Origin of the sequence: Magnetococcus sp. PR-3 (assembly GCF_036689865.1) — a bacterium.
Taxonomy (GTDB): domain Bacteria; phylum Pseudomonadota; class Magnetococcia; order Magnetococcales; family Magnetococcaceae; genus Magnetococcus.
The window spans coordinates 1-57671 of record NZ_JBAHUQ010000028.1 but is presented as its reverse complement, the minus strand read 5'-3'; the positions used below and the strand labels follow the sequence as shown (position 1 = coordinate 57671).

The 57671-nt window shown below is 50.8% G+C and carries 43 protein-coding genes (1 of these 43 running past the window's edge); 31 read left to right on the top strand and 12 right to left on the bottom strand.

Translation table 11 applies throughout. From position 1 onward, the window contains the following. The 5 genes from V5T57_RS14915 to V5T57_RS14895 form a co-directional block, all read left to right on the top strand. Positions 1–3298, top strand: partial view of a response regulator gene (locus V5T57_RS14915; protein ID WP_332892038.1) — the 3' portion only. It extends 1757 nt beyond the left edge of the window; the window shows 3298 of its 5055 coding nt (coding positions 1758–5055); its start codon lies beyond the left edge, outside the window; its stop codon occupies positions 3296–3298. Between the two features lie 225 nt (positions 3299–3523). Then, positions 3524–4672, top strand: a complete 1149-nt coding sequence (locus V5T57_RS14910; RefSeq protein ID WP_332892037.1) for an NAD(P)/FAD-dependent oxidoreductase — start codon at positions 3524–3526, stop codon at positions 4670–4672. Between the two features lie 170 nt (positions 4673–4842). Further along, complete coding sequence (locus V5T57_RS14905; RefSeq protein ID WP_332892036.1) at positions 4843–6906, top strand: tetratricopeptide repeat protein; 2064 nt, start codon at positions 4843–4845, stop codon at positions 6904–6906. 136 nt (positions 6907–7042) lie between these two features. Beyond that, positions 7043–7948, top strand: a complete 906-nt coding sequence (locus tag V5T57_RS14900) for a glycosyltransferase family 2 protein (RefSeq protein WP_332892035.1) — start codon at positions 7043–7045, stop codon at positions 7946–7948. A 64-nt stretch (positions 7949–8012) separates the two neighbouring features. Next, positions 8013–9086 carry a glycosyltransferase family 2 protein gene (locus V5T57_RS14895; RefSeq protein ID WP_332892034.1) on the top strand — a complete coding sequence of 358 codons (1074 nt, stop codon included), beginning with the start codon at positions 8013–8015 and terminating at the stop codon, positions 9084–9086. A gap of 289 nt (positions 9087–9375) precedes the next feature. Here the strand turns inward: V5T57_RS14895 and asnB are convergent, their stop codons facing one another. The 5 genes from asnB to V5T57_RS14870 all read right to left on the bottom strand — a co-directional run bounded on the left by asnB (position 9376) and on the right by V5T57_RS14870 (position 15474). Further along, positions 9376–11202: an asparagine synthase (glutamine-hydrolyzing) gene (asnB, locus tag V5T57_RS14890; RefSeq protein WP_332892033.1), complete on the bottom strand. Its 1827-nt coding sequence runs from the start codon at positions 11200–11202 to the stop codon at positions 9376–9378. Then, positions 11202–12221 carry a hypothetical protein gene (locus V5T57_RS14885; protein WP_332892032.1) on the bottom strand — a complete coding sequence of 340 codons (1020 nt, stop codon included), beginning with the start codon at positions 12219–12221 and terminating at the stop codon, positions 11202–11204. The genes asnB and V5T57_RS14885 overlap by 1 nt, the downstream gene beginning before the upstream one ends. Positions 12222–12314: 93 nt before the next feature. Beyond that, entirely contained in the window at positions 12315–13226 is a 912-nt protein-coding gene (locus V5T57_RS14880) for an AEC family transporter (RefSeq protein ID WP_332892031.1), read from the bottom strand. A gap of 15 nt (positions 13227–13241) precedes the next feature. Then, positions 13242–14462: a prenyltransferase/squalene oxidase repeat-containing protein gene (locus V5T57_RS14875; RefSeq protein WP_332892030.1), complete on the bottom strand. Its 1221-nt coding sequence runs from the start codon at positions 14460–14462 to the stop codon at positions 13242–13244. Further along, a complete protein-coding gene (locus V5T57_RS14870; RefSeq protein WP_332892029.1) occupies positions 14455–15474 on the bottom strand; it encodes a methyltransferase domain-containing protein in 1020 nt (339 codons plus the stop codon). Before V5T57_RS14870 ends, V5T57_RS14875 begins: the two co-directional genes overlap by 8 nt. 263 nt (positions 15475–15737) lie before the next feature. Between V5T57_RS14870 and V5T57_RS14865 the strand changes: the two genes are divergently transcribed. From V5T57_RS14865 to V5T57_RS14790, 16 genes are all read left to right on the top strand, one after another. Continuing rightward, positions 15738–16925, top strand: coding sequence for a glycosyltransferase family 4 protein (locus V5T57_RS14865; protein WP_332892028.1), 1188 nt, complete (start codon positions 15738–15740; stop codon positions 16923–16925). Positions 16926–16927: 2 nt separating this feature from the next. Beyond that, positions 16928–18139: a TIGR04063 family PEP-CTERM/XrtA system glycosyltransferase gene (locus V5T57_RS14860; RefSeq protein ID WP_332892027.1), complete on the top strand. Its 1212-nt coding sequence runs from the start codon at positions 16928–16930 to the stop codon at positions 18137–18139. Between the two features lie 147 nt (positions 18140–18286). Further along, entirely contained in the window at positions 18287–19642 is a 1356-nt protein-coding gene (locus V5T57_RS14855) for a putative O-glycosylation ligase, exosortase A system-associated (RefSeq protein WP_332892026.1), read from the top strand. A gap of 260 nt (positions 19643–19902) precedes the next feature. Beyond that, on the top strand, positions 19903–21321 hold the full coding sequence (locus tag V5T57_RS14850; protein WP_332892025.1) for a TIGR03013 family XrtA/PEP-CTERM system glycosyltransferase: 1419 nt from the start codon (positions 19903–19905) through the stop codon (positions 21319–21321). A 348-nt stretch (positions 21322–21669) separates the two neighbouring features. Next, a complete protein-coding gene (locus V5T57_RS14845; protein WP_332892024.1) occupies positions 21670–23280 on the top strand; it encodes a hypothetical protein in 1611 nt (536 codons plus the stop codon). Positions 23281–23302: 22 nt separating this feature from the next. Beyond that, complete coding sequence (locus V5T57_RS14840) at positions 23303–24160, top strand: XrtA-associated tyrosine autokinase (protein ID WP_332892023.1); 858 nt, start codon at positions 23303–23305, stop codon at positions 24158–24160. A gap of 62 nt (positions 24161–24222) precedes the next feature. Next, positions 24223–25362, top strand: a complete 1140-nt coding sequence (gene wecB / locus V5T57_RS14835) for a non-hydrolyzing UDP-N-acetylglucosamine 2-epimerase (protein ID WP_332892022.1) — start codon at positions 24223–24225, stop codon at positions 25360–25362. A gap of 6 nt (positions 25363–25368) precedes the next feature. Then, positions 25369–26220 carry an XrtA system polysaccharide deacetylase gene (locus V5T57_RS14830; protein ID WP_442918222.1) on the top strand — a complete coding sequence of 284 codons (852 nt, stop codon included), beginning with the start codon at positions 25369–25371 and terminating at the stop codon, positions 26218–26220. After that, a complete protein-coding gene (locus tag V5T57_RS14825) occupies positions 26213–27256 on the top strand; it encodes a FemAB family XrtA/PEP-CTERM system-associated protein (protein WP_332892020.1) in 1044 nt (347 codons plus the stop codon). Before V5T57_RS14830 ends, V5T57_RS14825 begins: the two co-directional genes overlap by 8 nt. A 6-nt stretch (positions 27257–27262) precedes the next feature. Further along, positions 27263–28465 carry a TIGR03087 family PEP-CTERM/XrtA system glycosyltransferase gene (locus tag V5T57_RS14820; RefSeq protein WP_332892019.1) on the top strand — a complete coding sequence of 401 codons (1203 nt, stop codon included), beginning with the start codon at positions 27263–27265 and terminating at the stop codon, positions 28463–28465. Next, positions 28462–29583, top strand: a complete 1122-nt coding sequence (locus V5T57_RS14815; RefSeq protein WP_332892018.1) for a TIGR03088 family PEP-CTERM/XrtA system glycosyltransferase — start codon at positions 28462–28464, stop codon at positions 29581–29583. The genes V5T57_RS14820 and V5T57_RS14815 overlap by 4 nt, the downstream gene beginning before the upstream one ends. A 141-nt stretch (positions 29584–29724) precedes the next feature. Further along, entirely contained in the window at positions 29725–30264 is a 540-nt protein-coding gene (locus V5T57_RS14810; RefSeq protein ID WP_332892017.1) for a hypothetical protein, read from the top strand. Between the two features lie 5 nt (positions 30265–30269). Beyond that, complete coding sequence (locus tag V5T57_RS14805; RefSeq protein ID WP_332892016.1) at positions 30270–30605, top strand: HPr-rel-A system PqqD family peptide chaperone; 336 nt, start codon at positions 30270–30272, stop codon at positions 30603–30605. Between the two features lie 11 nt (positions 30606–30616). Beyond that, on the top strand, positions 30617–31522 hold the full coding sequence (locus tag V5T57_RS14800) for an HprK-related kinase A (RefSeq protein WP_332892015.1): 906 nt from the start codon (positions 30617–30619) through the stop codon (positions 31520–31522). Next, positions 31519–32637, top strand: a complete 1119-nt coding sequence (locus V5T57_RS14795) for a nucleotidyltransferase domain-containing protein (RefSeq protein ID WP_332892014.1) — start codon at positions 31519–31521, stop codon at positions 32635–32637. Before V5T57_RS14800 ends, V5T57_RS14795 begins: the two co-directional genes overlap by 4 nt. After that, positions 32612–34495 (top strand): XrtA/PEP-CTERM system amidotransferase, encoded by a 1884-nt coding sequence (locus V5T57_RS14790; RefSeq protein WP_332892013.1) that lies wholly within the window; start codon positions 32612–32614, stop codon positions 34493–34495. Before V5T57_RS14795 ends, V5T57_RS14790 begins: the two co-directional genes overlap by 26 nt. Before the next feature lie 141 nt (positions 34496–34636). Here V5T57_RS14790 and V5T57_RS14785 read toward each other — a convergent pair whose 3' ends face one another. From V5T57_RS14785 to V5T57_RS14775, 3 genes are all read right to left on the bottom strand, one after another. Next, the gene (locus V5T57_RS14785) at positions 34637–34936 is read right to left on the bottom strand and encodes an alanine-zipper protein (protein WP_332892012.1); all 300 of its coding nucleotides are present in this window, start codon (positions 34934–34936) and stop codon (positions 34637–34639) included. Between the two features lie 644 nt (positions 34937–35580). Then, positions 35581–37515 carry an acetate--CoA ligase gene (gene acs / locus V5T57_RS14780; RefSeq protein ID WP_332892011.1) on the bottom strand — a complete coding sequence of 645 codons (1935 nt, stop codon included), beginning with the start codon at positions 37513–37515 and terminating at the stop codon, positions 35581–35583. 420 nt (positions 37516–37935) lie between these two features. Next, positions 37936–38211 carry a hypothetical protein gene (locus V5T57_RS14775; protein ID WP_332892010.1) on the bottom strand — a complete coding sequence of 92 codons (276 nt, stop codon included), beginning with the start codon at positions 38209–38211 and terminating at the stop codon, positions 37936–37938. A 93-nt stretch (positions 38212–38304) separates the two neighbouring features. Here V5T57_RS14775 and V5T57_RS14770 point away from each other — a divergent pair, with 93 nt between their 5' ends. Together V5T57_RS14770 and queA are read left to right on the top strand one after the other, a co-directional pair. Then, positions 38305–40758: a DNA internalization-related competence protein ComEC/Rec2 gene (locus V5T57_RS14770; RefSeq protein WP_332892009.1), complete on the top strand. Its 2454-nt coding sequence runs from the start codon at positions 38305–38307 to the stop codon at positions 40756–40758. Positions 40759–40914: 156 nt separating this feature from the next. Further along, positions 40915–41985 carry a tRNA preQ1(34) S-adenosylmethionine ribosyltransferase-isomerase QueA gene (gene queA / locus V5T57_RS14765; protein WP_332892008.1) on the top strand — a complete coding sequence of 357 codons (1071 nt, stop codon included), beginning with the start codon at positions 40915–40917 and terminating at the stop codon, positions 41983–41985. Between the two features lie 36 nt (positions 41986–42021). Here the strand turns inward: queA and V5T57_RS14760 are convergent, their stop codons facing one another. Together V5T57_RS14760 and V5T57_RS14755 are read right to left on the bottom strand one after the other, a co-directional pair. Further along, on the bottom strand, positions 42022–42543 hold the full coding sequence (locus tag V5T57_RS14760) for a carboxymuconolactone decarboxylase family protein (RefSeq protein ID WP_332892007.1): 522 nt from the start codon (positions 42541–42543) through the stop codon (positions 42022–42024). 112 nt (positions 42544–42655) lie between these two features. Next, on the bottom strand, positions 42656–43231 hold the full coding sequence (locus V5T57_RS14755) for a TetR/AcrR family transcriptional regulator (protein ID WP_332892006.1): 576 nt from the start codon (positions 43229–43231) through the stop codon (positions 42656–42658). A 176-nt stretch (positions 43232–43407) separates the two neighbouring features. Between V5T57_RS14755 and tgt the strand changes: the two genes are divergently transcribed. Beyond that, the gene (gene tgt / locus V5T57_RS14750) at positions 43408–44559 is read left to right on the top strand and encodes a tRNA guanosine(34) transglycosylase Tgt (protein ID WP_332892005.1); all 1152 of its coding nucleotides are present in this window, start codon (positions 43408–43410) and stop codon (positions 44557–44559) included. A 301-nt stretch (positions 44560–44860) separates the two neighbouring features. Next, positions 44861–47209: a bacteriohemerythrin gene (locus V5T57_RS14745; protein WP_332892004.1), complete on the top strand. Its 2349-nt coding sequence runs from the start codon at positions 44861–44863 to the stop codon at positions 47207–47209. A gap of 11 nt (positions 47210–47220) precedes the next feature. Here V5T57_RS14745 and V5T57_RS14740 read toward each other — a convergent pair whose 3' ends face one another. Both V5T57_RS14740 and V5T57_RS14735 read right to left on the bottom strand, forming a co-directional pair. Then, on the bottom strand, positions 47221–48108 hold the full coding sequence (locus tag V5T57_RS14740) for an MBL fold metallo-hydrolase (RefSeq protein WP_332892003.1): 888 nt from the start codon (positions 48106–48108) through the stop codon (positions 47221–47223). Between the two features lie 41 nt (positions 48109–48149). Further along, positions 48150–49019: an HDOD domain-containing protein gene (locus V5T57_RS14735; RefSeq protein ID WP_332892002.1), complete on the bottom strand. Its 870-nt coding sequence runs from the start codon at positions 49017–49019 to the stop codon at positions 48150–48152. Between the two features lie 562 nt (positions 49020–49581). Here V5T57_RS14735 and V5T57_RS14730 point away from each other — a divergent pair. The 6 genes from V5T57_RS14730 to V5T57_RS14705 all read left to right on the top strand — a co-directional run bounded on the left by V5T57_RS14730 (position 49582) and on the right by V5T57_RS14705 (position 57081). Beyond that, on the top strand, positions 49582–52251 hold the full coding sequence (locus V5T57_RS14730) for a c-type heme family protein (RefSeq protein ID WP_332892001.1): 2670 nt from the start codon (positions 49582–49584) through the stop codon (positions 52249–52251). A 224-nt stretch (positions 52252–52475) separates the two neighbouring features. After that, entirely contained in the window at positions 52476–52877 is a 402-nt protein-coding gene (yajC, locus tag V5T57_RS14725) for a preprotein translocase subunit YajC (RefSeq protein WP_332892000.1), read from the top strand. 97 nt (positions 52878–52974) lie between these two features. Next, entirely contained in the window at positions 52975–54555 is a 1581-nt protein-coding gene (gene secD / locus V5T57_RS14720; protein WP_332891999.1) for a protein translocase subunit SecD, read from the top strand. Between the two features lie 11 nt (positions 54556–54566). Beyond that, positions 54567–55508, top strand: a complete 942-nt coding sequence (gene secF / locus V5T57_RS14715; protein ID WP_332891998.1) for a protein translocase subunit SecF — start codon at positions 54567–54569, stop codon at positions 55506–55508. 91 nt (positions 55509–55599) lie between these two features. Beyond that, entirely contained in the window at positions 55600–55974 is a 375-nt protein-coding gene (locus tag V5T57_RS14710; protein WP_332891997.1) for a response regulator, read from the top strand. 684 nt (positions 55975–56658) lie between these two features. Continuing rightward, complete coding sequence (locus V5T57_RS14705) at positions 56659–57081, top strand: rhodanese-like domain-containing protein (RefSeq protein WP_332891996.1); 423 nt, start codon at positions 56659–56661, stop codon at positions 57079–57081. Positions 57082–57671 lie beyond the last annotated feature (590 nt).

Genomic DNA, 57671 nt, shown 5'->3' with positions numbered 1-57671 from the left:
TAAATTTGGTGGTACAGGGTTGGGGCTCTCTATCGTTAAGCGTTTGGTCACGCTTATGGATGGTGCGGTCTGGGCGGAGAGTTTCCCTGGGGAAGGTAGTCTGTTCAGTTTTGATGTGATGGTGGACCATCACTCCGAGGATCGTCGTAACCGACCCATGTTACCGGAGACCCTTTGGGGCCGGCGGGTTTTGGTGGTGGATGATAATCCAGCCTCTCGGGATCATCTGGAAGCGCTACTCACATCGCTCTCTTTGGCGCCGACACTCTGCGAAACCCCAGATGAAGCCTTGCAGGTACTTTTAACTGAAAATGGAGGAGAAAAACCCTTCCACTATCTGTTGTTGGATTGGGGCTTGCCCGGTAAAGATGGGGTTGTTTCTGCCATTGAAATACGTGCTGCGCTGGATGCCGCCCTGCCAGGATTATCCTATCCACACATTGTGCTGCTTAGTGCGTTTGGTATGGAGGAGATCAAAACCCAGGCGGAACGGGCAGGGGTGGATGTCTGTGTGGATAAGCCGGTTGCACGCGAGCGTTTAATCTCTGCGCTGTGTGGGGATTGGCAAGAGCAGGATCAGCATCGGGATCGGCGCCAAGTACAGCAGCTGGCTGCTGAGTCTGAGGTTGGGCGCCATGTTGGTAGTGCCCATGTCTTGTTGGTGGAAGATAACCCCATCAATCAACAGGTCGCCTTGGAGCTGCTGGAGCGGGTCGGGTTGGTGGTGGATCTGGCTGAAAATGGGCAAAAAGCCCTGGACCGTATGGCGCGCTTTGACTATGACCTGGTGCTTATGGATCTGCATATGCCGGTCATGGATGGTATGCAGGCGATTAAAAGTATAAGAGATAAAGAAAAAGGTAAGCCATTACCCGTGGTGGCGCTGTCTACCGGAACCACCGATGAAGATTTGGTGGATCTGGAGAGTATGGGTTTTCAAGAGAGCTTGGATAAGCCGATCCGCCCGGAGCGGCTCTATGGCGTTTTAAAACGCTGGATCACACTACCTAGCATGGCACAGCAGTATGAGGTGATCTCTCGAGGGGATGAAGTCCCCATGATGCGTGGTGTGGATCCTGAAGTGGGTCTTAACCGTTTGGCGGGCAACCATGATCTGTTTGTGGTGCTGCTCGGGCGCTTTTATCAACGCTATTGGGAGAGCCTACCCCTCTTCACAGATCTCTGTAGCAAGGGTGAATGGAACCCGTTAAGTCGTGAGATCCATGCGCTGCGGGGGCGTGCTGCAGCTTTGGGTGCGCAGGAACTGGCCAAGGAAGCGGTCGCTTTGGAACTGGCTGCTGCGGATGGCCACGAAGCGGTCATGGAGGCTGCCTTCCACAGTTTTAGTAAACGGTTGGAACAGTTGCTTGAGGGGATCCGTGGACATCAAACCGGGGAGAGCCCGGCGGTTGTGCAGAGCATGGTCAGTGGTGAACTCCCCATATTGGAAACGGATTTAACGGTTGCTGGACCGCTGTTGGATAAACTGGCAGGGCGTTTGAAGTTCCACAGTATAGAAGTTGACGCGCTATTGGATGCTTTTGGGGAGATCCTTAAGGATACCCCGGCAGCCACAGCCTATTGGACCGTACGTAAGCATGTGGAGCGTTATAATTTTCAGGAGGCCTTCCAGGGTGTGCTGCAAATTTCCAAGGCGTTGCAGTATGAGATTGCAGAAGAACATCTTACCTGCGCCCACAGTGTTAAAGAGCGGCTACTGATTGTTGATGATCAGCCGGATAATGTGGATGTGCTTAAGGAAATTTTGACTGACTATGAACGTTTGGTTGCGTTGAGTGGCCCAGAAGCGCTGATGTTGGCCCAGTGCCAGCATCAACCAGATATGATCCTGTTGGATATTATGATGCCGGAGATGAACGGCTATGAGGTCTGCCGTCGTCTTAAAGCAACAGAAGCCACGCAAGAAATTCCCGTTATCTTTGTCAGTGCCAAAAAAGAGGTGGTGGATGAAGCGGAAGGGTTCCAACTGGGGGCTGTTGACTACATAACCAAGCCCTATCACAGTGAAGTGGTGCGTCGGCGTGTTCATAGTCAACTTGAGTTGAAGCGGCATCGGGATCGGTTGGAAAAACAGGTGCGTATGCGCACCTCGGAACTGGAACTGGCCACCCGTGAAGCCGAACTGCGTAAGGATGAGGCGGAAGCGGGTAACCGCGCCAAGAGTGAATTTTTGGCCATTATGAGCCATGAAATCCGGACCCCTTTGAACGCCATTTTGGGTACCCATGAGTTGTTGGATGAAACCTCTTTGTCAGAGGAACAACTGGGGTTGATGGAGATCTCCCGCAATGCTGGTGAACTGCTGCTTAATCTGGTGAATGAGACGTTGGATCTCTCAAAAATTGAAGCCGGTAAGCTGGATTTGGAGTATGCCACGTTTGATCTGCCCAAACTGGTTCGTGAGATCTGTGAGATCAAACGGGTTGCAGCCAATCAAAAAGGTATTGAGCTGGTCGAAGAGATCGAGTTAGCGGTTCCCCGCTTTGTGATGGGTGATCCTGACCGTCTTCGTCAAATTTTGGTTAACCTGCTTTCCAACGCCATTAAATTTACCAGTGCGGGGCGTGTCACACTGCACATTACCCGTGGTGCTGCGGACCGTACTTTCTTTAAGGTCAGCGATACAGGGGTTGGCATTTCGAGCGAAAAGATGGAGAAAATTTTCCATCCATTTACTCAGGCGGATACCACAACCACACGAAAATTTGGTGGGACTGGCTTGGGCCTAACCATCTGCAAGCATCTCTCTGAAGCTATGGGGGGAGATATTGGGGTAGAGAGCCAAGAGGGTGTTGGTGCCGTCTTTACCGTCAATTTGCCCTTCCCAAGAGCCGAAAGCTCGCTGGATATTTTAAATGAAGAGTCCGGTTTTGTCCCCCCTCCCCAGCAGAGGCCGCTCTCCATTTTGGTGGCAGATGACGCCGAGGATAACCGTAAGCTGGTGAGCGCGTTCCTGGCAAAAAGTGATCACCGCTTGGAGCTGTGTCATGATGGCGCTCAGGCTGTGGATAAATTTAAAACCGGCCATTATGATATGGTGCTTATGGATCTTCTGATGCCGGTGCTGGACGGTTATGGTGCCATGCGTAAGATCCGCGAGTGGGAGAAACAGAACAACCGTCTTCGTACACCCATTATCGCCTTAACCGCACTCTCTGTACGCCGGGACCTGGATAAGGCCATGGAGTGTGGAAGTGATTTTTATCTGACCAAACCCTTCCGTAAACAGCAGTTGTTGGATGCAATTACCAGCGTACACACCATGTTGGATGGATAACCTCCCCACCTCTCAACAATACCGCGCCCCTTTTTAATACCATCTGTCCGTTCGCTTTTTCTGTACGGTTCCTAACAGCTGAATGAGTGAATGTGTGGTAGCAAAGCTTTCTTCTCTGTTTTTCAGGGAACCAAATCTCAGCTGTTTCGCTCCCAATATATAGTACCGAAAAGGTACCAATAAAGAAATTCAATCCGCTTTGTGCGGTGATACGGAGATATTGCCATGAATCCATTGGTGATTATTGGAACTGGCTTAGCTGGCTACGGGCTAGCCAAGGAGTTGAGAAAGCTCAAAGATTCCCGCCCCATTACTTTGATCACAGGGGATGATGGATCTTTTTACTCCAAACCCATGTTGTCCAGCGCTTTGGCACAGAACAAAGATGCACAAGGTCTGGTTATGGCCAGTGCTGAACAGATGTCTGAACAGTTGGATGCTCAGGTTTTAACCCATACCTTTGTGGATCATATTGAACCGGCCAAACGGCAAGTGGTTCTGACGGATGGTCAAGTGGTTTCTTATGCACAGTTGGTGCTCGCTGTGGGCGCGAACCCGATTCAGCTTCCATTTCGGGGGACAGGGGCATCCGATGTTATGCAGGTTAACTCTTTAGCAGATTATGCGCAGTGGCGTGACCGTTTAAAGGATGTCGAAAAGGTTATTCTTATCGGTCCTGGATTAATTGGCTGTGAGTTTGCCAACGATCTACTAAAGGTGGGTAAGAAGGTGGCTTTGGTTGGCCCCGACCCTTGGCCCATCAGCACCCTCATTCCAGAAAAGGCTGGGCGAGCTTTACAACAGGTTTTGAAAAAAGTGGGGGCGCAGTGGCACCTTGAAACCTTTAATGGAGCCATTGAAAAAGAGGGTCGCCACTATCAGACCACATTAAAGAACGGCACTGTGGTTGATGGGGATCTGGTGCTCTCTGCGGTGGGGCTAAAACCTAATGTCGATATGGCCAAAGCTGCCGGATTGGCTGTTAATCGGGGGATTGTGACCAACGAATATCTACAAACCTCAGACCCCCATATTTATGCACTGGGGGACTGTGCAGAGGTTAATGGTGCCAATTTACCTTACGTGCAGCCTCTAATGGTTGGGGGGCGTGCATTGGCCGCCACGCTGGCCCATAAACCAACACCTGTTATCTACCCGATTATGCCGGTGGTTATTAAAACAACCCTTCACCCCATTGTGACCATGCCCCCTGGAGACCGGGCTGGCTCTTGGTTTATGAGCCACACACCTAAAGGTGTGATGGGGCGCTACATGGGAGAAGGCGGTGTGCTTGAAGGCTTTGTTCTTACAGGAGAACATACCAAGCTTAAAAGCACTTTGGTTAAAGAGATGCAAACAGCTATTGCAGCTTAAACCGCTCATGAATGGTATTGGGGCTGGTCTTCGAGGGGGGAGGCCAGGGAGGGAAGGGACGACAGGTTAGCGCCTGTCGTCCCTTTATTATTGGGTGATCCTTAAGGGTGGGAGTGGCACGTTTTACGCATGATTCGTCTCCTTCACTCCTTATTCTATTGAGGGTCGATATGACACTGGAAGAGGCCTTTAAACAGGCGGCACAATGGCATAAACAGGGTTTGTTAGATCAAGCGGAATCGCTCTATCTACAGATCTTGAATGCAGCCCCTGAGCATCCGGTTGTGCTTTACCATTTGGCGCTTATTAGCCAAATGCGTGAGGACAAGGTGCAGTTTGAAGCCCGCTTACTGGCGGTGTTGGCGGTTGATCCACAACATCAAGATGGACACCGGCAACTGGGTACACTCTATACCGGCTTGCAACAGTTGGAAAAAGGGGCTGAACATTTTCAACAGGCTATGTCTGCGGGGGATGAAAGTGTCACGTTATTAGTGAATTACGGCTATAACCAACTGCGTCAAGAGCAGTTGGAAAAAGCCCAGGCTCTCTTTGAACAGGCTTTGCAGCAACAGCCACTGGATGCCGCATGGGATGGTTTGGCCAAGGTGTGTCGTGCCCGTGGGGATCTATCCGGGGCTGATGCGGCTTATGCTCAGGCACTGATGCTTAATCCCGATTCTGTGGCACATTTATGTAACCGGGCGCTGCTGCTCAACCAAATGGAACGTCATCGTGAAGCAGAAGATCTGTTCCGAGAGGTACTCAAACGTGACCCCAATTTGGCAGAGGCCCATAATGGTTTAGGTGTGTTGCTGCGTAAAACCCGCCGTCACTTAGAAGCAAGGCAGCATTTTGAACAAGCTTTGGCGCTGGAGGAAAACTTTATTGCAGCCCACAATAATCTCGCCAATACGTTGGTGGATGTTGGGTTGGCGGATGAAGCGATTGTGCATTTTGAGCAAGCGTTAGCGCTTGAAGAGAACCGTGATATCCGCAGTAATATGTTGATGTGCCTGAACTATACGACCCACTATACAGGGCCTGACCTGTCTAAGGCATTAAGGGTTTGGCAGCAGCACCATGGCCGTGGTTTTGCGGAACCTCATTTTCTCAATAACCCAGATCCCCACCGTCGATTAAAAGTGGGGTATATCAGTGCGGATCTTTGCCAGCATCCATTGGGTTTTTTCCATCTGCCCCTCTTTGAAAATCATGATCCTCAGGCGGTTGAGAGTTATGTCTATTCAAGCACCGTCAAGCATGACTGGCTGACGGCATTGTGTCAAAAACATGTGGATCATTGGTATGATCTCGCTGGGCAGCCAGATGAGGTGGTGGCCCAGCAAATTGCTGAAGATGGGATTGATCTGTTAATGGATCTTTCCGGTCATACCCGTGGTAATCGGATGATGTTATTGGTTAAAGGTAGCGCACCGGTACAAATTTTGGCTGGTGGTTGCTACAGCTCCAACGGAATTGACCGTATGGATGCTGTTTTGGCCGACCCCTACCAAATACCAGAAGTATTGACCTCTTGTTTTTCTGAGCCTTTACAGTATCTCCCTGGGTATTTAAATACAGTCTATGCACCCCCCCCCTATATGCCAGAAGTCAAACCGTTACCGGCCCTCAACAACGGTCACATCACCTTTGGGTGCTGTAACAACATGGCCAAAATCAATCCAGAAGTAATTGCCCTGTGGAGTAAACTGCTCAAAAGGTTGCCTACTTCAAGGTTGATCTTGCGGACCCATGGGTTAAATGGTGTGCAGACTCAGCAAAGGGTTATGGATACGTTTGCCATGCATGGGGTGCCAGCCCATCAGCTTCAGTTGGATGGTGGTGTGGCGCATGCCCAACTCTTAGCGGGTTATGGGGATATGGATATTGCGTTGGATCCTTTTCCCTATTCCGGTGGGTTGACCACGATAGAAGCCTTATGGATGGGGGTTCCTGTGGTGGCACTGCATGGTGACCGTTTGGCGGGGCGGCATAGTGTGGGCCATTTAAGCATTGCAGGGCTGGAGCATTGGGCGGTGACCAGTCACCAAGCGTATGTGGATCATGCGGTGGCCATGGCCAGTGATCTTCCCGCCTTGGCGCAACTCCGACAAGGGATGCGGGCACGTATGGAAGCTTCCCCTCTAGCAGATGGTGCGGGATATGCAAAGGCTGTTGAGGGGGTCTATCGGGACTTATGGCAACAGTGGTGTCATCGGTCAAAAAAATAGATCATGATCCTTGAGTATCCATGCCATGCGATGACCTGGGCTCAAACATCATGTAGTTTGTTTTTATCGGGGCCATGTTTTTATTAGGCCGCTCAGTTTCCATGTTTATCTATGCCAACTGCAGACAGGTTTTGCCATGAAAGTGATCGTCATTGTTCCTGCTTATAATGAAGAGGAGATGATTGCGCGTACCGTGACGGCGCTCAAAGCTCAGGTGCCGGTGTACGAAGCTGCCGACATGACCTTGCAAATCTATGTGGTGGATGATGGCTCAACCGATAAGACCCGACAGGAAGCTGAACAGGCTGGTGCTGATCGGGTGGTTCGTCATCGGGTTAACCAAGGTTTGGGTGCTGCCGTACGAAGTGGCATAACCGCTGCTCATGGTGATAAAGCCGATATCACGGTTAAGTTTGATGCAGATTTACAGCATGATCCTGCCGATATTATGACCTTGATTCAGCCAATTATTGAGGATACATCCGATGTGGTTTATGGCAACCGCTTTGAGCGAATTAGCTATAAAATGCCGTTTGTGCGTCGGATTGGAAATAAGGTATTTACCGGTTTAATGCGTTGGTTGACCAAATGGCCCTTAAAAGATAGCCAGCCGGGTATTTTTGCCGTAAGCCGTGTGTATACCCGTCAGTTTTATCTACCGGGGGATTATAACTATACCCAGCAGATTCTTGTGGATGCCTACCGTAAAGGTATGCGGTTTGAGCATGTCTCTGTCGCGTTTCGCAAGCGGGTGACGGGAAAATCGTTTATCTCTCTACGCTACCCCTTCAAGGTGTTGCCACAGATTTTTTTGGTGTTGGTCTCCGTACGTCCACTTAAGATCTTTGCCCCCATCGGGCTGGGTTGTTTTGCACTGGGTACCCTGATCGCATGTTTTGAAATGGGTCAGTGGTTGTTTGGCCTGTACCCTAAGCCTGTTCAGCATGTCAATTTGGTGCTGGCTTTAAGTATGTTTGGGTTGCAGACGCTGTTTTTTGGCATATTGGCGCATCTCATTGTGGATTTTAAAGGGCGTAATTAATCGAGCTGTACGGAGCACATGTCGTTGAGAGGGCGATCTGTGTGAACAGATAGGGGGTTAGATCATGCAAAAGACGAAGAAGGGGTCTAGGGACCCGACGGTACCCACCGTCTCTTTTGTGATGTCTGTGCGTGATGGCGAGCTGTTTTTAAGAGAAGCGGTTGAGAGTATTCTGACCCAAAGTTTTGGGGATTTTGAGTGCATTATTGTGGACAGTGCCTCGACAGATAGTACCCCGCATATTCTTAAAGAGCTGGCCGGTCAGGATGCACGGATTGTTTTACAGCATCTCTCAGATCCATCCACAACCCAGGCCCAGGCCTTAAACCATGGCTTACAACAAGCCCGTGGTCACTGGATTGCCCGTATGGATGCGGATGATTGTTGTCATCCTCAGCGTTTGGCCAAACAGCTGGCTTATCTCAGTGAGCACCCCAAGGTTGGCCTGCTTGGGTGTGGTAGCCGTGTGGTGGATCGTAGTGGTGTCTTGCAACAGGAGTTGATCCCCCCTGTGCAGGATTTAGCCATTCGTTGGGTTTGGCTCTGCCATAACCCGTTTTACCACGCCTCTGTGATTTTTCGTCGTCTTCTTCCCAATGGTAAACCGGTTCGCTATAACCCCACCTATCGTTTTCACAGCGATTATCAGTTGTGGGGCGAGATGATGCAGGTGATGGAAGTAGCCAACTTGGATGCACTGTTGATGGATCAGCGTGATCATAGTGATAATAGTAGCTTGCGACAGCATGGTGAAAGTAGGGATGCCGCACGACAGCAGGTGAAGGCCAATTTGGAAGCCCTGATGCCTGATCAGCTGTGGAGTGAGATCAGCGTAAAAAAGCTACGGAATATGGTGCGGTACCCCCCTTATTTAAAGGATTATCGTACCATGCGAGAAGCCATGGAGGTTTTACATGTGTGGCATCGCTTTGCCAAACGGCATAAAAAACATCCCAAACGGCAGCATAAGATCGTCGTAAAAGAGCTTATTATACTGTTCATGTCAGCCATACCTATGGCGCATATGTTTCAAGCGTGGCGTAGTGGCTTGCTTAAAGAGCTCTGGCGTATGGACCGGGGGGTGGTTGTCTCTCATCTTAAATCCCGGTTTTTAGCCATCAGTAGTAGTGCTGGCTAAAAAGAAAGGGGGGTTTAAGCCTGTCGGTCTGATCAGGATCATTTAGACCGTTGGCGTAAGGCCTCTTTATATCCACAGCATATACCATGCTGTTGTTCTCAGGGCTTATCCCCAGCCTGACAGGGCTGTATGAGGCTCTGGGTGAATACAGAAATCCCGCTCTCCCTCTTGGCCTGATCTCTCATTTTTCTTAAGGGTAAACATTGGATAGCTGTCTAACAGGGGGATGGTGTGATCCATACCATCGGTTGGATGGCGGATGTTACAAGAGGGTTGGATGAGTGATCGGCTAGGCGTGATGGTGCATCCAGCGTCCCAGTAGAGCCAGAAGCCACAGTTTTTGTTCACGAAGGGTGTCATCAGGTGGCAGAAAACGCCGCCAATCTGCCCGTAGGATGGAGGATTGGATGAGGGGGCTCTCATCCACCCAACCCATCAAAATTCCTTCCATCCCAGGTGGCCAGCCCGTGCGTAGACTAAACCCCTGTTTTCTCTGGTGGAGGACTTGGGCAGGTACATGGGGCGCAACATAGTCACGGATCAGAGGTTTATTGCCGTGTGCTTCCCTGGCATCTTCAGGCCGGCTCAACGCCCACTCAACCAAACGACGGTCCAGATAAGGGACCCGCACCTCTAATGCATGGGCCATGCTGGCTCGATCCACCTTGGCACAAATATGGTTGCTGCAGAAGGTCATAAGATCTACCCGTTGTAACGCTCGAACCAGAGGTAATCCTGGTGTAAACCAGCGTTCAAGGGGGGCTAAAAAGGCATCTTCACTGTAGGGTATGTCCGCGGGCTTTAGCAGGGCCTCAATCTCTTCTGGTAAAAACCGGTGGCTGGTTCGCCATGCATGACGATGCAGGGGGGATCGACAGGCAAAGGCCATACGTGCCCGTGCGCGCAGTGCTTCCGGCATCGGGGCGTGGCGTAAAAGGGGGCGGGCCAGCTTATGTTTTAAGGTGGCCAGACGGGGAAGCTCCGTAGGGATATCCCGGTACCAGTTGTATCCCGCAAAAAGCTCATCCCCCCCATCTCCTGAGAGAACCACTTTGTAATCTTTGGCCACCGCCCCGCAGATATTCAGCATGGTGAGATAGGAGCCAAACAGGTGCGGTTCATCCTGGGTTGGCAAGGCTGCATCAATCTGGTCAGCAAGTCCCTGGGCCTGCATGACAACCCTTTGGAAGGGGTGGTTCAACTGTTCAGCGGTTGCCTGGGCAACCAGGGATTCATCCCGTGGGTGGTTGGGAAAGCCCAAGGAGAACGCTTTGAGCTGATGCCCCAGTTTTTTAACCCCTACAGCAACCGAAGTAGAGTCTAATCCACCACTTAAAAACAGACTTAAGGGTACATCACTAAGCAGATGTTCGTGTAAAATGGCTTCATACCGCTCAGGCCACTGGCGGTCATCACATTCAGGGTTGCTCTGCGTGGGGGGGGTCCAGTAGGGGTGTACCTGTACCTCTTGCCCAGCCTGCCAGGTTAAAGCGTGACCGGGGGAGAGCTTGTGTACCCCTTTCCAGATGGCATAGGGGTCAGGGATATATCCATAAGCCAGCACGTGAGCCAGGGCATCTCGATCATAGCCCTGTTTGGCCACACCGTTGAGCCCCACCATGGCGGAGGCTTCAGATGCCAAAACCACCCCCCCTGTTGATGTTTGGGTGTAGAACAGAGGCTTAATGCCGAGACGGTCACGGGCGGCAATTAAGCGCTGTTTATGGGCGTCCCAAAGCATAAAGGCAAACATGCCTTCAAGATGGTCTAGAAAGGCCATGCCCCACTGTTGGTAGGCATGCAAAATGGCTTCGTTGTCGCTGTGTGAGTGAAACTTATGCCCCAGATCTTCCAACTGCTTTTGTAGTGCAGGCGCGTTGTATATCTCACCATTACCAACCAGGTGCAGTGCCCCTTGCTGGTGGTGGAGTGGCTGGTTACCCGCCGCGCTGGTATCCACAATGGCCAAACGTCGATGCCCCAGCCAGACCGGGGTAGGGTGCTGTTGTTGCCAGGTGCCACCATGGTCAGGGCCGCGGTGGGTTAATCTGTTCAACGCCGCTTCCCGTGCACCTTGAGGGCTTCTTTGACCAAACTCCGCGACAATACCACACATCAGTTTAGCTCAGGGGAAGGGGCCATGGCATGAATGGCACTACCCACAACTTCTGGATGAAACCCACTGAGTTCCATATGTGTTATGGGTTGCCAGTTTTGATCAAAAGCGATCAGTAGTGCGGGGTCTTGCGTATGTCGTAAGCGGGTGAAGCCGGTTAGAAAATGCTCACCTGTCCAGTGTAGAGCCCGGACAAAATAGGGGCTGGGCTCGACCTTTTGACGGTGGATCTCGCCATCCGCTTCTATCCATGCAATGCCATTGCGTCGAGATTCTGTCACGTAGAGACGGTCATCCACAAACAGTGTGTCATGGGTGCCGTCAAAGCTACCAGGTTGGGCCATAAAGCGTGTCTGGGATGTGGTCGGATCTACTTCAATGACTGCACCAGGGTTGTTGGTGTTATACCAATTACTGGTGGTCACGTAGAGTTTACCCTGATGGTAGGTCACATCATTGAGGTGGTGATGGTAGCTGGCGCTACGGCTTTTATGCTGGTGCCGATGTTCGCCGGGCAGTAACGCTTGGGGTGTTTTATTGTTTAAATGATAGAGAAAACGTGCTTTCCAGCCTTGGTTCCAAGCTGGTGGAATACGTAAATGGGGGTGGCTCCCCAAAATGGCAGCATCCGGGCCCCATTGCCAGACTGGTTTTAAGCTCTTTAGATCAAACCCTAAGACCATTTCTGTGGCAGCAGCAGCCACCCACAGTGTTTGGCCATCGGTGGTTATGCCGTGTAGGTCGGCCATTTGGGGCGTGGAGAAGCTGTTGACGATCTGAAAGGTGTGATAATCCACCTCAACAATATAGTTCCACATGGCTATAAAAAGCCGGTTACCCCAGTGGCAGACACCACCGATTAAGGGGGCCATGAACGCTTCATCACAACGGTAGCTGGCTGCGGGTAGGCGCAGTTGCCGCAACACACGCTGTTGTGCCCAGTCTACCTCGGCCAAGACCGCGTAGGAGGCGGTGGATTGGTGGTACATAACCGGTTTAATGGTAAGAAGCAGTTTCATGCATATCCGCTTATTCAGGGGCGTTAATTAGAGGGCTATTGTCCTGGGTCCAATCCAAAAAGTCCATAGGTGCTCTCTGTGTTTGCCTTGGGCTTAACCCAGCAGAAAAAGAAGCTGTTTTATCATCAACAGTGTGCCAAAAGCCAGTACGATACCCCATCCCACCATGGCTGCCATAACTTGGGGGGCAAATCCAGCTGCCATGGCCAAGGCACCCGCTGTAATCATGGAGGGCATGCCTGCTTCCAGTACCGTCACTTCAGCCGCAACCCCTTGCCACCCCATGACTAGACAGATGGCCAAGGCAACCAGGGGGGTGACCACAAGTTTTAGCAGTAAGCCGATTCCCAGCTCTAAGCTCTCTCCAGGTGGTGGTCGGAGCTTGAAAGAGAGCCCCACGGCAACCATCACAACAGGTACCAGGGTCTCAGCCAACTTTTGAAGATAGAACTCCAAAAAGGGTGGGTTATAGGTAAACCGCAGAATAAGGGCACCGATCAGGGACAAAAAGGGCGGAAAAGTCAGTATTTTACGGACAGTGGGCTTAAAGCCGGGCATGCCATCGCCGTGGTAGGCGGCTAGGATGACGGCCCCGTAAGTTGCCAAAGCCAAAAACGTCCCGGTTTGATCATAGAGGATGGCGTAGGGTACACCATGACCACCATAGAGCGCCTCAATCAGAGGCACCCCGACAAAGGAGGTGTTCCCTAGGGGAACAACCATGAGCATGCCCCCGGTCAGAGGACGGCTCCAATGTAAAAGTTTGGCAACCATCAAAACCAGCCCAGCTGTGATGATCAACAGCAGCCATGGCATGAGGAGAGGGGCCAGTAGTTCAGTGGAAAAAGGCAGTTTGGGAACCTGCCAGAGCACCAGAGCTGGTAGGGAGATATGGATCACATACTGATTAAGTATGGCCGCAGCCTGGGGGGCGGGAAAAGCCTGTAGCCGCTGAAAGCTATAACCCGCCATGACCAGCAGAAAAACAAGGATCAAATTTTCCATGGCAGATCAATAAACCTAGCGATTTTGCCATTGCTGTTGTAGCAGCAGGGCGTCGATGTAAAACTTGGCTGCCCAATTGAGAAGCTCATAGCGGCCATAGCCACCATCAAAGGGGTAAGAGCCTTTGATCCCACCCAAAATACCAGGGTTGTTGCTGTGCAAGTTTTGGGTGCGTTTGACAAAAGTAATCAGCCGTGCAGCGGCGTCGGCATAATCAGCACGGTCAAGTTTACTGGCCAGGAGCAGCAGCTGTGCTGCCAGTTGTGATGAACCGGTCAAACAGGCCCAGTCCACCGTGCCTTGCCAGTTGCCATCAATACGTCCCGGGATAAAGCCTTGATCATCTATGGTTGTCAGCAGAGCATCCGCAGCGAGCTGTGCCCGTTTTAGATAGGGGGTGTGATCCAGGGCCAGTGCTGCGCCTAAGATACCCTCAATGGCGTAGCTAATGGTATGCAGTAAAGGTGCGCCGGGGTCAGAGAGGCAGTTGCTGCGGAACCAGCCATTTTCATTTTGCTGGGCAATGGCCGAGTCGACGTTGCGTTTGCCCGCTTCAATATACGCGGCGTTGTTGGCTGTCTGTCCCAGTAAGATCAAAGACCAACCAACACGGACGTTATAGGTGGTGGTTTTTGCATCGGCAAATTGAGAGTTGCCTGTGCGCCAATGCCCTTCGGTCTCTTGGACGGAGATCAGGTAATCCGCTGCACGACATGCGGCATCGAGATAACGCTTTTCACCACTCTCCCGGTAGGCACGTTCCCAACCCAAAATGACCTGCCCTGTATTAAACACCGCGGGTGAAGGGGGGCGGTCTACTGTTCCACCCATGACGGCACCATTGGGCATCTGGACGGCAATCTCCCAATCGGCCATTTCCAGTGCACGATGCGTGAACTCAGGGTTATCCAACCGCTGAGCGGCATCCATCAATGTCGGGATGATGTAGCCTGTTGTCTCGGGGTAGGCCGGTTGCCAGCCTTTGGCATCAAAATGAAAATTCCAAGCGGCTGCATAGCCCCTAGCAACCCCTTGGCGCCCTGTGGTGTCATGGGCACGACAAATCCAATCGATGGCGGCTTTAAGGTGAACAGCGTCAGTCATCACTTGACGTTGGCTTAAATCGCCATCGTTTTTAATCTCTTGCCGGGCTTCCCCATCAAAGAGAGGGCTGGTTCGGTAGTGGTGGTAAAGGGTTTTTTTAACTTTACCCAACAGTGACACAGACTCAGCCATGGCGGGTGCCTCTCAGCACAAATTTTTCCCAGCTCCAGCGGAAGAAAGGTAGGTGGCCTAATAGACGTTCCAGGAGAAAACAGAAACGGTAGAACCCTTTTAAAAAGCCCGGAGCATGGTTGCGTAACACAGCATCCACAAAAAAAGGCTGCATAAAATATTTCTGAAAACCAAAGCCAACGCCACGGCCTTCAAAGGCGTTCATGTCTGCTTGCTGCATCCATTCCTTTACTTGGAACCAGTTGTTATACCGATCATAATTAATGCCCCAGTCTTGGAAGGGGGACATGGAGCGGAATATGGCCCGGAACGGTGCATTTAAAATAGGTCCCCAGCGTTTGGACATGCGGATATTTTTATAGAGGGTCTTGGGGTTCCAGCTGTTATAGAGCTCCAAAACCAGATCGCCACCGGGCTTGGTGACCCGGCTCATTTCATGAACCGCACTCTGCTGTTCCACAAGATGCTGCAGGACACGGCAGCTAAAGACACTGTCAAACAGGCCATCTTTAAAAGGAATGTGCTCTAACTCACAGCAGACATGGAAGTTACCCCGTCCTGCTTTTTTGACGATGCGTAAAAGGTTTAACGAAGCATCAATACCCACCGCATCGGTTTCTTCAGAAAAGCGGGCCAGCATGCGACCATTTCCACAGCCTGCATCGAGAATACGCCCTTGTTTCTCTGGACGTAAAAGCTGCTCCATGCCGTAAATCTCTGACTCATGGTTGTAAATGCCAAAGAGATCGCCATCGCCCTCGACTTTACGGTTGTAGAGGTCTGATTTTTCTTCGCTGTCCCAATAGCGCTGAAACCGCGCCTCAAAAGTGGCTTCAACATCCCCAGGAAGTAGCACGGGAATGCCATCCACTATGGGATAACGATGGTTGCAGGAGGGGCAGAAAAGTCGTGGGACCTCGGGCTGATAGCTGAGTTCGCCTCGGCAATCTGGACAGCAGAGCATGGCCAGCCGTTCAGGTGACAGGGGTGCGGAATCTGCGGTCGAGGTCATACGGTGCTCCGGGTCATCATGTTTTAGTTTGGAAGCGGTCGGTTCCAACGCTTCTATCTAATATCATAGCTGGAAGAGTCTGTCAGGGCATGGGGTATGAAAATAGCCTTTGCCTGAGTCTAAGGCCTTAATGCGTAAAACGTGCCACAGAAGTCGTGGTCTTCACGTGGGGGATCAGGCACAATAGGTGTTTTTGTATGGAATGTTTGGTAACCCTTTGCTGAAACATCTGTTTAACGTCGCTGGAGACGGTATTTAAGTTGATGCGCATTCTAACCTTCAGCACACTGTTTCCCAACCCTGAGATGCCCCATCACGGTATCTTTGTCGGGCGGCGCTTGGCACAGTTGCACAACCATGCTGGGTCCAAGTTGCACAGTCGTGTTGTCGCACCTGTCCCCTGGTTTCCTTCGACCCACCCCCGTTTTGGTCACTATGCACGTTGGGCTTCTGTGGTTGCACAGAGCCAGTGGCATGGTATTGATGTCACCCACCCCCGTTATCCTTTAATCCCCAAAGTAGGGATGAGCATAACCCCCTGGCTGATGGCCAAAGCCTTGTATGGGCAAATAGCCCGACTGCATCAACAGTGGCCATTTCAGTTGATTGATGCCCACTATATGTACCCGGATGGTGTGGCCGCAGCCTTGCTTGGACAGTGGCTAAATATACCGGTTGTCATTACCAGCCGTGGTACCGACCTAAATTTAATTCCCCGTTATACGGTACCCCGTCGTTGGATCCAGTGGGCGGCAGATCAGGCTGCTGGGTTAATTACGGTCTGTGATGCGCTGAAAACCCCTTTGCTTGAGCTGGGTGTGGCCCCTGAACGGGTAACGGTTCTGCGTAATGGTGTGGACCTGGATTTTTTTAAGCCCCCTCAAGCCCGACAAGAACTTCGTCAAAAACTAGACATGCAGCAGCCTACTGTGCTCTCTGTTGGGCACCTTATTGCCCGTAAGGGTCATGAGCTTGCCATTGAAGCGTTGGTTGACCTGCCTGAATTGCAGTTGATCATCTGTGGTGAAGGGCCTATGGAGGGGGTGTTGCGCACGACTGCGCAAACATTGGGCGTTGCCCAGCGGGTGCGGTTTGTGGGGGCTTTGGATCAAACCCAGTTGCGGGCCTATTATGGGGCGGCAGATGCCTTGATTCTTGCCTCCAGCAGGGAAGGGTGGGCCAATGTTCTTTTAGAGGCTATGGCGTGTGGTACACCCGTCGTTGCCAGTGCCGTCTGGGGGACGCCAGAGGTGGTATCGTGTCCTGCCGCTGGCCAGCTGTTCTCGCCGCGCACGGCCCAAGCGTTGGTCACATCACTCCAGGCGCTTTTGCACCAGCTCCCTCGCCGAGAAGAGACCCGAAGCTATGCCGAGGGCTTTAGCTGGCAAACCACCAGTACTGGTCAGTTAAATCTGTTTGAAGCCATTCTCGCATCCAAGCACAGAGGGTAGCCATGCGTGTTTTACACATTTTGGACCATGGTCTTCCTTTGCATAGTGGCTACACTTTTCGTACCCGTGCGCTGATCCGTGCTCAAAAAGAGATGGGTTGGCAACCCTGGTTGCTGACCGGGCCCAAGCAAGGGCCTGTTTCGGCGCTGGAAGAGTCCTTTGAAGATCTTCATTTTTTTCGGACACCCCCCTCTCAAGGGTGGTGGCAATCGATTGGCCCCCTACATCAGCTTGCTGTTATCCAAGATCTGAAACAGCGTTTACGTCTTCTTATTCCCCAACTAAAACCACAGTTGTTACATGCCCATAGTCCGGCACTCAATGGCATGGCTGCTGTGTGGGCATCTCGATATTTTAAGATCCCTTTGGTCTATGAAGTCAGAGCCTTTTGGGAAGATGCCGCTGTAAGCCATGGCCAGACCCATGCAGGATCGGTGCGCTATCGGTTAAGTCGTCTGCTGGAGAGCCACGTCCTTAAACAGGCCCATGCGGTGACCACCATTTGTGATGGGTTAAAAACCGATATGGTGGCACGAGGGATTGTTGAGGATAAAATAACCTTAATTCCCAATGCCGTGGATATCGAACGGTTTGCCCCACTACCGGATCAGGGCGATGTAGCTTTACGTGAAAAGCTTGGGTTTAAGGCTGGGCCCATACTGGGTTTTATCGGCTCGTTTTATGCGTACGAGGGGCTCTCATTACTGGTTGAAGCGGTCGCTCAACTGCGGGAACAAGAGGTTGCATGTAACCTGCTGCTGGTGGGGGGCGGGCCTGAAGCCTCTGCGCTAAAAGCATTGATCACCCAACTGGGATGTGGGGATAGGGTGCGAATGACCGGGCGGGTGGACCAAACAGAGGTTGCAGACTACTACGCACTGTGTGATTGGATGGTGTACCCTAGGCTTTCCCAGCGTATTACAGAAACTGTTACACCTCTAAAACCGTTAGAATCCATGGCGCTGGGGCGTCCGGTATTGGTTTCTGATGTGGGCGGGCATCGAGAACTGGTTAAAGAGGGGGTTACGGGCTTAATGTTCTGTGCTGGGCATAAGCAAGCGTTGGTTGAGTGTTTACGCACCTTGCCCCCCCATGAGACCCGACAGGCGATAATCCAAGCTGGGCGTCGCTTTGTGACCGAGCAGCGGACCTGGCAACAGAGTGCCCAGCAGTATGAAATACCCTACCGTAAGCTTGTTCCACCGGTTGGATAACACCCTTTTTACCTGTTGTTCCCCGAGAAAAAAAGCGAGAATACGCCTACCATCTGCCAGGGGGTACGTGTGAGGTTGTGGCGTCTTCTCATGGTTTTTTACGCTCAATTCTGAACCTGTTTGTGCTGTTGAGGTTTTTCCAGGCCCATGCGTGATCTTATTCTAACGCTGTTCATCTTTGGCTCTTTGCCCTATGCCTTTGTCCGCCCTAAATACGGATTAATGCTATGGGCTATGATGAGCTATATGAACCCCCACCGGTTGACCTGGAGCTACGCATACGATTTTCGTTTTAACTTTTTTGTGGCGCTAATCACGCTGGCTGGTGTGATTTTTAACAAAGAGGTGAAATATCGTATTCCCATTAACGGCGTCACCATATTCTGGATTCTGTTCTGTCTTTGGACGGTCGTAACATCCTATACCTCATTTAATCCTGGCCGCGCTTTTGGTGAATTTGACCGGTTTTTTAAAATTCAGTTAATGGTGCTGATCACGTTTTTTCTGATCATGGATCGGAAATGGCTCGACTATCTGGTTTGGGTCATCGTGATCTCCATTGGTGTGTGGGTGGTTAAAGGGGGAATGTTTACCATTCTGTCTGGGGGCCAATACCGCGTTTATGGTCCGGCGCAGAGCTTTATTGGTGACAATAATGCCTTTGCTCTGGCCGTGATTATGACCTTGCCACTGCTTTTCTATTTAAAGAGTTTTGCCAGACGCCTTTGGGAGCGTCAGGTGGCTCTGGCCCTGTTTATTCTTTCGGTTATTACGGTGGTCGGTAGTTATTCCCGTGGGGGTATGTTGGGTTTGACTGTTGTGATCACGCTGTTGATGGGGCGTACACGTCGAGGTATGCTTAGTATCCTTGTATTGGTTGTTTTTGCAGGGTTTTTCTATACTGCTATGCCGGGGAAGTGGCAAGAGCGTATGGATGACTTTTTTGAAATTAGTACCCTATACGATATGCGTAACGACTTCTCCATGATGGGGCGTTTGAACTCATGGGTTATGGCTTGGGAGTTGGCAAAGGATAGGCCCATTGTTGGGGGTGGTTTTAATACGTTTACGACCGATCGCTTTAAACAGTACGCACCTGTACCGTTTGAAAGGCATGATGCACATAGTATTTTCTTTGAGGTGTTGGCGGAACAGGGCTTTTTTGGCTTAACCCTCTTTTTGTTCATGCATGCTTTTTCTATTCGAATGTCATTAAAGACGAGACGTTTGTGCCGGCGCCGAGAAGAGCTGCAGTGGGCCGTGATGCTTAGTAGTATGTTGCTGATTTCTATGGTTGGTTATTATATGGCGGGCCTGTTTTTAGGGTTGGCTTATTTTGATTTACCGTACCACCTGCTCTCTATGATGGTTATTTTGCACCAGATTGTGAAAAAAACGATCATGAAAGAGGAGGCCAAAAAAGAGGCTGAAAGTGCGGTTCGTTCATCCATAGCATCTATGGAATTTAATAAGCCAAACTACTCCATTTTTAGCCGTAGCTAACAACCGTTCGTGTATGGATGGGTGAATTCCATACACTCTGTGCATGCGAGTCATTGGAAAAAGGGGGGGGCAATGGCACAATGGGCTGTTGTCTCCAAGCTTTTTGTCGCTATGATCTATCTTGGTCAATGGTAGACCTGAATGTTGGTGCCTAGCTTTCTATACTATTACAGCCTCATGGGTAGCTGACCTTGCGGTTATAAAACAAGATGATAATCGGGCCCTTGGTTAAGAGGGGCTTGGGCCATGGATAGCCATTCATGATACGTATCTTTAGACATTACATCTCAAGGTGGTCTCTCCTGCTGGTGCTGTTTGAGGCAGTTGCCTTTTTGGCATCCGTCTACTTGGGTGTGGAGTTGCGTTTTTTGGGGGCGGTGGAGTTTGATGAAGTCCACCGGCAGGAGCTGCTGCCTAGGGCGCTCTTTTTTGCCGTGGTCATGTTAATCAGTATGACCGCCACGGGGCGTTATCAGCGCTTAATGCGGTTAGGTATGACCGAAGAGGCATTAAGTATTGGTTTAAGCTTTATCATCGGTCTGGTGGCCACCACCATGCTCTTTTATGCCTTGCCTGATCTGTTTATTGGGCGAGGGGTTTTTGTCTATGCCTGGGTTATAGCCCTGCTGTTGGTCTTGCTCATTCGTGTTGCTTTTTATCGCTTTATCATTGAACCCAGTGCTTTGCAACGCCGGATCTTGATCTATGGTACCGGTAAGCAAGCTAAGATGGTCGAGCGTATGATCCACCAAGATCCAGGTGATCGGGTGATTGTGGGCTTTTGGGGGAAGGAAGCCACCGCGGTTTCTGTCAACTCTTCGCGGTTGATTGAACCCACAGAATGCTTGTTAGATTGGTGCCAGAAAAACCAGATTTCCGAGGTGGTTGTCGCCTCTGATCTTGCCGTATCCATGGAGGAGATGCACCAGTTGCTGGACTGTAAAAGCAACCGCATTCTGGTGTTGGATTTGCCGCAGTTTTTTGAGCGGGAAGAGCGCTTGATCCTTATGGAAGCCTTGGGTACGGAGTGGTGGATTAGTCATTCAGATGGTATTACCTCCAATTTGGTCCAGGAGGTCTTGAAAAAGAGTTTTGATATTCTGATCAGTCTGCTTTTGCTGTCGACCCTTTGGCCGATTATGCTGTTAACCGCGTTAATGGTCTTTTTGGAGGGGCGCGGTCGTGATTCGGTCTTCTACAAGCAGGCTCGGGTGGGATATGGCGGAAAAATCTTCCATGTGATCAAGTTTCGCAGCATGCGCTCGGATGCTGAAAAAGATGGCCCCGTCTGGGCACAAAAAAATGATGACCGCGTAACACGGGTTGGTCGCTTTATACGGAACACCCGTATTGATGAGCTTCCTCAATTTCTTAATGTCTTACGTGGTGAAATGAGTCTGGTTGGTCCCCGTCCTGAACGGCCAGAGTTTGTCGAAGTATTGAAGCAAAAAATTCCTTACTACAGCGAACGGCACCGTGTAAAACCAGGGATCACGGGGTGGGCGCAGATCAAGTATGGGTACGGTGCCTCGGTGGAAGATGCTGCCGAGAAGTTGAAATACGACCTCTATTATATCAAAAACCACACCCTCTTTTTTGATCTGCTGGTTTTAATCCACTCCGTGGAGGTTGTGCTGTTTGGTAAAGGGGCTGAAGCACCCCGTACAGACCAGTCCTAAGGTCGCTTGGCCGGTTTAACAAGGGGCCTCTGTGCTACCAGCTGGTCACGCTTGTACCTGTACTTGGGTGGGGGGCACGGGTAATATGGCCCTGCTTTGTTCTATCCTTTATGAACTAGGCCTGTTTTTTGCAAAACTTAGTCCTGGTCCTATTTAAAGGCTCTCTGCGGTATCTATATAGACAGTAGGTCTGTCTTTATAGAAAGGGCGGTATCGGTTTTTCCAGGGTTGGAAGGATCGTGAAGTAAAGACCGGTTTTTTGTTGGGGATCTGCACCTTTACGGTTGATCAATACCGTATAAAGGGTGCTGGTTTGCCCTAGATTTTCAGTCGCTGTTCGGATGATTCATGCAAGAGTTCAGCCTGCGCAATATTCAGTATCAGGTGTTTGTCCAACTGCACGGTATGTGGCGGTATCGCTGGCATATTGTGTTGGTCTCATGGACGGTATGCATCCTGGGCTGGAGTGGTGTTTATATGATGGAGGACCAGTATAAGGCCTTCACCAAAGTAGCCATTGAAAACCCCCAGGGAGACTTGAAAGAGTATCTCAGTGGTGTGGCCAAAATGCGCTTTGACGTCACCTCTGAGGCGCAAGGTATTATCCATAATCTGCGAAATCTGAAAAACCGGGAACGGGTGGTCTTAAGCACCAAGCTGCGTGAAGAGGTGTATGATGAAAAAAGCCTCGAAGAGACCATCGCCAAATTAGGGCAACAACTGACCATTACCTCGCGCAGAGGTTCAACCCGTTCAGTCTATACACTGACCCATCACCACTCTAATCCTGCAGTGACCAAACAGGTGATTGATGGCTTTCTGGCAATTTTGATGGAGCACTCCATCGAAGGGGTTAAGAACCGTCGTCAGGAAAAAGCTCAGCGCTTTTTAAAAGAGCAAGTGAAGAAGTTTGAGGACAAATTTGCCCGGGCAGATCTCTCCTGGCAGGAGTTTAAACGCAGTAATCCTCTCATCCGCCCGGATGCTGGGCAAGGCTACTATAGCCGGTTGGCGGACTATAAACAGCGGGCTGAGGATGAGCGGTTAAAACTGAGTGCGCTTAGTAAGGAGCGGGTGGCGTTGGCCGAGCAGTTGGCCCAGCGGCAACGCATTACCAAGCCCATTATGCAAGCGCAACCAATGCCGCAGCATATTCCGTTGGATGAAGAGATTGATCGACGTCTTCAGCAGCTGGATGAACGTATTTTAGAGATGTTAGATACCCACTACATGGTCGGGGGGGAGAAACGCTATCTCTATGATGAAGGTCATCCTGAAATTCGTTCGTTGCGGAATCAAATTCTAGATCTTCAGCGGCGTAAGGAAGAGGCTCAAGCTCGTTTGAAGCATCTTAATGAAGCGCCCCAGATGATGGAGAGTAACGATCAAGACCCCATCTCTCAGCAGATCTTTGTGGATCTGCGTAAGGTTGAGGTTGATCTGGCCTCTGCCCAAGGTCGCTTGCAGGAGTATCAATCCCAACTTGCCCAGCTTCGACGTCAGGAAACAACCATTCCGGCCAAAGAGGCTGAGTTTCTTCGTCTCAAACAGAACCGTGATACTGCACTGACCAAATTAAATAGCATCCTCGCCACCCAAGGTGAGGCTGAATTTTCCGGTGATGTAGCGGAAGGTTTAAGTAAACGGGTTCGTATTAAAGTTCTGCAAGATCCGCGTTTGCCGTTTGAACCAGAGGGGCCCAACCGGCCACTATTTTTAATTGTGACGTTAGTTGCAGGCCTTGGGGCCGGGATCTCTATGTCGTTGTTTATGTCCATTATGCGGCCGGTGTATGATAGCCCATCCGCCCTCAAGCGAGAGCTTGGTCTGCCCGTATTGGGTACGGTCTCTATGGCGGATGAAACAGCGGTTGCAGGCTTAGGCTCAAGGGCGCTATTCCTGTTATTGATGTCCCTTTTATTGGTGGTCTTTGCGATCACTATGTATCTGTCCAGATAACCCTTTTTAGGTAGAGTCTCGCATGTCAGCTGAAGATCGAGTGCGCAAGAAGGTTGTACTGGACTTTGAGAAATTAAAGGCCAAAGGCATCTTAACCCCGGATATCGGTCGGAGTTTCCGAGCCGAAGAGTTTCGTGTGGTTAAACGTCCTTTGTTGCTAAATACCCAACAGGGTATCGACCCCCACACTGGCCGTAATAACAACATGATTATGGTCACCAGTGCTTTCCCTAAAGAGGGGAAGACCTTTACCGCCATTAATCTGGCCATGAGCTTGGCCGCAGAGATGGATAAAACGGTACTGTTGGTGGATGGCGATGTGGCCAAACCTTCGGTGAGTCGGATCTTGGGTTTTAAATCCAAAGAGGGGTTGATTGATCATCTGTTAGGTAACATTGATGATTATCATAAGATTCTGATCCGTACCAATGTTCCCAAACTTATGCTGTTACCCTCTGGGCGGCGTCATCACCACGCGACAGAGCTGTTGGCCAGTGAGAACATGCGTCTGTTACTGCTGGAGTTGGCCAAAGATCCCAACCGTATCATTGTGTTTGACTCCCCCCCGCTGTTGGTAACCACAGAAGCCCGCGAACTGGCCCGTAATATGGGACAGATTGTTATGGTGGTTGAAGCGGATAATACCCCGCGCTTTGCGGTTAAGGATGCTCTGAACTATTTGGATAATTTAGAGATCGTGGGGTTGGTGCTCAATAAGGCTCGAATGCGCAGTAGCAGCAGTTACGGCAGCTATGGTGGTTATGGCGGCTATGGTGGTTATGGCGGCTATGGTGGTTACGGTGGCTATGGTGGTTACGGTGGCTATGGTAGTGAGACCAAAAAGAAGAAAGGCTTCTTCCAACGACTGTTGGGGGGATAAGCCGTTCTCGGTCTGAGACCAGATTATTGGTGATGGATAAAGTGTCCAATTGAGGGGGTGACATGCAACAGGGTAAACCCATTCTCTGCGTGGTCGGGGCCCGCCCCAACTTTATGAAAATGGCCTCGGTTCTTCCGGCGTTGCAAGCAGAGCCGAACGCTTTGCCAACCATGTTGATCCATACAGGTCAGCACTATGATGCGGCCATGAAGCACGCCTTCTTTGACCAGCTTTCCATCCCTGAACCAGATGTCGATCTGGAGGTGGGCTCGGGTAGCCATGCGGTGCAAACCGCCCTGGTGATGCAGCGTTTTGAACAGGTCATTGATGAGCATGGGGCTGCTGCGATCTTGGTGGTGGGGGATGTTAACTCAACCATCGCGACCGCTTTGGTCGCCGTTAAAAAGAGTATTCCTGTTATCCATGTTGAAGCTGGTCTGCGCAGTAATGACCGCCGCATGCCTGAAGAGATTAACCGTATTCTCACCGACCAGATCTCTGACTTTCTGTTTACCACAGAGCGTGATGCTGAGGCCAACTTGACCCGTGAGGGGATTGATGCCGCCAAAGTCCACTTTGTGGGTAATGTCATGATTGATACGTTGCTGCGCTTACTGCCCCGCGCCGCAACGGCAGAGCATTTAAAACAGCGTTTTTCGTTGCCTGAAGGGGTCTCTTTAAACAAAGGGGACTACGGCTTGATTACGCTGCACCGGCCATCCAATGTGGATGATCCTGTGGTGTTAGAGCGTCTGTTGCGTACCCTCAAAGAGATCAGTGAACAGCTGCCGTTGCTTTTTCCGGTTCATCCCCGTACCCGTGGGCAAATGGAAGCGGCTGGCTTGCAAGAGCTGGTGGATCAAACCCCCCATATTGTGACACTTCCTCCGGTGGGTTATCTCGAGATGCTGGGCTTAATGTCCCGGGCACGGGTTGTACTGACGGACTCTGGTGGCATTCAGGAGGAGACCACCGCGTTGGGCATTCCCTGTATTACACTGCGGGAAAATACCGAACGTCCCATTACGGTCACCCATGGGACCAATACCATGGTGGGGCAGGATGCCGATAAAATATCGGAAGCTTTTAATCAGATCATGCAAAATGGCGGAAAAGCTGGGCGTATTCCCGAACTGTGGGATGGCCAGGCCGCAGGCCGTATTGCCGATCAATTAAAACAGTGGTACCGCACCCTTGGTTAGGGGTGAATGATGAATACCTTGACGCATGCTTTCAGTGTGGATGTTGAAGATTATTTCCAAGTTTGTGGCTTTGAAGCGTGGGTTAAAGCTTCACAATGGGATGACTTTGAACACCGTGTGGTGGCCAATACCGACCGAATTTTAGCCTTGCTGGATCACGCTGGTGTTAAAGGGACCTTCTTTACACTGGGTTGGGTGGCCGAGCGCTATCCGGCCTTGGTGCAGCGTATTGTTCAGCAGGGGCATGAGTTGGCCAGTCATGGTTACAGCCATATCCGTGTAGACCGGCAGGAACCTGAAACTTTTCGTCAGGACATTATCCGTACCAAGCATCTTCTGGAAGATGTTGGTGGGGTGCAGGTACGGGGTTACCGTGCCTCAACGTACTCGATCCATGCTCAAACACTCTGGGCACTTCCCCTGCTTAAACAGACCGGACACCGCTACAGCTCCAGCATATATCCTATTGCCCATGATCTTTATGGCATGCCCAAAGCCCCGCGTTTTGCCCACCATCCTCATGCGGATGGTGTGATCGAGATACCACCGGCGACGGTGACCTTGGGCGCTCGCCGGTTCCCCTGTGGTGGTGGTGGTTGGTTTCGGCTTTTGCCCTATGATCTTACCCGTTGGGCCTTGCAGCGGGTTGCGGAGCATGATGAGAAGCCGGTGGTCTTTTATTGCCACCCCTGGGAGGTGGATCCCGATCAACCACGGGTCTCAGGGCCTGGGTGGAAATCGCGCTTTCGGCACTATCTGAATTTACGTCGTACCGAAGGCCGCTTGCAGCAGCTATTGACCGACTTTCGTTGGGACCGGATGGATCGGGTTTTTGCTCAGGAGATAGCCCATGGCTAGTGGGGTAACTCTACACTGGTTGCGCCCAGATGAAGTAAAGGATGCCCAGCAGTGGGATGCTTATGTTGAGCAGGCCCCAGCGGGGACTTTTTTTCATTTAAGTGGCTGGCAGCAGTTGTTGGAAGATCTCTACGGACATAAGAGCTACTATCTTTATGCCCGGAGAGCAGGGTGTGTGGTGGGGGTTTTACCCCTGGCCCGGGTGCAGAGCCGCCTGTTTGATGATGCCCTAATCTCCACCCCTTTTTGTGTCTATGGGGGGGTGGTGGCTGAAGATCATGGGGTTGTGACAGCCTTATTGGATGCCGCACGTGATTTAACCGCTCGTCTGAATGTTGCACATTTGGAGCTGCGTAATACCACCCCGCTAGATACCCAGTGGGTACCCAAGCCGCTCTATGCCACCTTTAAAAAGGCCATAAGTGAGGATGCCCAGGCCAATCTGAAGGCCATTCCGCGCAAGCAGCGTGCTGAGGTTCGACGGGGTATTAAGTCTGGTTTGGTGAGCCGGGTGATGGAAGACCCGGACCCCTGCTATGAGCTGTATGCCGTGAGTCTGCGTAACTTGGGCACGCCGGTGTTTCCCCGTGGGCATTTTCATCATTTAAAAAAGATCTTTGCAGATCGGTGTGAAATGACGGTACTTGAGCACCAAGGGCGTGCGGTTAGTGGTGTCATGAGCTTCTATTTTAAGGATCAGGTACTGCCCTATTATGGGGGGGCGCTACCTGCTGCACGTAAGGTCGGTGCGTACCCCTATATGTACTATGATTTGATGAACCGAGCAGCTGCCCAGGGTCGCCGAGTGTTTGACTTTGGCCGGAGCAAAGTGGGTACAGGGGCGTATGCATTTAAACGGTTTTATGGCTTTGAAGCCACACCACTCTATTATGGGTACCATCTGTACCATAGTCGTGCATTACCGGACTTGAATCCTCTTAATCCAAAATATCAACGGTTTATAGCCTTATGGAAGCGCCTTCCTATCACTGTGGCCAACCGTTTGGGGCCTGTGTTGGCCCGAAGTTTGGGATGATGATGTATGGCTAACATACTTTTTTTAGTACACCGCATTCCTTATCCACCCAACAAAGGGGATAAGGTGCGAGCCTATCATCTGTTGCTGGAACTGGCGGCCCGCCACCATGTATCCATTGGTGCGTTTGTGGATGATCCCCATGACTGGCAATATGCCCAGGATCTGGCCGCGCAAATTCAGGGAGCCTGTCATTTGGTACCGCTGGATCCCAAGCGGGCCAAACCTGCCTCCCTGCGTGGTCTGTTACGGGGGGAGGCCTTAAGCATGCCCTATTACCGCAGTCGTCGCATGCGTGGCTGGGTTGAGTCCCTGTTTGCAGCGGGGCAGGTGGATGCAACGGTCTGTTACTCTTCGCCCATGGCACAATATGTTGCCCACCATGACCAGCCCATCATTATGGATTTTGTGGATGTAGACTCCGACAAATGGCGGCAATATGCCCAGGAAAAAACAGGGGTTATGCGCTGGCTATATCAACGGGAAGGGGAGCGCCTGGAGTGGGAGGAGAAGATCATTTCCGACCGGGTCGAGGCCTCCTATTTTGTGAACCAGAAAGAGGCCGAGCATTTTCGGGTCTTACACCCGGACCGTCATGGAAGCGTACACCACTATGATAATGGGGTGGATCTGCAAAAGTTTGATCCAGACCAGCCCTATGAAAACCCCTATACCGAGGGCGGCTCAGTACTGGTTTTTACCGGTATGATGGATTATTGGCCCAATATTCAAGCGATGGTGTGGTTTGCCCAGCGGGTTTTTCCAACTTTACGCCAGCGCCATCCAAATGTGCAGTTGGCCATCGTGGGTGCCAAACCCGCTGATGAGGTTGTAAAGTTGGCCGAACAACCAGGGGTTATGGTTACAGGGCGGGTGCCGGATGTGCGGCCCTATATAGCCCATGCGGCTTTTGCTGTGGCCCCCTTGCTTACCGCGCGGGGCACACAAAATAAGGTGTTGGAGGCGATGGCCATGGGCAAAGCGGTTTTGGCCACCCCCCAGGCGATGGATGGCTTAACCAGTTACCCTGAAACCACCCAATGGGTTGCCGATGGTGTTGAAGGGATGGTTGAACAGGCCCATACGCTGTTAAGCCAGCCTCAGCAAGCCGTTGTGAGTGGGGCGGCGGGTCGGCGTTGTGTGCAAGAACACTACAACTGGTCGGCCAATATCGCCCCGGTTATGGATAAGTTGGAAGCGTTGCTGTGAGCCGTCGCCATATCTGCCATCTTGTTCACCGATTTGATGTGGGGGGGTTGGAGTCGGTTTTGGTTGAGCTGATCCACCGCTTGCCTGTGGAGCGCTACCAGCATACGGTGGTCGCACTGACCGAGATTACAGATTTCTCCCAGCGTGTGAACGCTCAGGATGTGGCTTTTTATGCCCTGAATAAGCAGCCGGGTAAGGATTTGGGGGTTTGGTGGCGGCTTTATACCCTATTACGGCAGATTAAGCCCGATGTGGTGCACAGTTGTAATTTGGCAACCATTGAGGGGCAGTTACCCGCATGGCTGGCTGGGGTGCCCAGGCGTATCCATGCCGAGCATGGCCGGGACAGTTATGATCTTGAAGGTCGCAACCCCAAATACCGTTTATTAAGGCGGCTACTCAACCCGTTGATCCATCATTGGGTACCCGTGAGTAGGGATTTGGCCCGTTGGTTGGAGGGTCCACTCAAGATTTCTGCACACAAGGTTCGGCCCATTAGCAACGGGGTGGATCTGGATCGTTTTCATCCAGATCAGGCTGACCGTGCGCTGCTGGAGCGTTTGGGGGGGTGGAGTGGGGCGGATACCATTGCGCTTTGTGTGGGGCGTTTGTGGCCGGTAAAAGATCAAGCCAACTTGCTTAATGCGTTGAAAATTCTTAAAGATCAAGGTGTGTTAGGTGCATTCAAGCTGGCGCTGGTTGGGGATGGCCCTGAGCGACAGCGCTTGGAAAATCAAGTTAATCGGTTTCACTTAGAAACTGCGGTGCAGTTTTTGGGCACTCATGAAGATGTGGCACCCCTGGTGGCTGCAGCAGATCTGTTTGTTCTACCCTCGTTGGCTGAAGGAACGCCTTTGACCGTGTTAGAGGCCATGGCGTGTGGCGCGCCCATTGTGGCTTCCGCGGTCGGTGGGGTTCCAGATCTGGTGAAGGGTGACCAGTATGGTACGTTGGTGCCACCAGGGGATGCTCACGCTTTGGCCACAGCTTTGCAGGCTTATATCGAGCAACCGAGAGCCGCGTTGCGGCAAACACAAGGTGTGCTCTGTCGCCAGTGGGCTGAACAGCATTTTGGTTGGCCAAAAGCTGTGGATGCGTATGACCAACTTTTTGGCTAAACCTATGTAAACGCAAAGTGGGGAAGATTCCCATAGCGGCAGACGGCAAATCGGCGTAAAATATACTATTGCACGGCAAAGCCCTGTGTGGCTGGCGGTGTGTTGAAATAGAATTTGGCCTTAAGGGTTGGAGAGAGTTCCATGGCGGGTGAGGGTAAAGAAATATCTGAGAAGAGTCCTGATCAAGGGGCATCGACAACAGATACTCAGCAGGTGCCATCCGTAGAGGAGCAGCAGCGTCTGCGTCGGCGTAAGCTGATCAAAGGGTTGGCGTTGTGTGCACCTATGGTGATGACCCTGCGCCCTGGTGCGGCCCTGGCTGGGGGGAGTAATTACGCGGGCTGTTTTAAAGAGGGAACAGGTGTTCGCCAAAACTTTACCGGTTCGCCCTTTGGTGGCTACCGCTGTGTGCATGATACGGTGGACGATAGCGGGGTCAACGATAACACCTGGAACAGCTATATTGTCAAAGACCGTAGTGAGTTTGATAACTCTTCAGGTGGGCGTGATGTCCATTTAACCGACTCCGCATCCAGTGTGGATCAGACAGATGACTGTCTGGTTTTTGTGGATGGTACCGGTAGTGTGGATAATGTGGATGATAACGCGACCACAGGGTGGGGGAACGATGGTACCCACTGGTTGGTTAAAGGCTCCTGCTGGACCTCATTGGCGACCTGATCGCCATGTCTGATCTTCCCCTGGATCCTCTGCCGGTTACCCTGCAGGGATTTCCTGCCTGGGCTGAAAAACCGTGGTATCTCACGGTGGGTCAACCCCCTCAGTGGTGTGTGGTGGGTGAGAGCTATGTGCTCTATAACCCTCTCAATGGCTGTACGCACTTTCTTCACGAATCCGCTTATCACATTATCGAACAGTTGAGCAGGCAACCCATGGGGCTAACCCCGTTGATGGAGAGCCTTGGCTTGCAAGAGGAAGAAGCCTCAGAAACCCGCGATGGGCTTATCCGTCTGTTATGGGAACTTGATACCCTGGGCATTATCGCCCCGATGCAGCCATGAGGCTGGGTGATGTGAGTCAGCCGGTGCTGACCCAAAAATTACGGGGTGAAGGGTTGCGCTGGCGTTTAGGCCCGGCCCTATATCATTTGTACAGCGATGTCCCGCAGATTGCCGCGTGGTTGCAGAGGGTCTATCCCCACGCCCCTATCCATGAAGTGGGTGAAGGGGTGACGGCTTGCCATGGTGCCTTAAGACGCGAGCCGGGTTTGCGTCGTTGGTTGCGTCCTCAGGTTCGTCTTTGGGTGGATGGTCCGACCCCTTTTCTTCCCTTCCCCTTGGATCATGCGGAACCTCATCTTGAGTGGGGGTTGAATTTTCTTTTTACCACCCGCTTTGTGCATAAATTGTTGCTACATGCCGGTGTTCTGGAGCGCAACGGCTTTGCACTGGTCCTGCCCGGTTTTCCAGGCTTTGGCAAAAGTACCCTCACAGCCGCTTTAAGCCAGCGTGGCTGGCGACTTTTTTCCGATGAATTTGGGGTGTTTGAGCCAAACAGTGCCTTGGCTAAGCCAATGCCCAAAGCTATCGCCTTAAAAAATGACTCCATTGATGTGATCCGTCATTTTGCACCAGATGCCGCTTTGGGCCCGCTATTTCCTAATACCCGAAAAGGTACCGTGGCCCACCTTAAACCTTCCCATGAAGCCATTGACCGTATGGATGAAGGGGCGCAGGCTCGCTGGATTATCTTTCCCCGTTATCAAAAAGGGGCCGCTCTAAAGCTCTATCCGTTGTCGCCGGAGCAGGTGTTTCCCCGCTTGGCTGGAGGGGCGTTTAATTATGAAACGCTAGGAGCGCCTGCTTTTCAGAGTGTGGCGGCACTGGCACAAAACACCCTGGCATTTGAGATGCCCTATAGTAATTTGGAAGAAGCGGTGTCTGTATTGACCCAAATGGCTGATGAGGGGGGGGCATGAATGACGGTTCAGAGCTGTTGGCTGTGTTGCGCCAACCCGAATACCTCCTGACACTACCCCCTGCTCAGCAAGAGCCCCTGTTGCGTCTGCTACGTATTGAGGGGTTGTTGGCCCATGTGGGGGCCCGTTTACAGGCTATGGGCCATTGGTCGGCCATGCCAGAGGATCTTCAAGGTGTCTTTTTACCGGCCATGGCCTATGCCGATGATCGTCGGCGTATGTTGTTGTGGGAAGTCAACCGTATCCGCCGCTCCTTACGGCACCTGCATTATCCGCTAATGCTACTCAAAGGGGCAGCATATGCCATTTTAGACCTTCCGAATGCCCGTGGGCGCTTGGTAGCCGATGTCGATATTATGCTCCCGCGGCAAGATGTTGAGCCGGTGGAGCAGGCGCTGCTGGCTCAAGGGTGGGAGGGCATTAAAATGGATGCCTATGATCAGCACTACTACCGGCAGTGGATGCATGAAATTCCACCATTAATCCATACCAAACGTAATGTTGAGCTGGATATTCACCACACCATTTTACCCCTAACCAGTCGGTTAAAGCCTGATGTAGGGGCGTTGTGGGCGGCGGCGGATCTGTTGGGTGAGGATGTTGAACCACAATATCGGGGGCTGTTGGTGCTACGGCCTACCGATATGGTGTTGCATGCCGTGGTGCACCTGTTCCAGGAGGATCTACACCATGGCCTGCGTGGCTTGGTCGATATCCACCTGATGCTGTGCCATTTTGGTGAGGCACAAAAAGGGTTTTGGGAGGCGTTGGTGCCTCGGGCAGAGCGTCTGGACCTAGGGCGACCCCTCTATTACGCCCTTTATCAATGCCATCAGTTGCTGGATACCCCCATTCCCCAGTCGGTGTTAGAGGCCAGTCAGGCGGATGCCCCGCCAGCCCCAATCCGTTCTTTTATGAACCGCCTGATGACCCGTCTTTTTACCCCACGTTTACGGGCCGTTGGCCGGGAAGAGACGTTGGATATACCTGCCCGTTTCTTTATGTACATCCGTGCCCATTGGTTACGGATGCCGCCGGGTTTATTGCTTAAACATCTTAGCCGTAAAAGTACCAGACGATGGGGGCCCGATGTGTGGACTCAGCGCAATCCTTGATGTGACAGGTAGCCGTATACCGGATGCCGACCATTTGGCTGCCATGACCTCAGCCCTTGCTCACCGGGGCCCTGATGGAGAAGGCATGCACCGGGAAGCTGGGGTTGGCTTGGGGCATCGGCGACTCTCCATTATTGATCTGGCGGGTGGTGCCCAGCCACTTTGGAATGAAGATCGCTCTGTGGCGGTGGTTTTTAATGGTGAGATCTATAACTTTCCCTCCTTGATGACACGGCTTAAAGGGTTGGGTCATCAGTTCCAAACCCGTAGTGATACCGAGGTCTTGGTGCATGCCTGGGAGCAGTGGGGGCCGGATTGTGTGGACCATTTGCAGGGCATGTTTGCTTTTGCCATTTGGGATCGCAACCAGGCGCAGCTCTTTGTTGCTCGGGACCGTCTGGGGATTAAACCCCTCTATTATGGCTTTACACCCGATGGCTGGTTGCTGTTAGGTTCCGAGCTTAAGGCGCTCACCGCACACCCGAGCTTGGAGCGCAGCATCGATCCCCGTGGTGTGATGGATTATTTCGCCTTTGGGTATATTCCAGATCCTCATAGCATCTATCAGAGTGTTAAAAAGCTTGAGCCAGGATTTTGTGCCACGTTTCATAAAGGGAGTGGTAAATGGTCCATGCGTCAATATTGGGATCTGAGCTTTGATCCACAGCCTTGGGATGAGGCCAGAGCTTTATCAGAGTTGAATGAGCTGCTTGAGGAGACGGTGCAGAGCCATCGCTTGGCGGATGTGCCGGTGGGGGCCTTTCTCTCAGGGGGGGTTGATTCTTCCTTAATCACCGCTTTTATGGCGGCGCAAAAGGGGGATCCTGTCGAGGCACTTACGGTTGGGTTTGATGGAGCTCCTGAAGATGAGAGCACGTATGCCCAGCAGGTTGCCCAGCATCTTAAGGTTGATCATACCCTGTTGGAAGCCGATCCTCTGGACCTTGATCGGTTGGATCGCCTGCCGGGTATTTATGATGAACCCTTTGCAGACAGTTCGGCTTGGCCCACATTTTTGGTGTGTGAAGCTGCACGGCAATCGGTGAAAGTGGTTCTTTCGGGTGATGGTGGGGATGAGAATTTTGCTGGCTACAGCCGCTACCGCTTTTTTATGGCAGAACAGGCGGTTAGGCAGCGGGTGCCGAACTGGGTGCGGCGGGGTGTTTTTGGCCCTATGGGGGTGCTCTATCCAAAAATGGATTGGGCGCCCAAATGGTTGCGCGCCAAAAGTAGTTTCCAGGCGTTAGGAGAGGGGCCACTGGAAGGGTTGTACCGTGGGGCTTCGATCATGGATACCCGTATGGGGCAGGGGCTGTTATCTCCTGATCTGATGTTGCTGGACTATCATCCCATGCAGCACTTTCAGCGGTTAAATGAACGGCTACCTTCCGATCTGCCTTTTCATGACCGTATGCTTTATCTGGATTACAAAACCTTCTTGGCTGGCCGGGTATTAACCAAAGTGGATCGGGCCAGTATGGCTGTGGGGTTGGAAGTACGGGTACCACTGCTGGATCACCGTGTGGTGACGTGGGCTGGAAAAGTACCTTGGCATTTAAAACTGCAAAGTGGGCAAGGTAAATATCTGTTAAAAAAATTGGCGGCCCAAAAGGTGCCCGCTTCGACGGTATACCGACCTAAGCAGGGTTTTAATGTGCCTTTGGCCCAGTGGCTGCGCGGCCCCTTGCAAGAGCGTTTGGAGGACCGTTTAAGCTCCAAGCATATAACCGAGTCTGGGTTGTTTCACCCCCGGTGGATCGACTGGATGTTAGAGCGTCACCGTAAGAAAAAGCATGACTTCTCAATGCCACTCTGGTCGTTGTTGATGTTTGAGGGCATGTTGGCTGACCACTCCTAAAGAGTGGTCAGGCTACACGCTGGCCCTGTATAAGAGGCGGGTACGCCTTTATGGCAGGCTAAACGAGAGATGTTACCTACAAAAAAGCCCGCCATAAAGGCGGGCTTTTTTATCAACAGTAAGGATAGCTGAACGCCAAACTTACTTGTGCATGTTGTGCTCAAACATGCGCTTGCTCTTTTCAGCGGAGCTACCAGCTTTCGTAGCTTCCATCTTAGCCTTTTCGGCAGCACTCCAAGCAGCAGCAGCTTCCTGCTTGGCTTTTTCAGCTTCAGCACGAGCCGCAGTTGCATCGGCCTGAGCAGAGCTGGCAGTCGCAGAAGCACGCTCTGCAGTCGCAATGGCTTTATCCAGTTTGGCTTGATCTTCGGGGCTCATCGTGGCGCAGCCACCAAGCAGCATGGCGGCGGCCAGAGCCAGGGTGGCGGTCTTCTTGGCCATGGTAAGTCTCCTGACAGAAAAATTAGGGATCAAAACATCTAAACCCAATTCTATACGCCTCTCACGCCTGATATGCCAGTAAAAACAGAGCAAAATTAGGATGAAGTGAAAAAAAATGTAAGATTTTCGAGTTTTTGCCTAGATTTGAGCCACAAAAGGGCTGTTCTACACGGTAAAAGATCTCTGGCGTGAGATCTTTTGAGATCGACCTTAAAGTGGCTGGTAACCATAAAAAGGGTGTTAGCCTACGGCTTGTACCTTGTTACTTAGGTTTAAACTCTGGTGACAGGTGCTGACTCTCAATGGATGCACCCTGATCTAACCATACACCTCATATTAGGTGTCAAGAAGGGCGCTAAGATCGCTTAAGCCCGTGTGCACGCAAGGAGGCACGGTGGGCAGGGCGTGTTGTTCCCACTCAATGAGTTTTTGCCAGGAGGGGCGGGTGCCGTAGGGGTGCTTGTGTGCTCTTGTGCCAAGTGGTTGAGGTGCCCCGTATCCTGGTTAAGATGTGGTGCCTCATAGGTAGCAGGGTTGTTTGTTCAGGTGGGGTGCTATCACAACAAGCCATGCTCTAAGCCATAAAAAAAAGGTGGCCACACAGTGTGTGACCACCCTCTTTTTTTCAGCAAAGCAACGGTAACTTAGTTGGCTTTGTTGTCGATCAGGTTCTGCACAACCGAAGGATCAGCCAGGGTAGAAGTATCACCCAGGCTATCTACTTCATCTGCTGCAATCTTGCGCAGGATGCGGCGCATGATCTTACCAGAGCGGGTCTTGGGTAGACCGGGTGCAAACTGGATGGCATCGATGGTAGCGATGGGGCCAATCTCTTTACGCACCAACTTAACCAGCTCAATTTTCATCTCATCAGAAGCTTCAACGCCGGCCATCAAAGTAACATAAGCATAGATGCCCTGACCTTTGATCTCATGAGGCATGCCAACAACAGCAGCTTCAGCCACTTGATCATGTAATACCAGGGCACTTTCAACTTCAGCTGTACCCAGACGGTGGCCAGACACGTTGATCACGTCATCCACACGACCGGTAATCCAGTAGTAGCCATCTTCATCACGACGGCAGCCATCACCACAGAAGTAGTAACCGGGGTAGTTGGCAAAGTAGGTATTAATGAAACGGTCATGGTCACCATAGACCGTACGCATCATACCCGGCCATGGATGATCAAAGACCAGAATACCTTCGCAAGGACCATCGATCTCTTTGCCTTCATTGGAGAGAACCTTGGGGTTCAGACCAAAGAAGGGACGGGTGGCTGAACCGGGCTTCAGCGGGGTTGCACCAGGTAGCGGTGTAATAAGAATGCCGCCGGTCTCGGTCTGCCACCAGGTATCTACGATGGGGCAACGACCTTCACCCACAACATTGTAGTACCATTCCCACGCCTCAGGGTTGATGGGCTCACCCACAGTACCCAAGACACGCAGTGACTTACGGGAGGTGCCCTTCACCAGCTCATCGCCTTGGCTCATGATGGAGCGGATGGCGGTTGGTGCGGTGTAGAAAATGCTAACCTGGTGCTTGTCCACAACTTGCCAGAAGCGGGAAGCGTCAGGATAGGTAGGTACACCCTCAAACATCAATGTGGTAGCGCCGTTGGCAAGTGGTCCATACAGAATGTAGGAGTGACCAGTAATCCAACCAACGTCAGCCGTACACCAGTAGACATCACCATCTTGATAATCAAAGATATACTGATGGGTGATGGAGGCATACAGAATGTAGCCACCGGTGGTGTGCAAAACACCTTTAGGCTGGCCGGTAGAGCCAGAGGTGTAGAGAATGAACAGAGGATCTTCAGCATCCATCTCTTCAGGCGCACACTCGGTGCTGGCATCGGCAATAGCTTCGTGATACCAGACGTCACGGCCTTCGGTCCACTGAATATCCAGCTTGGTGTCTTGTACCACAAAGCAGGTGTGCACGTTGGGGCAGGATTCCAGCGCTTTTTCAACATTCTTGCGCAGAGGGATCTTCTTGGATCCACGCATGCCACCATCTGCGGTAACCACGACACGACAGTCAGCATCAAGAATACGATCACGCAGGGCGTCGGGTGAGAAACCACCAAAGACGATGGAGTGAACGGCACCAATACGGGTGCAGGCCAGCATGGTATAGGCGGCCTCAACAATCATGGGCATATAAATGCAAACACGATCGCCCTTTTTAACGCCACGGGCCTTCAGGGCGTTGGCAAACTTGTTGACCTGAGCGGAGAGCTCATTGTAGGTGATTTTTTTGTCACTGTTGGGGTCATCACCTTCCCAGATAATGGCGGTTTGATCACCGCGCTTCTCCAGGTGACGGTCAATACAGTTGTAGGAGACGTTCAGCTTGCCCCCTTCAAACCACTTGATATTACCTTTGCGCAGATCAAAATCCAGGACGTTGTCCCACTTCTTGAACCAATCGATACGCTCTTCGGCCTGCTCTGCCCAAAAGGCGGCAGGATCATCGATGGAACGCTTGTACATCTCTTGATACTTTTCCTCGTTGACCAATGCCTTAGAGGCGAATTCGGGGGCAACGGGGTAGACTTTAACGTCGCTCATAAGTTTTTCTCTCCACCTGAAGCTGACAATAGAAAGGTGTTAACCCAGCTGTTATTGGGTTTCGTAAAACCGCGCTGCTGTGGTTCCCCTTCCTTGTTTTTCGTACGGAAAATGAAGGTTTAACTCATTACTGCATGTTACTATTGTGTTTCAATTGTAGCGGCGCAAAAGGTCCTTGCAAGCATGTATGTGGGGTGTTTCAGAAAAAAATGACTAGAAATAGAGGTGATTTTGGAAAACATGGGCTGATATTACGAATAACCTTCGAAAATATAGCGTTTATTAGAATATTCTTTTTAGTGTATGTGTGAAGTGTAAAAAAACCGCCCTAGGTCAAGAAATAGGGCGGTTGGGGTTTTCAATCTGTCTGCATACTGTTTTAGGTGTCGTTTTGGGGTGGTTTCATCCCTATAGGCAGGCTTAATTACGACAATCTTCATCCGGTCCGCAGCGCCACCAAAGAATTTTACCGCAGGCCTCACATTTTTTAACGTGAGCCATATAGTAGACAAGCCCCAAAATGATAAAAATGGGTAGGATAATGATAACAGCAGCGACTACCGGTCCCATAGCGGCATCGTCAGAGATAATGCTACCTACCTCTATAATACCAAACAGGGTCCAGAGCATGATTAAAAAACCGCCTACAAAGATCAGGGTGTTCATTCTGAGCAGCGGTCTTGCATGTTTGCCCATCAGCTTTTCTCCAGGTCCAGTGGAAGGGAATCCAGATCTGCATCTCTCACTTCCCGACATTGACCATATAAATATGCCCCCTCAAGCAAGCTAATGATAAATCCTATTAAGGCTGTAGGCAACACTCTTTTGTCTTATGTCCCTAGAGAATCTACTTCTATAAGTAGGGGTGTTGTCTTTTTATTTTCGATGGTTATAGGCATATTTCTGGCCTCTAAAGAGGCGCTTTTGCCCTCAGTAGTATTACTGATATCATTGATTATTGGACGGTTGTGGTTGAGCAAAGCGTCCAAGATGATGTGGTTTATGGTGGTTCTGGGTGTGTTGGTGGGTTTTTTTAATATGCATCAACGGGGGTACCCTGAAACCAAAACATGGCCGGAGCGTTGGCGGCATGGGGTGGAGGTTGAGGGGGTTATTACCCACCGTAGTCAACGTGGGCGTGCGGCACGTCTGCAGTTAAGCCAGGTGGTTATTGAGAACAAAAGTCAGCCAGGTTCCGTGTGGGTTAATCTGTATAAACAGCAGACAGCAGCCATGCCGGGTGATCGTGTTCGGCTTGTGGCTAAAATGCGACCGGCCCAGGGTTTTCGTGTGCCTGGTGGTTTTGACTATGGGCTATGGCTTAGGCGTCAAGGTGTGGAACTAACCGGGTATAGTAATCGCCCTGTTACCATTCTCGATCAAGGCCATGGTTATAGGTGGAATGCTTTTCGTTACCAGATCAGTCTATGGATTGATGAACAGCTGGCCCCTAAAGTAGCCCCCTTGGCTCAGGCCCTGTTGATTGGCCAGCGGGATGCTATGGATCTGTCCTTGAAAGAGCAATGGCAGGTTGCAGGTATCTACCATTTGGTGGCCATCTCCGGGTTGCACGTGGGGTTGGTCGCCGCGGGGTTGTTTCAACTCTGGCGTTGGTTGTTGAGCCGCCGTTTAAGATGGGTGGCACGTTGGGATATTAAGCCCATGGCCGCGCTGTTGTCTCTACCTGGGGTTGTTGCTTATGGCTACTTGGCGGGGTGGGGAATATCTAGCCAGCGGGCTGTGATTATGGCGGTGGTGTTACTGCTGGCGCTGGGGAGTGGGCGTTGGCACCAGCCTTGGCGGGCTCTGCTGGTGGCGGCTTTGGTGATTTTGCTCTGGGCGCCTTGGGATCTGTTTAGTGCGGGGTTTCAGCTCTCTTTTCTCTGCGTAGTTGTCTTGTTGGGAATGTTTGTTCCACCAGGCCCTGAACTGGCTCCAGTTTTAGCCCGCACCTTGTTACCGCCCGAGCCCCAAGATCAGAGTGCGATGCAGCGTTGGCTGCATTCATTGCTCACCACAGTCAAAGCCTCCGTGCTGCTGGGTGTGGTGACTGGGCCTGTGGTATCGGCTCTGTTTCATCGCATCGCCTTATATGGTGTTGGGCTTAATCTTATGGCCATACCTTGGGTCAGTTTTTTGGTGGTACCGGCGGGTCTGCTGGCTGTGCTGTTTTATCCTCTTTGGCCCACGGTGGCGCTTGGGTTTCTTAAACTGACAGGTCTGTTATTGTGGCCTGTACAGTGGTTGGTTGAACAGGTGCAGAGTGCCCCAGCAGCCTGGTGGCGTAGTGTGGGTATGGATCGTGAGGTGTTATGGGTCTACCTGATAATCATGGTTTTAGCCTTTATGGTGGTTGGGTGGCGGCGTCGAGCACCTTTATTGATGGTTGGCATGCTGTTGGTGTTCTGGCCCCGTGGATCGGCATCTGTTGCGCGTATGGAAGTCAATGTGCTCGAGGTTGGGCAGGCACAATCGGTACTGGTTCGGGATGGGGCAGGGGAATGGAGTGTGTTGGATGCTGGGGGGGTGATCAGCACGCATTTTCATGTGGGAGAGCAGGTGCTTTCGGGCTTTTTGTGGGACCGGGGGGTTACCGAGCTTAAGCGTGTGGTGGTGAGTCATGCCCAGCGGGACCATATGGCTGGGGCCGCTCGGCTTGTGCAAAACTTTAGGGTGCATGAGCTTTGGTTGCCGCGACGCCCAGAAGCAGAGCCCGTACGCTGGGATCTACAACAGTTGTTGGATCAAGCTGCTCAACGGGGGGTGAACATACGTTATCTGGCTCGGGGGTATGAAACCCAATCCGGGGGTGTGACGTGGCGTGTTGGTCACCCGGATGCCCAACAGTTAGGTGACGATGCCAATGATGGCTCCTTAGTGGTTGAAATTGCCTACCAAGGGCAGCGGCTGCTGTTTCCAGGAGATATCGAAAAGCAGGGAGAAAAAACTCTGGTGGAGGCCGGTTGGTTAAATAATGTGGACTGGAGTATGGGGCCGCACCATGGCAGTCGAACCTCAAGCTCCCCTGAATTTATCCAGGCTATTGATGCGGAACAGGTCATCTTTTCGGTCGGGCTTGGTAACCACTGGGGATTTCCTAAACCAGATGTGGTGGCGCGTTGGCAGCAGGCAGGCGCTGAAATTTTTCGTACGGATCAATCCGGGAGTTTGCGTTTTTGTGTGGATAGCGCTGGGATAGAAAAGCTCGATTGGCAACAGGGTACCCTGCCACATTGTTTGTGATCTTCTCCCTTCGCTGGGTTGAGGAATATGATATGGATCCCCCTTGATCATCGCTCAGATGGAGCATAGCCCATAAAAGCCTATGCAAGTTTTTGATCTTCACCCAGAATAACGTTAAGCTGCGCCCTTATCGAATGATCACCTTAAGGTTGCCCCATGTCTGAGACCCCTTTTTTTCCTGGTGATGGGGATCAACTTACCCATTACGATTATCACCTACCTGAAAGCCATATCGCCCAACGGCCCATGGAGCCGAGAGATCATGCGCGTCTTTTGCTTAGCCGTTCGTCTGGTGTGGAAGATGGCCGGTTTGATTCGGTCTTAGAGCTTTGTCAGCCTGGTGATCTGTTGGTTCTTAACGATACCCGTGTCATCCCCGCTCGGTTGCTTGGCCACAAGCCGAGTGGGGGACGGGTGGAAATTTTTCTGCTCAAGCCCGACCCTGCTCAGCCGCCTTTATGGCGGGCGATGACCCGCAGTAACAAGCCACTAAAAGTGGGCCAGCGTGTGGATTTTGGCCCGGATTTTTATGCAGAAATTGTGCAGCGATGTGATGAAGGGCAGGTTCTGGTTGCCCTGCATACACAGAATATCTCCGAGTCTGAAGCCATGACAGTCTATGGCCAGATGCCGCTTCCCCCCTATATTACCGGGTCGGATGCAGACCAGGATAAGAGTCGTTATCAAACCGTTTTTGCCCGTCGTGATGGTGCCGTGGCGGCACCCACGGCTGGTCTACACTTTACCCAGGCCTTGTTGAGTCAACTACATGAAAAAGGGGTGGGGTGGTGTCATGTGACCTTGCATGTAGGGCTTGGTACCTTTCAGCCGGTACGGGTAGAAAACCTGGACGAGCACCACATGCATGCCGAGTGGCGGGAGCTGGAAGCGCAGACGGTTGCGCGCATTAACCAAGCTAAGGCGCAAGGTGGACGTGTGATCGCTGTGGGTACAACCGCGGTCCGTACTTTGGAATCATCGGTAGATCATCAAGGGGTGTTGCAACCCAGTTGTGGTGAGACGCGACTGTTTATACGGCCTGGTTATGAGTTTCAGGTCGTAGATCGCATGATTACCAATTTTCACCTGCCAAAATCGACACTCTTAATGTTGGTCGGGGCTTTTGTTGGCCGAGAACGTTTGGCCCGTGATTATAAGCATGCCATTGAGCATGGCTACCGTTTTTACTCCTATGGCGATGCGACATGGCTCTGTCCTGAGGCGTAACAAGAAGGGGCGTTGTCTCGCCCCTTCTACCGCCGATTATTGAACTTCAAAGGCGTTGACCACCAGGTCCAGCATTTGAGAGAGACCCGCATGGGTCATCGCTTCAACCAGCTCCTTTTTAGACCACCCGAGAGCGATAAGGTGATCGGTCTGTTGTTGGCTAAGCGCCTTTTGATCTTGAATGGCTTGAATGACGGCCTTCAACAAAGGCTGCTCCCGTTCATCAAGTGATGTTTTGTCGAGATCTTCCCAGGCTTCTATCAGCTGTGTCTGGCTAACCCCTATTTCTAAAAGCATGCCAGCATTAACATCCACGCAGTAGCTGCAGTGGCTGTGTTTGGCGATCAAATAGCGGGTCCAGGTTAAAAAAGGTGCTGAGAGGGTTGGGTGCCTAAAAAAGGGTTTCATGCCTGTCATTAAGGTTAAGGCCATCTGAGGGCTGTGGGCGAAAAGTTGAATGGGAAGCGGGATCTCCCCCATCATCTGCTCGACCTCAGCGTAAAGTGTTTTAAGGATCGGATCGTCACCCGCTTGGGTAATTAATGGAAAATGAGGCATCTTTCTCTCCCTTAGGGGCTTGTTTGGTTAAGTCTATCGGTCTGGATATGATTTGCGGCGCAAATAGTTGGACGGTCGGTCAACAAAAAAACAAATAAAGTACCTCAACCACTCATTGTACTAACTGCCGTGCAAAAGGGATCATTTGACGTATGCGTTCTGGATCATTTTGGTTTTTAGCCAGCATGAGAGCCCCTTCCAGTAGTGCAACCACCGCTTCTGCCTGTTGGCTGGCTGTTGGAGTGTTCGGGTCAGCCTCTAGCAAGGCGGTTTGGATGGTGCGGCTAAAACGGCTGAGGCTTTCCCCAACGGCCTGACGCAGCGTGTTATCATGGGGGCTCATCTCTAAAGCCAAGTTGCCCACTGGGCAGCCTGGAATCTGTTGTGTTTCTGCCAAATACGCTGCCTGCATGTTGCTGGCCGCTTCAAATAGGGCTTCCACTTTATCCGCTCGGCTACCTGCTGTGGCTAAGGTCTTTTTAAGAAAAGGCTGAAATTGGTTGGTTTGCTCCTCCAGTATGGTCACGGCAAGATCCCGTTTGGTGGAGAAAAAATAGTAAAAACTGCCTTTTTTTACGTTCGCGTGGGTGCAGATCTCCTGCACACCTACCGCTTGGTAGCCTTTTGTGTGAAAAAGTGTGGCGCCGCTTTGTAGTAGGCGCTCTTTGGCATCGCTGGTTCGTCCCATGGTTCTTAACCTAAATGGGTGAGGTAAAAAACGCAAGGCAATAGTTGACCGGACGGTAAAGTATTTTCTTGCATAGCGGTCTCGTACGGTTAGAGATGGCAAAATGTAAGTAAGTTGGGTATAAAAGCCCCTTCCATGGCCCTTGTTCTGGCATGACCCTTTTTCTGGATAGTTTAATGACCCCTTCTGAGCGTTTTTCTGCCGATCTGACCCGTCCTTTTGCCTACACTCTGCACCATACGGATGAGAGTGGAGCCCGACGTGGACAGATACAGACCCCCCGTGGTGTGATCGAAACCCCAGCCTTTATGCCGGTGGGCACCCAAGGTACCGTAAAGGCAATGACTCCCCAGGAAGTGGAAAAGTTAGGGGCACAGATTATTTTAGGTAATACCTATCACCTCTTCCTGCGTCCAGGGCATGAACGGGTTCGTCAATTGGGTGGTTTGCATCAATTTATGAACTGGAAAGGTCCAATCCTGACAGACAGTGGGGGGTATCAGGTCTTTAGTCTGGGGGAGCTTAATAAGATTTCCGAAGAGGGGGTTACCTTTCGCTCTCATATTGATGGCTCCAAGCAGTTTATTAGTCCTGAGATCTCCATTCAGATCCAGGAGGCACTTGGGGCAGATATTATGATGCAGTTTGATGAGTGCCCCCCTTACCCTGCAGAACGGCAATATGTGGAGAACTCTCTGGAGCTGACCCTTCGGTGGGGGCAGCGTAGTTTGGATGCCAAAGTTCCCGGCCAGCCAGGACGTGCCCTGTTTGGTATTGTGCAGGGGGGGATGTATCAGGATTTGCGTCAGATCTCAGCAGAAAAGACCATTGAATTAGGGTTTGATGGTTATGCTCTGGGTGGTCTGTCGGTGGGCGAGCCCAAAGAGCTGATGCAAGAGGTTCTGAGCTATGCGCCAGCCTATTTGCCGCAGGACAAACCCCGTTACCTGATGGGGGTCGGTAAGCCTCAAGATCTGGTGATGGCTGTTGAGCAGGGTATTGATATGTTTGATTGTGTCCTGCCCACACGTAATGCTCGAAATGGGCAGCTTTTAACCCGATTTGGCCCTGTAAATATTAAACGTGCAGAGTTCCGTGAAAGTCTGGAACCTGTGGATGCCAGCTGTAGCTGTGACTGTTGCCAAAACTATACCCGTGCCTATATCCACCACTTATTCCGTACCAACGAAATTTTAGGCATGCGGCTGATGACGTTACATAACCTGCACTACTACCAAACTTTAATGGCTGAAATGCGCCATGCCATTGCCGCAGGCCAGTTTGCCGCATTTAAGGCCAAATTTCTCTCGGACTATTTCCCCGCCTAAATTGGGTTAAGATTTTTTAACCGTAGGTTCACTGCTTTCCATGGGGTTAACTTGATGAAGTTGCAGAAGCTGGTCTTTGTCACAATTTTGCAGTGTAAGAAAATGTAAGAATAGTGCATATCAAACAAAAAAAGACTAGAAAAATAGTAACTTAATACCTTTTTTTATTTCATGGTTTTACCCTCTTTTGACACACTTCTGTAACAGTTTCTATCTTTACTTCGTTCCTCAGTTACCGGCAGAATTATAGTGAAAAATATCATTGTTTGAATGTGCGAGACATGAGTGAGAATCAATAGCTATGGCTACATTACATCGCGTGAGCTTAGGGGTGCGTACCGGACTGATGGTTGCCGGGTTGCTATCCGTCGTATTATGTGGGGTCATAGTCTGGGGGAGCTGGTCTGTAAACCGTTTTTCCTTAACTCCAGAAGTTCAGCACTTTATGACGCTTCTACTGCTCTTGGTGGGGGCTCTTGCCGTGTTGTTTGGTGTAGTGGTTTTGATCTTGCGCCAAACGGTTCTTAAGCAAGTATGCCTTTTAACCCAACAGTTGGATGTGTTGACCACAGGCGATCTCTCTCACAGTCTGGATGATGGAATGACCGGTGAGCTGGGGGATGTGGGGCAGCGTATTAATATGCTCACAGACCAGCTAGATTGGGTTTTACGTATTATTAAATTACAGGCACGCAGTGTCGCAGCTGTGGTGCAGGAGCTGAATCCGTTACGGGAACAGCTGTTCCAAGACTCTCACCAATCCAAGCAGCTCTCCCGAGAAGTGACCAAAGAGAATGATCGGCTGGATAAAGAAATTCAGCTTTTAAATGACCATGTTGGTGCTGCTCGTGATCGTATTGTTAAGGTTTCTACTGCCGTAGATTCACTATCCAAAAATATTAGTGAAATTGCAGAGTCGGCGCATCAAGCTGACAGTAATGTCTCGACCATGGCCTCTGCGGCTGAAGAGATGACCTCAAACATTGATCAGGTTAACAGCTCTCTACAGCGGGTTAATGACTCTGTGGGCGAGGTCTCTGGCGCGGTGGAGGGGTTGAATTTATCCCTGACTGATGTGCGTGCACGGTGTGATACGGCGGATTCCATGTCCAAAGAAGCCAATGAAAAATCGCATAATACCCGGGAAGTTATGCGTGGCTTGGCGGTGGATGCAGAAGAGGTGTTTAAGGCGGTAAGGACCATTCGGAATATTGCAGATCAGACCAATATGTTGGCGTTGAATGCGGCGATCGAGTCCGCAGGTGCGGGTGAAGCAGGTAAAGGCTTTGCTGTTGTGGCCAATGAAGTGAAAGGTTTGGCCTCACAAACAGCGGATGCTACGGCCATGATCGAAGGCCGTATGAAGCAGATGCGGCAGCGTACCGATGATGCTATGAATGCCACCCGGGAAGTGGATGATATCATTGGTAACCTGTCTAAAACCAATCAAGCCATTACCGATGCGGTAGACGACCAAGCTGCTGGGGTTGATGAGATCAGTCACTCCATGGAGACCGTGACCTTGGCGGCGGATGAGGTGACCCGTAACGCCGCAGAATTATCGGTCGCAGCACAAGAGGTGGCCCGTTCGGCATTGGAGGCCGCCCAGGGTACCCGTATCATTGCAGATACCGCCTCTCAGCTTGCCACGCTTTCTGAAGAGGTGGCCCAGCAGAGTGATCGGGCTCAAGAAGAGTCGGACAAGGTTCAGTTGGGGGCAAAAGAGATCTTTACCTCTTCGGTGGGGGTACAGAAGCGTATGATCCAATCCATTCAATTAATGGATTTTCTGCATGGATCTGTAGAGCATGCTGGTTTTCTGACGGGTGTTATGGATGCCACAGATCGGTCACTACAGGATACCGCCCGGGGGTACCGAACCACAAAAGAGCCATTTGATGTTAAAGCGGTGAAGCAGGCCCATTTGGCATGGTTGGGTAAGTTGGAGCACGTTATCCGTGGCCGTTCGGTAATGAAGCCAGATGAGATGGCCAGCGGGCGAGAGTGTGCCTTTGGTAAGTGGTACTACAGTGAAGGTGAGCAAAAATTTGGTCACTTGCCACTGTTTCAGGAGTTGGGGGATGTTCACCTGAAGGTGCATGAAGTTGCACGGGAAGTGGTGATGCTTGCCAATAACCATGATATTGAAGCTGCGGTAGAAGGTATGAGCAAGTTTGATGTGCTGCGTGCCAAGCTGTTTGAGCAGCTTGATCAGCTCTATATGATTGGTGTGACCGCGGTATCAGAGGATGTACAGCCTAATTTAATGCCATGGAATGCGCATCTCTCCACTGGTGTTGGGCAAATGGATGATGAGCATGGTGTCTTGGTTGATCTGGTCAATCAGCTCTATCATTCCATTCTTAAGGGGGAGAGCTCAAGCCAGGGTAAGCCAATTTTAGAGGCGCTGATTACCTATACCCAGACCCACTTCCAGCAAGAAGAGGCGCTGATGAAGAAGGTGGGGTACCCTGACTTTGACCAGCATGTCAAAGAGCATCAAAAACTTCTTGATCAGGTGGTAGCTTTTAAGGCGTCATTTGATCAAGGGCAAGCCACCATCAATTTGGGGCTGGTTAGTTTTTTGAAGGATTGGTTAACCAATCATATTGTTGGGAATGATAAGAGGTATGGGCCTTATATGGGATAAGGCCTTGCCCGTTAAACCTCGAAGTATTTGCCTTCTTGTGCCAGCAGGTATTCTGGGTCACCCGGTTTATGGGGGTACCGTTCCAGTGTCTCCTGGTAGATCTTCTCTAAAGCTTCATCCGTACGGGTGGGCTCATGGTGGGTGAAGAAGAGCTTTTTCGCCTTACAGGCTTTGGCTAAGGCGACGCTTGTGTCGTAAGTGCCATGCCCCCAGCCTTTCTTCATCTCATATTCCGCTTCGGTATATGAGGTATCTGCAATGAGTACATCCACATTATCGATGAAGTCTAAAATCGCTTTGTCTTTGGCTTCAATAAAGCGAGAGTACTCTTCATGGTCATGGTGTTCATCTGAGTAGATGTTGGTGATGGGTTCATGATCACCGGTAAAGAAGACCGATTTACCATTACAATCCACACGGTAGCCTAAATTAAGCACGGGGTGGTTCATGTAGATACAGCTTACCGTGGCATCACCTACCTGTATGACCTGGTACTCTTTTAGGGTTACATATTCCAGGTTGGCTTTCAGCTCAACCTCGCGCACTGGGAAGTAGCAGTACTGGTATTGGTAGGTAAGGATCTCTCGCAGGTCTCGTTGCTCAACGGGATCATGGGCACCGTGTAGGACCAAACGGTTGGTCGGAACATATTGGGGGATAAAGAACGGTAAACCCTGAATATGATCCCAATGGGTATGGGTAATAAAAATATGCGCCGTGAGTGGCATTTGCCCTAATAACGTTTGGGCAAGGGGAAAGATACCCGTACCACCATCAATAATGATCAGTTCATTATCATCAGTACGGATCTCAATGCACGTAGTGTTACCACCATAGCGTATGGTATTGGGTCCTGGTGAGGCGATAGAGCCTCGCACACCCCAAAAACGGATTTTCATGCGCTTTCCCGCTTTAAAAAAAATGGCCGGATTGTGACCCTTTAATGGGTCGTGGCTCCGTGTACATACTGTAATGCTTCTTCACGATCTTGCCAGACTTGCTGCATCTCTTTGGCCAGGGAGTCGTAATCCCCCCCTAAGCGTTTTTTGACCGTCTCTGGCATGGGGGTGATCTCGGGACTTCCCTCATCGCGCATACGCATGACTGTGGCCAATTGGTTGGCTACAAAAACGCAGTCGCGCATGAGGTTGTCCTGCCCCTTTTCCAGACTGTCTGGGCTATGGTGTGCTTCAATACTATCTGCCAGTGTTTCGGGCAAATGCCAGTGACGGGCGAGAGCGGCACCTACTTCTGCATGATCTGTCTGAAGCTGTGCTTGCTCGGCTTCCATCACGGAAATGCCCTCATGAGCTACCATTTTCAAAATGATACGGTAGGGCTCTGGATAGGCTGTTGAAAGCGCAAGCTTACCGATATCATGCAAGAGTCCGGCCAGATAGAAGTTTGCCGTTTCAGGTTCTTCAACACCAGCGCGGCGCGCCAAGCCTCGACTGAGCATGGCAACGGTTATGGCGTGACGATGGAACAGCGGGGTATCCACACCACCCGTGGTCATGGGTGGGAGTATACCTCGGTTGGCGGTGTCAATCGCCAGATTCTTGATGGTATTAAAACCAATATAAACCACCGCATGGTTGACAGAAGAGATCGTCTCTGACAACCCAAAAAAAGGCGCATTGACAGTCTGGAGCAGGCGAAATGTCAAAATAGGGTCATGAATAATGACATTAACCAGATCCTTAGGATCAATGTTGGCATCGGATGTCAGCTGCAGAACCTGCCGTACGCTTTTTGGAAAGGCGGCAAGACCATCCATGCGTCGCAGTAGTTGATTAGGCAGATCGGCCATGGGTCTATTCCCATTCCTATAAAGGTACCTGGACGGTAAATGGTGTGTTCAACACCATGAGACCGTATTCCAAAAAACAGGTAGAAACTGATGTTCAATCAAATAGTTAAGAACAACGCTCTGATTCTACCCTCCTGTTATCCTATAAAAATACCCGGTATCATGCACAGGGTGTTTTTTTAAAGGTTACACAATCTTTTCGGCCAATGGGGCAAATTTCTTTAATGACAGGTGTGTATGAGGGAAAAATAAGTCTGAATATGACAAGAAAAAAAGGTGGGTAGGGGGGCTTCCCACGGCTATTTTGTAAGGGAAAAAATGGGCTTGGACATTAAATGATACCGTATAGCGCATGATACCCCAGTCAGATGAAAAGATTTATAGAAGGGTGGGGGCTGAGGTTTCATCCACGAGAGAAGCTGCATCTTATTTAAATGGCTAGAAAGCGACAAGATTGGGAGAAAAAAACCAAAAAGGGTATCAGGATTTGATAAAGTAGTGATCTGGTCTGACATTTTGACGGGTTAAGGTCAACTTGATCTATTGGTCATGTGGGTTTTTTATGTCACTAAAACTGCGTTTTTTAATCTGGGTAACGGCTGCCATTGGTTTGGTGCTGGTTGGGATGGAGCGCTATTTAGACCATTTTCTGACTGAGCGTATGACCGAACAGGTGCGCAAAGAAGCCCGTGTTATTTTGGAGTTTGCCACCGCCTCCCGTGCGTATGTTCGTCAAGAGCTGCGCCCTGCACTAGAAGCTCAAACCAGTGACTTTCTCATGGAAGGGGCATCCAGCACCTTCCTGACAACACGTATTTTTAGCCATTTTAATGACTCTGGTCTGGGCTATCGCTACCGCCAGCCTTCTCTCAATCCGCTCAATTTAAACAATCTCCCCAATGGTATGGAAGCCACGCTTATTGAGCGCTTTCAAAAAGATCCAAACTTGATTGAAATTTTTGAGCCTCACCAAGGAAAAGATGGCCAAACGTACTATGTTATGGCCCGTCCTGTTGAGATCAACGGTAGTTGTCTTCACTGTCATGGTGATCCTGACAATGCCCCGGAATCTGTACGACAGCGTTATGGGGTAGACTCTGGGTTTGGTTGGCAGCCTGGAAGCATCATCAGTGCCACCGTGGTCACGTTACCTTCCAATCAGCTTATTGCGACCTATCAGCACTTATCAGGCACCGTTCTGCCGATTGTTTTTGCCATTATTGCTTTGTTATTAATGTATTTGGTTCATGCACTATTTGAAGGACTGATATACCGGCGGCTTTTACAGATTAACAGTATTGTCACTAATTTTCTGGGCCGTGAAGGGTCTGGGGAGCGTGTAAAAGATCTGCGTAATGACGAAATTGGTGGGCTGGGGCGCTCTGTTAATCAAATGGCGGATGCGGTGCAGGAGTATCAGGGTAAGCTACAAGAGAATATTTATGGTCTGCAGAACAGCAATATACAGCTCTCTCAAGAGGTTGAACGACGTCATTTGACCGAAGCTAAGCTTCAGCAATCTTTACAGGAGCAACAGACAATCAGCACCCTGCTAAAAACCGCACATGCTGAGAGTTCTATGCAAGAAAAGCTGGAGCTTGTGCTCAAGAAACTGATTAGCTTTCCATGGCTCTCACTGGAGGCCAAGGGCTCCATTTTTTTGGCGGATGAAGCCAATAAGAAGCTCTCCATGGTTGTGCAAAAAGATCTGGCCGCACCGCTTCTGTTGGAGTGTAAAGAGATCCCATATGGCACCTGCTTGTGTGGGCGTGCTGCCCAGTCAAGAGAGACTGTCTTTGAGGCGCATGTGCATGAGAACCATGAGATCAGCTTTGCGGGTATGCACGATCATGGGCACTATTGTGTTCCCATTCTTTCTGGTGACGAATTGCTTGGGGTGTTAAACCTCTATGTTGCTGCGGGTTATAAGCCGGATCATCAAGATGAGCTGTTTTTGCAAACCATCGTACACGCGCTAAGCCATATTATTACGCATGGGCGCCACCAAGAGCAGATGAAGAAGGCGCAAAAAGCGGCCATTGTGGCCCGCCGGTCAGCTGAAGCGGCCAATAGCGCTAAGAGCCAATTTTTGGCCAATGTCAGCCATGAAATCCGGACCCCATTAAATGCCATTCTTGGTATTGGTGAGCTGTTGGCAGAAGGGGAGTTGGATGATGTGAAAAAAGATTATATCCAGACCCTGAACCGGGCAGGTGAGGGGTTGTTGGGGATTATTAATGATGTGTTGGATTTTTCAAAAATTGAAGCGGGTCAGTTGGGGCTAGACCCGATACCGTTTAATTTAAAAGATTTGCTCGAGCAGACCCATGCGATTATTGCCGTGTCTGCCCGCAATCATTCTGTAGAGATGCTTTTTCAGCCCCCTTTGGAGCTGCCAGCTTATGTGATGGGAGATGAGCTTCGCCTTAAGCAGATCTTGCTTAATTTGCTCTCCAACTCAACCAAGTTTACCGAGACCGGCCAGATTATACTGGCGGTGGAAGCTGCGGGTCAGGATTTTTACCGTTTTTCTGTGCAAGATACGGGTATTGGGATCCCCGCTGAAAAGCTGCTACGCATTTTTGAACCCTTTGCTCAGGTGGATGCTTCAACCACCCGTCAGTTTGGTGGTACGGGACTAGGTTTAGCGATCTGTCGTCAGTTGGTTGAAAAAATGGGCGGGCAGATGTGGGTCGAGAGTGTTGAAGGGGTAGGAAGTCACTTCTTCTTTACAGCCCGCTTACCCAAAGTGACCGCTCGGACGATAAAGCAGCAAACAGGGGGGGCAGCTGGACAGAGTAAAGTTGAAACGCTTGAGGCTCCAGCCTACCAGGAAGATCAGGGGTTGAAGATCTTGGTTGTGGATGACGCGGTGGATAACCGTAATTTAATGGCAGCCTATTTGGCCAAAACCCCCCATCTATTGAGTTTTGCTGAAAATGGGCTGCAGGCTGTCGAGCTGGCAACCCATGAACAGTTTGATCTGATTCTTATGGATGTACAGATGCCACAGATGGATGGCCTGCAGGCTACCCGTGAGATCCGCCGGTGGGAACAGAGCAAACATCAATTGGCGATACCTATTGTGGCGTTAACCGCCCATGCTTCCAGTGATGACCGCCACAAAGCGGTCGAGGCTGGATGCAATGATCATGTAACCAAACCCCTTAAAAAAACACGTTTGTTGGATATCCTAGCCCGTTATCAGGCCGAAACCCCCAGGCATGGGTAGGGGGTGGTTTTCTCTTTAAGCGCCCAATGTTTGCTTATGGGTCCGTGGGGGGCTTTAAATTTAGGCTAAAACGGTCGTGAATTGGCGGTTAATGTGGGCAGTAGGTGAGAAACCGTGTTGAAAAGGGTAAAAACCTGCAAGCTGTCCTTTTGTTTTAAGGGGGAATGCTGGTAAGATCCTCTGTTCCTTTTGTCACTTCCATCCTTTCGTCCAGTGAGGAAACGATGTTGGATTTTCTAATTGCACCTGCTTATGCCCAAGGCGCCCCTTCTCAAGGTGGTGGTTTTGAGTCCCTGATCTTTATGGTCTTGCTTTTTGTGATGCTCTACTTCTTGTTGATTCGTCCTCAACAGAAGCAGGTTAAACAGCATAAAGAGATGGTCACTAATCTCACCCGTGGTGACCGTATTATGACCTCTGGTGGTTTGATCGGTAAGATCCACCGTGTAGATGAAGCCAATGATGAGCTGACCGTTGAGGTTGGTGAAGTCGATATTGATGGAAAAAATCGCAAGCCGGTTCGCCTGCGTTTAGGGCGTGGCAATGTGGCTAAAGTCCTAGATAAGACGATGCCTGGTGAAGCAGAAGAAAAAGAAGAGAAAGAAGAGGAGAACAAAGAGGCTTGATGTTGGCCCTCTTTGTTTGACTTACGCGGATAAATAGAGCCCCTGGCAGCGCATCAAAGCGGCCAGGGGCTCTTAGAGTATTTAAAGGATTGGTGTCATGCGACAGCAACCGCGCTGGAAACTGTATCTAGTCTTACTGGTAGCATTAGGCTCTATCTACTATGCACTGCCCAGCATTCTTGGGGGCGGGAACATCCCCAGTTGGATGTCCCAGAAGGTGATTCATCAAGGGCTGGACCTGCAAGGGGGCCTCTATCTACTTTATGATGTAAAGGTAGAAGAGGCTGTTAAACAGGCTGCCAACAATATGGTGGATACAGCCCGTAATGTGTTGCGTAAAGAGCGTCAACGCTACCGGGGCATTGAACAAGTGGGTGCAGACCGAGTGGTTGTGCGTTTGACCCCTAAATCAGATGCACCGCGTATGGTCTCCCTCTTAAAAGAGGAGATGCGTGAATCGGATGTCGAGCATTTTCAGCCTGAAGCCCAAATTCGCTTAACCTTAGGTGAGGCGGAAAAGGAAGAGATCCGTAAGTATGCGGTGGATCAGGCGATTGAGATCATCCGTAACCGTATTGATGCCTTTGGTGTCTCTGAACCCAGTATCCAGAAGCAGGGCAAGCGGCGGATTATTGTGCAGTTGCCCGGTGTTGAAAATCCTGAGCGTGCCAAGGGCCTGATCGGTCGGACCGCACGTTTGGACTTTAAACTGGTCAATGAAAAAGCTGATCTGGGCCGTGCGCTTGAAGGGCGTGTTCCCCCAGATAGTTTGTTGATGTATGAAGAGCGTGGGGGGCGTGAAGGGGATAAGCAGGAGTATCCTCTGGTCGTGTTGAAACGTACTGTGCTTTCGGGCCAGCATATTCAAAATGCCCAAACCACCTTTAATGAATACAACGAGCCCATTGTCTCGATTAAGTTTGATGGGGTCGGGGGGCGTAAATTCTCTCAGATCACCGGCGAACATATTAAAGAGCGTTTGGCGATTGTACTGGATGGTAAGGTGCAGAGTGCGCCGGTTATTCAGGATAAAATTGCCGGGGGACGGGCAACCATTTCAGGCTCCTTCACACGTGAAGAGGCCCATGACTTGGCCATCGTCTTGCGCGCTGGTGCCTTACCGGCTCCCTTGGTGATCTTAGAGGAGCGTTCCGTAGGTCCTACCTTGGGTGCAGACTCCGTTGCCCAGGGTCTGGAATCTATTCTCATTGGTGGGGTTTTGGTTATTGTCTTTATGGTGCTTTACTATAAAGGCTTTGGTCTGCTGGCCAACCTCGCGGTTATGCTCAACGTTAGTATTCTCATGACCTTGTTGGCGGTTATGCAGGCAACCTTAACCCTGCCCGGTATTGCGGGTGCGGTGTTGTTGCTGGGTATGGCTGTGGATGCCAACGTGCTCATTTTTGAGCGGATTCGTGAAGAGCTTCGCCTGGGTAAATCCCCTCTGGCTGCGATTGACCATGGCTATGGCAAGGCGTTTTCAACCATTTTGGATGCAAACATCACAACCTTGATCACAGCGGTCATCCTCTATCAATTTGGTACAGGTCCGGTTCGGGGGTTTGCGGTGACGCTCTCCATCGGTCTGTTGGCCTCCATGTTTACGGCTATTTTTGTGACTCGTGTTGTTTTGGCTGAGTTTGTGAAAAATCGTCGTATCAAGAAGCTGAGCATCTAGGGAGGCTAATCATGCAAATTTTTGGAAAAGCGCCCCACTTTAACTTTATTGGTAAGCGCAAGCTGGCCATGATCGCCTCGATTGTGATGGTTGTGCTGAGTCTGGGCTCTTTGCTGACGCAGGGCTTGAACTTTGGTATCGACTTTGCCGGTGGTACCTTGATCCAAGTGCGGTTTGATAAAGCGATGGATCTTGCCCCTGTGCGTAAAGCCATTGCCCCGATTGAGTTGGGCGATACGGTTGTACAGTCGTTTGGTGCCCCTGAAGAGGTACTGATCCGGGTTGAAAAACAGGGCAAAAGCAATGAAGCTCAGCAGGCCATTGTGAATGATGTGATGGCGGCTCTTAAGCCATTAGCCGGTGACAATGGTGTTGAGATGCGCCGGGTGGAGTTTGTGGGTCCCCAGGTTGGCGAAGAGCTGACCGAAAAGGGGATGTTGGCCATGTTGTATGCCATGATCGCTATCCTCATCTATATCTCTATCCGTTTTGAACTGCGTTTTGCGTTAGGTGCCGTCGCGGCGTTGGTGCACGATGTTATCTTGACCATGGGCTTTTTCTCTATTTTGCAGAAGGAGTTTACGCTGGTGGTTGTCGCGGCGCTGTTGACCGTTGTGGGTTACTCTCTAAACGATACCATTGTGGTGTATGACCGCATTCGTGAAGAGATGAAGCGTATGAAACGTCAACCGCTGACCAACATTATCAATGAAGCGGTTAACCGTACACTGGCCCGGACATTGGTGACCTCGTTGACCACCATTTTGGTGCTGCTGGCACTCTTCTTCCTGGGGGGGGCTGTGATCCATGACTTTGCCTTGACCTTGTTGTTTGGTGTGGTCATTGGTACCTACTCCTCAATCTTTGTGGCCAGTCCTTTGGTCTTGTGGTTGGATCCCGCTAAGCGAAAAAAGATTGCGGATGAGGCGGAAGCATCTAAAGAAGGTGCCTGACACGATCCAAGGTTTTGGTGACAGCAGGAACAAAATAGGGCAACATGATAGGGCTGTAAGATTCGGGGTGGTCCAGCAGAGGGGATGATTTGTGGCGACGGTTTTGATCATTGATGATGATATGGCAGTTCGGGAATTGCTTCGGCAGATTCTGGAAGATGATGGTCATGAAGTGTTTGAAGCTTCGGATGGCTTAGAGGGGGTGCGCAGCTACCAGAACCGTCAAACAGATATCATCATCACGGATATGCTCATGCCCGAAAAAGATGGGGTTGAGGTGATCATGGAGTTGCGTGATTTTGCTCCTACAGCACGAATCATCGCCATCTCAGGTGGTGGACGTGGTCTGGATGCCCACTTTAATCTACGTGTCGCAGAAGATTTTGGTGCCATTACAACATTGGCCAAACCCTTCACCCGTAATGAAGTGCTTGGCGCTGTGCAAAACTTGTTAGAGATGGCTTAGCCTCGCTTTTGTCGTCGGATGATGTGATCCAAAGGCCCGTTATACCCTGCCGGTATAACGGGCCTTTGTTTTTTCCTGTCTGTTTCTCGGGCTATTCCTATGCTGTTTTTCTGCATGATCACGCATGGGCTGATGCGTGTCGTGACAAGTGATACCAGGTAGGGATCCTGACCCTTGCCTATGATGAAACATCATCTGTTAGGATCCGTTGGCTCGCTGTGTGGGTATGCCTGTCAGATTGGGTTAGGTTAGGTGACCCCATGGTTGAAAATGGAGGTCACGGCACTTTAAAAGGTGGAGGGGGCATGCAAAGATATGGCCCTTTCATAAGGGGGGCTTAATCTCCCTAAAACGATTTGGAGTGATCGCAGGGGGCATGGTGTTGACCCTCTATGGACATGAACGGCACTGCCCGCTTTTTACCTAAGGGCAGAAGGTGCCATAGCGCATATGCTCTCTCTGACCTTAGAGATCCCGCCTTTCTTTTAGGCTTACTTTTTTGATGTCTAAAAAAACCAAGTATCCTTTGATAAATTCGCATAAAAAAATAAATGCCCATTAAAATGTGTGTACAAAATTAAAAAATTATCCGACATTCACAAAATAAATTTGTATTAAATATTCAGATAGGCATACTTATGTCTACAGACCAAGCGTTACACCCTTTATCTTCAGGAGGCATCTATGCTGCCCTCATCCCCCCATTCTGCATCTAACCCCGATCTTCATCACCTAACAGCGCAAGAAGCCTATGACGTTGTTCAGGATGAAAAGGTCATGTTTATCGACATCCGTACGGAGATGGAACACTACTATGTAGGCCATCCCATCGGTGTGTACAACGTGCCTTGGCAGGATTATCCGGATTTTTCCATCAATCCAGATTTTCTGGAAGAGGTTGAAGAGCTAGCCGAGCGAGATCAACATGTTGTGCTGATCTGCCGTAGTGGGCACCGCTCTATTGATGCAGGTAACTTTTTGATCAAAAACGGTTACCATAAAGTCTCTCATATTACCGAAGGGTTTGAAGGTGATAAGAATGATGCGCATCAGCGTGGTCAGCTCAATGGTTGGCGCAGGCGTGGGCTGCCGTGGATGCAGTGTTAATGGGGTAAGGGCGATAAGATGTATCCACCATAGCTGCTGCGACACAGCTATGGGCAAGATGTGTATGTATAGGGGATCAGGTAACTGATCCCCTTTTTTTATGACACGCTCGGTATAACGCGTGCCTTGAGCGGGGTTGTGCCGATGGCTGTGGTGGCTCTGCGGGCAACGTATGATCCCTAAGGTGCCTAGGTGACATACGTGGTTACGGATTCGTAAGGGTCACCCGTGTGCGAGGATATCAGCAGGCCGTTACAGATAAAGTCTTGGCCCAACAAACAGCCATGGAATACGAGGCAGTCTGATCTGGTCATTAGGGCTCGATGTCTGTATGGACCGATATGTGGCGGTTTGGTTGATTCAAGGCCTCATATCCCTAAAAGGTCTAACACTTGGTGTTGTGCTATTGATGCCGCCAGAGGGGCGGCTGGGGGATAGAGATCAAAAAAAGTGTGTGGCTGAGCCTGAGGGGTATGGATATACAATGCTCTGCGTGTACTGGGTTGATGCACTCAAGGTCGGTTTATAACCCGTGTGGATAGAAGCCATGAACCAAACGAGATATCGATAGGGCAGCATAGCCGTGAATA

What these genes read in the sequence shown, in the direction of transcription:
- V5T57_RS14785 (WP_332892012.1), bottom strand. Translation starts at nt 34,936, where the DNA reads ATGGCCAAGAAGACCGCCACCCTGGCTCTGGCCGCCGCCATGCTGCTT.
- V5T57_RS14900 (WP_332892035.1), top strand. Translation starts at nt 7,043, where the DNA reads ATGAAAGTGATCGTCATTGTTCCTGCTTATAATGAAGAGGAGATGATT.
- V5T57_RS14870 (WP_332892029.1), bottom strand. Translation starts at nt 15,474, where the DNA reads ATGACCTCGACCGCAGATTCCGCACCCCTGTCACCTGAACGGCTGGCC.
- queA (WP_332892008.1), top strand. Translation starts at nt 40,915, where the DNA reads ATGTCTGAGACCCCTTTTTTTCCTGGTGATGGGGATCAACTTACCCAT.
- V5T57_RS14830 (WP_442918222.1), top strand. Translation starts at nt 25,369, where the DNA reads ATGATGAATACCTTGACGCATGCTTTCAGTGTGGATGTTGAAGATTAT.
- V5T57_RS14825 (WP_332892020.1), top strand. Translation starts at nt 26,213, where the DNA reads ATGGCTAGTGGGGTAACTCTACACTGGTTGCGCCCAGATGAAGTAAAG.
- asnB (WP_332892033.1), bottom strand. Translation starts at nt 11,202, where the DNA reads ATGTGTGGTATTGTCGCGGAGTTTGGTCAAAGAAGCCCTCAAGGTGCA.
- V5T57_RS14735 (WP_332892002.1), bottom strand. Translation starts at nt 49,019, where the DNA reads ATGGCCGATCTGCCTAATCAACTACTGCGACGCATGGATGGTCTTGCC.
- V5T57_RS14730 (WP_332892001.1), top strand. Translation starts at nt 49,582, where the DNA reads ATGTCACTAAAACTGCGTTTTTTAATCTGGGTAACGGCTGCCATTGGT.
- acs (WP_332892011.1), bottom strand. Translation starts at nt 37,515, where the DNA reads ATGAGCGACGTTAAAGTCTACCCCGTTGCCCCCGAATTCGCCTCTAAG.
- V5T57_RS14875 (WP_332892030.1), bottom strand. Translation starts at nt 14,462, where the DNA reads ATGGCTGAGTCTGTGTCACTGTTGGGTAAAGTTAAAAAAACCCTTTAC.
- V5T57_RS14770 (WP_332892009.1), top strand. Translation starts at nt 38,305, where the DNA reads ATGATAAATCCTATTAAGGCTGTAGGCAACACTCTTTTGTCTTATGTC.
- V5T57_RS14855 (WP_332892026.1), top strand. Translation starts at nt 18,287, where the DNA reads ATGCGTGATCTTATTCTAACGCTGTTCATCTTTGGCTCTTTGCCCTAT.
- V5T57_RS14865 (WP_332892028.1), top strand. Translation starts at nt 15,738, where the DNA reads ATGCGCATTCTAACCTTCAGCACACTGTTTCCCAACCCTGAGATGCCC.
- V5T57_RS14910 (WP_332892037.1), top strand. Translation starts at nt 3,524, where the DNA reads ATGAATCCATTGGTGATTATTGGAACTGGCTTAGCTGGCTACGGGCTA.
- V5T57_RS14880 (WP_332892031.1), bottom strand. Translation starts at nt 13,226, where the DNA reads ATGGAAAATTTGATCCTTGTTTTTCTGCTGGTCATGGCGGGTTATAGC.
- V5T57_RS14810 (WP_332892017.1), top strand. Translation starts at nt 29,725, where the DNA reads ATGGCGGGTGAGGGTAAAGAAATATCTGAGAAGAGTCCTGATCAAGGG.
- wecB (WP_332892022.1), top strand. Translation starts at nt 24,223, where the DNA reads ATGCAACAGGGTAAACCCATTCTCTGCGTGGTCGGGGCCCGCCCCAAC.
- V5T57_RS14905 (WP_332892036.1), top strand. Translation starts at nt 4,843, where the DNA reads ATGACACTGGAAGAGGCCTTTAAACAGGCGGCACAATGGCATAAACAG.
- V5T57_RS14795 (WP_332892014.1), top strand. Translation starts at nt 31,519, where the DNA reads ATGAATGACGGTTCAGAGCTGTTGGCTGTGTTGCGCCAACCCGAATAC.
- V5T57_RS14755 (WP_332892006.1), bottom strand. Translation starts at nt 43,231, where the DNA reads ATGGGACGAACCAGCGATGCCAAAGAGCGCCTACTACAAAGCGGCGCC.
- V5T57_RS14885 (WP_332892032.1), bottom strand. Translation starts at nt 12,221, where the DNA reads ATGAAACTGCTTCTTACCATTAAACCGGTTATGTACCACCAATCCACC.
- V5T57_RS14845 (WP_332892024.1), top strand. Translation starts at nt 21,670, where the DNA reads ATGCAAGAGTTCAGCCTGCGCAATATTCAGTATCAGGTGTTTGTCCAA.
- V5T57_RS14840 (WP_332892023.1), top strand. Translation starts at nt 23,303, where the DNA reads ATGTCAGCTGAAGATCGAGTGCGCAAGAAGGTTGTACTGGACTTTGAG.
- V5T57_RS14850 (WP_332892025.1), top strand. Translation starts at nt 19,903, where the DNA reads ATGATACGTATCTTTAGACATTACATCTCAAGGTGGTCTCTCCTGCTG.
- V5T57_RS14740 (WP_332892003.1), bottom strand. Translation starts at nt 48,108, where the DNA reads ATGAAAATCCGTTTTTGGGGTGTGCGAGGCTCTATCGCCTCACCAGGA.
- yajC (WP_332892000.1), top strand. Translation starts at nt 52,476, where the DNA reads ATGTTGGATTTTCTAATTGCACCTGCTTATGCCCAAGGCGCCCCTTCT.
- V5T57_RS14760 (WP_332892007.1), bottom strand. Translation starts at nt 42,543, where the DNA reads ATGCCTCATTTTCCATTAATTACCCAAGCGGGTGACGATCCGATCCTT.
- V5T57_RS14805 (WP_332892016.1), top strand. Translation starts at nt 30,270, where the DNA reads ATGTCTGATCTTCCCCTGGATCCTCTGCCGGTTACCCTGCAGGGATTT.
- tgt (WP_332892005.1), top strand. Translation starts at nt 43,408, where the DNA reads ATGACCCCTTCTGAGCGTTTTTCTGCCGATCTGACCCGTCCTTTTGCC.
- V5T57_RS14860 (WP_332892027.1), top strand. Translation starts at nt 16,928, where the DNA reads ATGCGTGTTTTACACATTTTGGACCATGGTCTTCCTTTGCATAGTGGC.
- secD (WP_332891999.1), top strand. Translation starts at nt 52,975, where the DNA reads ATGCGACAGCAACCGCGCTGGAAACTGTATCTAGTCTTACTGGTAGCA.
- V5T57_RS14775 (WP_332892010.1), bottom strand. Translation starts at nt 38,211, where the DNA reads ATGGGCAAACATGCAAGACCGCTGCTCAGAATGAACACCCTGATCTTT.
- V5T57_RS14895 (WP_332892034.1), top strand. Translation starts at nt 8,013, where the DNA reads ATGCAAAAGACGAAGAAGGGGTCTAGGGACCCGACGGTACCCACCGTC.
- V5T57_RS14790 (WP_332892013.1), top strand. Translation starts at nt 32,612, where the DNA reads ATGTGTGGACTCAGCGCAATCCTTGATGTGACAGGTAGCCGTATACCG.
- V5T57_RS14705 (WP_332891996.1), top strand. Translation starts at nt 56,659, where the DNA reads ATGCTGCCCTCATCCCCCCATTCTGCATCTAACCCCGATCTTCATCAC.
- V5T57_RS14745 (WP_332892004.1), top strand. Translation starts at nt 44,861, where the DNA reads ATGGCTACATTACATCGCGTGAGCTTAGGGGTGCGTACCGGACTGATG.
- secF (WP_332891998.1), top strand. Translation starts at nt 54,567, where the DNA reads ATGCAAATTTTTGGAAAAGCGCCCCACTTTAACTTTATTGGTAAGCGC.
- V5T57_RS14820 (WP_332892019.1), top strand. Translation starts at nt 27,263, where the DNA reads ATGGCTAACATACTTTTTTTAGTACACCGCATTCCTTATCCACCCAAC.